Annotated in this window: 53 protein-coding genes and 1 riboswitch; of the genes, 35 read left to right on the top strand and 18 right to left on the bottom strand. The window is 44.7% G+C overall.

The genetic code is table 11. From position 1 onward, the window contains the following. Positions 1–276 precede the first annotated feature (276 nt). From RH86_RS00265 to hemC, 5 genes are all read right to left on the bottom strand, one after another. On the bottom strand, positions 277–606 hold the full coding sequence (locus RH86_RS00265; RefSeq protein WP_009384187.1) for a c-type cytochrome: 330 nt from the start codon (positions 604–606) through the stop codon (positions 277–279). 120 nt (positions 607–726) lie between these two features. Then, positions 727–1905 (bottom strand): heme biosynthesis protein HemY, encoded by a 1179-nt coding sequence (locus RH86_RS00260; protein ID WP_009384186.1) that lies wholly within the window; start codon positions 1903–1905, stop codon positions 727–729. Beyond that, positions 1905–3152, bottom strand: coding sequence for a uroporphyrinogen-III C-methyltransferase (locus tag RH86_RS00255; protein ID WP_009384185.1), 1248 nt, complete (start codon positions 3150–3152; stop codon positions 1905–1907). Before RH86_RS00255 ends, RH86_RS00260 begins: the two co-directional genes overlap by 1 nt. Positions 3153–3162: 10 nt before the next feature. Continuing rightward, a complete protein-coding gene (locus tag RH86_RS00250) occupies positions 3163–3897 on the bottom strand; it encodes a uroporphyrinogen-III synthase (protein WP_009384184.1) in 735 nt (244 codons plus the stop codon). A gap of 5 nt (positions 3898–3902) precedes the next feature. Continuing rightward, a complete protein-coding gene (gene hemC, locus RH86_RS00245; RefSeq protein WP_009384183.1) occupies positions 3903–4841 on the bottom strand; it encodes a hydroxymethylbilane synthase in 939 nt (312 codons plus the stop codon). 348 nt (positions 4842–5189) lie between these two features. Between hemC and RH86_RS00240 the strand changes: the two genes are divergently transcribed. Beyond that, positions 5190–7718, top strand: coding sequence for a class I adenylate cyclase (locus RH86_RS00240; RefSeq protein ID WP_009384182.1), 2529 nt, complete (start codon positions 5190–5192; stop codon positions 7716–7718). An 85-nt stretch (positions 7719–7803) separates the two neighbouring features. Here the strand turns inward: RH86_RS00240 and cyaY are convergent, their stop codons facing one another. Next, positions 7804–8118: an iron donor protein CyaY gene (gene cyaY / locus RH86_RS00235; protein ID WP_009384181.1), complete on the bottom strand. Its 315-nt coding sequence runs from the start codon at positions 8116–8118 to the stop codon at positions 7804–7806. A gap of 75 nt (positions 8119–8193) precedes the next feature. Between cyaY and lptM the strand changes: the two genes are divergently transcribed. The 6 genes from lptM to yigB are packed head-to-tail and all read left to right on the top strand — an operon-like array spanning position 8194 to position 12844. Further along, positions 8194–8316 (top strand): LPS translocon maturation chaperone LptM, encoded by a 123-nt coding sequence (gene lptM, locus RH86_RS20820; RefSeq protein WP_005600024.1) that lies wholly within the window; start codon positions 8194–8196, stop codon positions 8314–8316. Between the two features lie 56 nt (positions 8317–8372). After that, on the top strand, positions 8373–9626 hold the full coding sequence (gene lysA / locus RH86_RS00225; RefSeq protein WP_009384180.1) for a diaminopimelate decarboxylase: 1254 nt from the start codon (positions 8373–8375) through the stop codon (positions 9624–9626). A 10-nt stretch (positions 9627–9636) separates the two neighbouring features. Beyond that, entirely contained in the window at positions 9637–10467 is an 831-nt protein-coding gene (gene dapF / locus RH86_RS00220) for a diaminopimelate epimerase (protein WP_009384179.1), read from the top strand. A gap of 14 nt (positions 10468–10481) precedes the next feature. After that, a complete protein-coding gene (locus tag RH86_RS00215; RefSeq protein WP_005600026.1) occupies positions 10482–11186 on the top strand; it encodes a DUF484 family protein in 705 nt (234 codons plus the stop codon). Then, entirely contained in the window at positions 11158–12078 is a 921-nt protein-coding gene (gene xerC / locus RH86_RS00210; protein ID WP_005600028.1) for a tyrosine recombinase XerC, read from the top strand. Before RH86_RS00215 ends, xerC begins: the two co-directional genes overlap by 29 nt. Positions 12079–12130: 52 nt before the next feature. After that, positions 12131–12844 (top strand): 5-amino-6-(5-phospho-D-ribitylamino)uracil phosphatase YigB, encoded by a 714-nt coding sequence (gene yigB, locus RH86_RS00205; RefSeq protein ID WP_009384178.1) that lies wholly within the window; start codon positions 12131–12133, stop codon positions 12842–12844. Positions 12845–12868: 24 nt separating this feature from the next. Here yigB and RH86_RS00200 read toward each other — a convergent pair whose 3' ends face one another. From RH86_RS00200 to RH86_RS00185, 4 genes are all read right to left on the bottom strand, one after another. Continuing rightward, positions 12869–13498 carry a tRNA-uridine aminocarboxypropyltransferase gene (locus tag RH86_RS00200; protein WP_009384177.1) on the bottom strand — a complete coding sequence of 210 codons (630 nt, stop codon included), beginning with the start codon at positions 13496–13498 and terminating at the stop codon, positions 12869–12871. Continuing rightward, on the bottom strand, positions 13498–15039 hold the full coding sequence (locus tag RH86_RS00195; protein ID WP_009384176.1) for a COG3650 family protein: 1542 nt from the start codon (positions 15037–15039) through the stop codon (positions 13498–13500). Before RH86_RS00195 ends, RH86_RS00200 begins: the two co-directional genes overlap by 1 nt. 198 nt (positions 15040–15237) lie before the next feature. Then, a complete protein-coding gene (locus RH86_RS00190; RefSeq protein WP_005600037.1) occupies positions 15238–16065 on the bottom strand; it encodes a Cof-type HAD-IIB family hydrolase in 828 nt (275 codons plus the stop codon). Between the two features lie 130 nt (positions 16066–16195). Next, positions 16196–17185 (bottom strand): alpha/beta fold hydrolase, encoded by a 990-nt coding sequence (locus RH86_RS00185; RefSeq protein WP_009384175.1) that lies wholly within the window; start codon positions 17183–17185, stop codon positions 16196–16198. Positions 17186–17269: 84 nt separating this feature from the next. Between RH86_RS00185 and rhtB the strand changes: the two genes are divergently transcribed. The 7 genes from rhtB to RH86_RS00150 all read left to right on the top strand — a co-directional run bounded on the left by rhtB (position 17270) and on the right by RH86_RS00150 (position 23565). Further along, positions 17270–17887 (top strand): homoserine/homoserine lactone efflux protein, encoded by a 618-nt coding sequence (rhtB, locus tag RH86_RS00180; RefSeq protein ID WP_005600041.1) that lies wholly within the window; start codon positions 17270–17272, stop codon positions 17885–17887. Between the two features lie 32 nt (positions 17888–17919). Continuing rightward, positions 17920–19146: an EAL and HDOD domain-containing protein gene (locus RH86_RS00175; RefSeq protein ID WP_009384173.1), complete on the top strand. Its 1227-nt coding sequence runs from the start codon at positions 17920–17922 to the stop codon at positions 19144–19146. Positions 19147–19255: 109 nt separating this feature from the next. After that, positions 19256–19597, top strand: a complete 342-nt coding sequence (locus RH86_RS00170) for a metalloregulator ArsR/SmtB family transcription factor (RefSeq protein ID WP_009384171.1) — start codon at positions 19256–19258, stop codon at positions 19595–19597. A 20-nt stretch (positions 19598–19617) separates the two neighbouring features. Beyond that, positions 19618–20619, top strand: a complete 1002-nt coding sequence (locus RH86_RS00165; RefSeq protein WP_009384168.1) for an ArsJ-associated glyceraldehyde-3-phosphate dehydrogenase — start codon at positions 19618–19620, stop codon at positions 20617–20619. Between the two features lie 10 nt (positions 20620–20629). Beyond that, positions 20630–21139, top strand: a complete 510-nt coding sequence (locus tag RH86_RS00160) for a cyclin-dependent kinase inhibitor 3 family protein (protein WP_009384166.1) — start codon at positions 20630–20632, stop codon at positions 21137–21139. Between the two features lie 66 nt (positions 21140–21205). After that, positions 21206–22423 (top strand): organoarsenical effux MFS transporter ArsJ, encoded by a 1218-nt coding sequence (arsJ, locus tag RH86_RS00155; protein ID WP_009384164.1) that lies wholly within the window; start codon positions 21206–21208, stop codon positions 22421–22423. 128 nt (positions 22424–22551) lie between these two features. Next, positions 22552–23565 (top strand): acyltransferase, encoded by a 1014-nt coding sequence (locus RH86_RS00150; protein WP_009384162.1) that lies wholly within the window; start codon positions 22552–22554, stop codon positions 23563–23565. A gap of 16 nt (positions 23566–23581) precedes the next feature. Here RH86_RS00150 and RH86_RS00145 read toward each other — a convergent pair whose 3' ends face one another. Continuing rightward, positions 23582–23911 carry a DUF2500 domain-containing protein gene (locus tag RH86_RS00145; RefSeq protein WP_005600051.1) on the bottom strand — a complete coding sequence of 110 codons (330 nt, stop codon included), beginning with the start codon at positions 23909–23911 and terminating at the stop codon, positions 23582–23584. A 252-nt stretch (positions 23912–24163) separates the two neighbouring features. On the opposite strand from RH86_RS00145, the gene RH86_RS00140 reads away from it, so the two are divergent. The 4 genes from RH86_RS00140 to RH86_RS00125 all read left to right on the top strand — a co-directional run bounded on the left by RH86_RS00140 (position 24164) and on the right by RH86_RS00125 (position 27158). After that, positions 24164–24529: a hypothetical protein gene (locus RH86_RS00140; RefSeq protein ID WP_005600052.1), complete on the top strand. Its 366-nt coding sequence runs from the start codon at positions 24164–24166 to the stop codon at positions 24527–24529. Between the two features lie 949 nt (positions 24530–25478). Further along, complete coding sequence (locus RH86_RS00135) at positions 25479–26102, top strand: lysoplasmalogenase (protein ID WP_005600056.1); 624 nt, start codon at positions 25479–25481, stop codon at positions 26100–26102. A gap of 132 nt (positions 26103–26234) precedes the next feature. Further along, positions 26235–26471: a YecH family metal-binding protein gene (locus RH86_RS00130; protein ID WP_009384158.1), complete on the top strand. Its 237-nt coding sequence runs from the start codon at positions 26235–26237 to the stop codon at positions 26469–26471. A gap of 102 nt (positions 26472–26573) precedes the next feature. After that, on the top strand, positions 26574–27158 hold the full coding sequence (locus RH86_RS00125; RefSeq protein ID WP_005600059.1) for a YhgN family NAAT transporter: 585 nt from the start codon (positions 26574–26576) through the stop codon (positions 27156–27158). 111 nt (positions 27159–27269) lie between these two features. Here RH86_RS00125 and RH86_RS00120 read toward each other — a convergent pair whose 3' ends face one another. Then, the gene (locus RH86_RS00120; protein ID WP_005600061.1) at positions 27270–27536 is read right to left on the bottom strand and encodes a DUF1145 domain-containing protein; all 267 of its coding nucleotides are present in this window, start codon (positions 27534–27536) and stop codon (positions 27270–27272) included. Positions 27537–27545: 9 nt separating this feature from the next. Then, positions 27546–28145 carry a 16S rRNA (guanine(966)-N(2))-methyltransferase RsmD gene (gene rsmD, locus RH86_RS00115; RefSeq protein WP_009384153.1) on the bottom strand — a complete coding sequence of 200 codons (600 nt, stop codon included), beginning with the start codon at positions 28143–28145 and terminating at the stop codon, positions 27546–27548. A 209-nt stretch (positions 28146–28354) separates the two neighbouring features. On the opposite strand from rsmD, the gene ftsY reads away from it, so the two are divergent. From ftsY to glpG, 6 genes are all read left to right on the top strand, one after another. Continuing rightward, positions 28355–29545, top strand: a complete 1191-nt coding sequence (ftsY, locus tag RH86_RS00110) for a signal recognition particle-docking protein FtsY (protein ID WP_009384151.1) — start codon at positions 28355–28357, stop codon at positions 29543–29545. Between the two features lie 26 nt (positions 29546–29571). After that, positions 29572–30246: a cell division ATP-binding protein FtsE gene (ftsE, locus tag RH86_RS00105; protein ID WP_005599718.1), complete on the top strand. Its 675-nt coding sequence runs from the start codon at positions 29572–29574 to the stop codon at positions 30244–30246. After that, positions 30236–31198: a permease-like cell division protein FtsX gene (gene ftsX / locus RH86_RS00100; protein ID WP_009384149.1), complete on the top strand. Its 963-nt coding sequence runs from the start codon at positions 30236–30238 to the stop codon at positions 31196–31198. Before ftsE ends, ftsX begins: the two co-directional genes overlap by 11 nt. Before the next feature lie 186 nt (positions 31199–31384). Then, positions 31385–32242, top strand: coding sequence for an RNA polymerase sigma factor RpoH (gene rpoH / locus RH86_RS00095; RefSeq protein WP_005599715.1), 858 nt, complete (start codon positions 31385–31387; stop codon positions 32240–32242). 393 nt (positions 32243–32635) lie between these two features. Next, positions 32636–32956 (top strand): thiosulfate sulfurtransferase GlpE, encoded by a 321-nt coding sequence (gene glpE, locus RH86_RS00090; protein ID WP_009384146.1) that lies wholly within the window; start codon positions 32636–32638, stop codon positions 32954–32956. 8 nt (positions 32957–32964) lie between these two features. Then, positions 32965–33789: a rhomboid family intramembrane serine protease GlpG gene (glpG, locus tag RH86_RS00085; RefSeq protein WP_009384144.1), complete on the top strand. Its 825-nt coding sequence runs from the start codon at positions 32965–32967 to the stop codon at positions 33787–33789. A gap of 73 nt (positions 33790–33862) precedes the next feature. Here glpG and RH86_RS00080 read toward each other — a convergent pair whose 3' ends face one another. After that, the gene (locus tag RH86_RS00080; protein WP_005599709.1) at positions 33863–34273 is read right to left on the bottom strand and encodes a flagellar basal body-associated protein FliL; all 411 of its coding nucleotides are present in this window, start codon (positions 34271–34273) and stop codon (positions 33863–33865) included. 166 nt (positions 34274–34439) lie between these two features. On the opposite strand from RH86_RS00080, the gene RH86_RS00075 reads away from it, so the two are divergent. Beyond that, the gene (locus RH86_RS00075) at positions 34440–34979 is read left to right on the top strand and encodes a chorismate lyase (protein ID WP_009384140.1); all 540 of its coding nucleotides are present in this window, start codon (positions 34440–34442) and stop codon (positions 34977–34979) included. Next, positions 34980–35834, top strand: coding sequence for a 4-hydroxybenzoate octaprenyltransferase (gene ubiA, locus RH86_RS00070; RefSeq protein ID WP_009384138.1), 855 nt, complete (start codon positions 34980–34982; stop codon positions 35832–35834). Between the two features lie 130 nt (positions 35835–35964). Here the strand turns inward: ubiA and plsB are convergent, their stop codons facing one another. After that, positions 35965–38421 carry a glycerol-3-phosphate 1-O-acyltransferase PlsB gene (gene plsB, locus RH86_RS00065; protein WP_009384136.1) on the bottom strand — a complete coding sequence of 819 codons (2457 nt, stop codon included), beginning with the start codon at positions 38419–38421 and terminating at the stop codon, positions 35965–35967. 200 nt (positions 38422–38621) lie between these two features. Here plsB and RH86_RS00060 point away from each other — a divergent pair, with 200 nt between their 5' ends. From RH86_RS00060 to dinF, 4 genes are all read left to right on the top strand, one after another. Next, complete coding sequence (locus tag RH86_RS00060) at positions 38622–38984, top strand: diacylglycerol kinase (protein WP_005599699.1); 363 nt, start codon at positions 38622–38624, stop codon at positions 38982–38984. Between the two features lie 85 nt (positions 38985–39069). Continuing rightward, entirely contained in the window at positions 39070–39690 is a 621-nt protein-coding gene (lexA, locus tag RH86_RS00055; RefSeq protein ID WP_005599698.1) for a transcriptional repressor LexA, read from the top strand. Positions 39691–39788: 98 nt separating this feature from the next. Beyond that, positions 39789–40601, top strand: coding sequence for a class I SAM-dependent methyltransferase (locus tag RH86_RS00050; protein WP_009384133.1), 813 nt, complete (start codon positions 39789–39791; stop codon positions 40599–40601). Positions 40602–40677: 76 nt separating this feature from the next. Then, complete coding sequence (dinF, locus tag RH86_RS00045; RefSeq protein WP_175422493.1) at positions 40678–41982, top strand: MATE family efflux transporter DinF; 1305 nt, start codon at positions 40678–40680, stop codon at positions 41980–41982. Positions 41983–42051: 69 nt separating this feature from the next. Here the strand turns inward: dinF and sthA are convergent, their stop codons facing one another. Further along, positions 42052–43482 (bottom strand): Si-specific NAD(P)(+) transhydrogenase, encoded by a 1431-nt coding sequence (gene sthA / locus RH86_RS00040; RefSeq protein WP_081467398.1) that lies wholly within the window; start codon positions 43480–43482, stop codon positions 42052–42054. A gap of 248 nt (positions 43483–43730) precedes the next feature. On the opposite strand from sthA, the gene fabR reads away from it, so the two are divergent. Continuing rightward, a complete protein-coding gene (fabR, locus tag RH86_RS00035; RefSeq protein ID WP_005599692.1) occupies positions 43731–44372 on the top strand; it encodes an HTH-type transcriptional repressor FabR in 642 nt (213 codons plus the stop codon). Next, positions 44372–44758: a YijD family membrane protein gene (locus RH86_RS00030; protein WP_009384125.1), complete on the top strand. Its 387-nt coding sequence runs from the start codon at positions 44372–44374 to the stop codon at positions 44756–44758. The genes fabR and RH86_RS00030 overlap by 1 nt, the downstream gene beginning before the upstream one ends. A 61-nt stretch (positions 44759–44819) precedes the next feature. On the opposite strand, the gene trmA is transcribed toward RH86_RS00030, so the two are convergent. Then, positions 44820–45929, bottom strand: coding sequence for a tRNA (uridine(54)-C5)-methyltransferase TrmA (gene trmA / locus RH86_RS00025; RefSeq protein ID WP_005599689.1), 1110 nt, complete (start codon positions 45927–45929; stop codon positions 44820–44822). 185 nt (positions 45930–46114) lie between these two features. After that, a riboswitch (cobalamin riboswitch) is annotated at positions 46115–46316 on the top strand. A gap of 52 nt (positions 46317–46368) precedes the next feature. Here trmA and RH86_RS00020 point away from each other — a divergent pair. Genes RH86_RS00020 through murI form a run of 3 tightly spaced genes read left to right on the top strand, consistent with a single transcriptional unit; the run spans position 46369 to position 49747 of the window. Next, entirely contained in the window at positions 46369–48189 is a 1821-nt protein-coding gene (locus tag RH86_RS00020; RefSeq protein ID WP_009384122.1) for a TonB-dependent receptor domain-containing protein, read from the top strand. A 51-nt stretch (positions 48190–48240) separates the two neighbouring features. After that, positions 48241–48924, top strand: coding sequence for an ATPase (locus RH86_RS00015; protein WP_009384120.1), 684 nt, complete (start codon positions 48241–48243; stop codon positions 48922–48924). A gap of 31 nt (positions 48925–48955) precedes the next feature. Further along, entirely contained in the window at positions 48956–49747 is a 792-nt protein-coding gene (gene murI, locus RH86_RS00010; protein WP_009384117.1) for a glutamate racemase, read from the top strand. On the opposite strand, the gene RH86_RS00005 is transcribed toward murI, so the two are convergent. Next, complete coding sequence (locus RH86_RS00005; protein WP_174269676.1) at positions 49713–50162, bottom strand: RNA recognition motif domain-containing protein; 450 nt, start codon at positions 50160–50162, stop codon at positions 49713–49715. The two genes, murI and RH86_RS00005, sit on opposite strands and share 35 nt — an antisense overlap. Positions 50163–50548 lie beyond the last annotated feature (386 nt).

Here is a 50548-nt window from a genome sequence, read left to right as displayed (position 1 = left end):
TAGCAGGGCTTTTTTACGTCTGTAGGAAATGAACATCGTGGTAGTTTAGTTGGTTAGGCTTTTTCACGTTTGTAGTAAGCAAAAATAACGAACATTCAGCGAGTTATCCCTTTTATTGGAGATCTTGGCGGCTACAATATTCTCACTTCTCACTTCTCACTTCTCACTTCTCACTTCTCACTTCTCACTTCTCACTTCTCACTTCTCACTTCTCACTTCTCACTTCTCACTTCTCACTTCTCACTTCTCACTTCTCACTTCTCACTTCTCGTAATACTATTCATTGACTTGCTCAATATAGGTGAAGATCAATTTTACCTCTTGCTCTGAAAGTACACTTCCCCATGCCGGCATTCCTTCATTGCCATTTAAAACGGTATTTATTAGCTCTGCTTCACTTTCAAACCAAGAGTTTAAACCCTGATATATATTACCGGGCTGCTCGGGTAATGCTTTACCGACGATGCCGTCTCCATGTCCTTTAGGGCCATGGCACGAAGTGCAAAGTGATTTATACAACTGTTGGCCTCGAAGCTGCTCTGCTTTTACAGAGTTAGATAGGCAAATAGAGAGGGCGGTTAAAGAGAGAACTAACAACGACTTCATTCGATATCCTGTTAACTAGTTTTAAGTAAGCAGGATAACGGTGTGGCAATGAAATATTTGTCGATTGAAGATGTAAAAAAACCGGCCCAAAGGCCGGTTTCTATTTATATTTTGAACGATTTAGTGGCTTGCGAGAGTGAGTGCTTTTTTAGATACCTCATGTGCCGCTTTATTAAAGTTTTGCTTTTCCAGTGTATCGGCTAAATAGGCGTAGTCAGAGACATTTGAACGCAGCGCAAGCGCTTTCTCTAAGTGCTGCTGGGCATCAGCCCAATGCTGATTACGTAATAGGAACTGTGCTAGAGCGCTGTGAGCTTCAGCGTTGTTACCATCTTTACGCAATACGTCTTCAAGGAAGACAATAGCAGGGTGGTTATCAGCAAGATTCATTTGTGGCAGCAACTTATAAAGGTCACTGCTTGGATGCTTTTTAAGGGTCTCTTTTACGACGGTAAAGGCATGAGCATCTGCTTTGCGCAAAATGAGTTGCTTCGCGAAGCACTCAACAAGGTGTAAGTCACTCTTTAACTTACGTGACAAGCCATTCCAGTGTTGGATTAGACCTTCACTGCCTTTTTGTCCTGCTATTTCAGCCAATAAGCCACACTCTGCTCGTAGAGTGAACTGCTGTTGGTCATCTTTGGTAATAAGCTTAGCTTTAAGTAGTTTTGGCTGTAGCTCCAGCAATGGTTCCCATAGCTTGAGTTCAAGATAAACCGTTTTGAGCAAACTAAGTAAGATAGCATTGTTAGGGTAATCCCCTTTAAGATCTGACAGAGTTGCAAAAGCCTGTTCAAATAAACCTTCACGTATTTGTTGTTTTGAACGTGTGAGTTCTACGGCTAAGCGCGAGTCTTTTTGCTCTAATGCTAGCTGTAAATAGTGATCGCGTTTTTCATTATCGGCCATCCCCTGAGCAGCTTCAGAAGCAACTAAGTAACACAGTAAAGGCATATCATGGTGATTTGCCCAACGGGTGACTTTTTTCTCCGCTGTTTTGAAGTCACCTTCAAGTAAGCTGATGATACCTTCGTTTGTTAGGCGGCGAGACCGGCGCATTTTACGCACGCTGAAATAGTTCCAAGTGGCAGAGCTGGCGTAAAACATTTTCTTCAATAGGTACTCTAAGCCAAATAGTGCGGCTAGAGTTGCAATGACGAAAATGACTAACGTTGTTACGCTCATTTCCAGCGTTTTGTTCGCTACTGAGATAAGTACGTAACCCTGCTGGCCAGAATACTGGCTGCCAACAAAGAGACCTGCACCAAGAACGATAAAGAGAAATATGAGTCGAAACATTATTTATCCTCCGTTCCTAATGTGGTGACCTCTCGACGCAATCTATCACGAATTACGTCAGATAAAGTTTGTTGGGTTTCCAGTTTGACTGGATAGTCGACTTGGACATTTTGTTCACTTAACAGAGTCAATGCCTTATCAAACTCTTTGACGGCATTGCTGTCCGGGTCGAAGAAGGAGTGCGACCATTGCTCTGCCGTATCCAGCGCTGCAATGTAGATGTCTTGTTGTTCGATATAGACAGCTTTGATTGCGGTCTCTAGCTTCGCTTTCATATTTTCTTTTAAATAGAAGTGCTGCTGTGGAGAGAGCAAAGGGATGATGTTGCCATCGCGAGAGCGGAACGTAATAAAATTCTCGGAAAAATCTTTGAGTGAAGTTTTTAGATTCTCCTGCCAATCGGTAATGTCCTGTGAAACTTCTTGGGGCTGCTCAGGCTGCGCATCCGGTAAGATAGCATTGGCCAGTGGTAGGTCATCGACTTGTTGCTGAAGTGCCGTTAACCGTAACACCAGACCATCACGATCGATAATAGGAATCGATTTTAAAGTCGTAATGTCTTTCGCCATCAATTTACGCAGTGGGACTAGGCTTGGGTCATTTAATGCGGCAATACGCTGATCCGCGCTTTCCATCAATTGAGTGGCGCTCTCAGCGTCATGTTCGAGAAATAGTTTTCGACCGGCCAGTTTGACTAGGTAATCGGCTTCGGCAAGCAACCAATCATTCGGCCTGCGGCCTTTTACGTCCGCAATTGCCAGTTGTAGGCTCTCAATGCTTTTTTGTTGCTGAGCTAGAATGGTTTCAGCATGATGAGTGACTTCTGTCGCTTTGGCTAATGTTGCTTTTTCTGTGGCGGCAAGTTCACTTTGTATTGATGATTGGGTTTGCTCTAATTGGCTACGCAGTGCGTTGATTTGAGCTTGGTATTGGGCATCTTTTTGTTGCAAGTGATAGGTCAACCCACCGCCAAACAAGATTGAGAGTACGATGGCAACCACACCTAACTTTACGCCTCGTTTGCCTTGTTTCTCTTCAAACGTGACGGCTTTTTCACTGGTTTGAGTATCGGAAGGTGTGGTGGCAGTCTTACTTGTGGAGTGATTAGCTGCCTCGCCCTTATCGGCTGAACCTTTCACTTCACTCTTCGTTGATGACGCGAGTTGCTCTGTTGACTGGGTATCAGTCGTTACCGTACTTTCTTTCTCTGATTTAACTTGATCGTTATTGTTCTTTTTACTTGTCATGATACTCGTCCTATCTGTTTGGCCAGAGAGTTGCCAATAAATCTTGGTTTGAAGCACTTCCTGTATTGACGACGGAATGGAAGCCAAAGCGTCGCGCTTCATTTGCGATCCGTTCACTAGGAACGAACAGCGTTAATTGTTGTAACCAGCTTTGGAACTGAGGTGCGATCTGCTGGATAAAAAAGTTAAGTTGCCCAGAGCTGGTGATCACTACTTGATCGACATGACTATCTTGCCAGAGTGGTACCGTTAATTCTGAGCGGAAAGCGAGATTTTCTCGTTTATATACTTCGCAATATTCTACGTGAGCTTGGCGTTGTATAAGTGTGTCAAATATGAGTTCACGGCCACCATTGCCACGTAATATCAAAATACGTTGCCCTGCAATACTGCCAAGTTGCGGCATGCTAAGTAAATGCTCGCTATCACTTACTAATGGATAGTTTACGTTTTGTTGTGTGGCTTTGCCTAAATAGTGTGCGGTTTTTTGACCAACGGCAAGGTAAGTGATGGATTGAGGCCAATGATGCTGATAACTATCTATCGCTTTGTTCGCGTATTGCACCGCATGTTGGCTGACAGCGATAACAATGTCTGCATGCTTAAGTTGCAGAGGTAAGCTGGAGAGTTGCTCTCCAGCTTGGATGGTAATCAGTGGGTGATGAAGCGCTTTCAATCCACGCAGCTTAAGCTGATGGCAAAGCGCTTTCCCTTGTTCACCAGGTCGAGTGACCAACACTGTCATGGTGATTACTCGTGTTCAGCGTAAAGCCTAGTTAAAATGTCGCGGGCACCTTGATCTAACAATTGGTTTGCTAGCGTAATACCTAACTCTTCAGCTTGTTCACGTGGGCCTTGAATTTCGCCACGAATGATTTGAGAACCATCAGGTTCACCCACCAATGCACGTAGCCAAATTTGGTCACCGTCGAGTAATGAATAACTGCCGATAGGCACTTGGCAACCACCTTCAAGAGTGAGGTTCATTGCGCGTTCACAAAGGACGCGGTCTGCGGTGTCTTTGTGATTAAGTGGTTCTAGTAGCTTGATAAGGCGTTCATCGTCTAAGCGACATTCAATGCCGACAGCGCCTTGTCCTACTGCAGGCAGAGACTCTTCTGCTTCCATAAAGCTACGGATACGCTCTTCCAGTTTCAAGCGTTTAAGGCCAGCTGCTGCGAGAACAATCGCGTCATATTCACCCGCATCAAGTTTGCCTAAACGAGTGCCAACGTTACCACGCAGATCTTTGATAATAATGTCTGGGCGGCGTTCTTTGATTTGGCATTGGCGACGTAGACTGCATGTGCCAACAACAGAGCCTTGTGGCAGTTCATCAATATTATTGTAGGTATTCGATACAAAGGCATCACGTGGGTCTTCACGTTCACAAATGGTCACAAGACCAAGGCCGTCAGGAAAATCAACCGGCACATCTTTCATTGAGTGAACGGCGAGATCGGCGCGACCTTCTAACATAGCCACTTCCAGCTCTTTTACAAATAGGCCTTTACCGCCCACTTTGGCCAGTGGTGTATCAAGGATAATGTCGCCTTTGGTTACCATGGTGACCAGTTCTACTTCCAGGCCTGGATGAGCAGCTTGTAGAGCGTCTCTAACAAAATAAGCTTGCCACAAAGCGAGTGGGCTTTTGCGTGTTGCAATTCGGATTGGAGATGAATGTGTCATAATCGCCTACGATAATTAAAAGCTTGAATACGCTTATCCTACCATTGTGCGGGTGAAAAATTTACTGGCGATTGCAGGGGGAGTGCAATTCCCGATCAAGTAGCACATTATTGCCAAAATAGTGTGATAGTAATCCCGTTTATCGACTAGGCTATTATAAAAAAATAGAGTTACACACCACACTAAGGGCTGAGTGAACGACGGAAGTTGAGCAGCAAAACAATGTAGAATCGATCGTACAATTCTTTACCAATTCAAATAAAAATGATAGATTGATCACGTTTTGTTGGTGCTTTAGGCGAATTATTAACCGAAGCATCGAATAGGAAATCATTCAAGGAATAACCCTTGCAGGCTTACACTGAGAAGTTGATCCAAAGATTAGATAACTTAAACCAGCAGCGAATCGATCGCGCGCTGGCGCTTATGGATTTGCAAGCTCAGCGAGTCTTCCATCTGATTCCTGTCCTCCTACACTACAACCATCCTGTTTTCCCTGGCTTTTATGACGCTCAAGTTCCTTATGGGATTCATCATCTCGATCTGAATTCAATTCAACGTCAATTTGTTGAAGATACTGAGCTAACCATTGGCCAATCACTGGTCTCTCGAGAGACTCCCTCTATCCTTGCGCTTTATACCATGGGCAGTACCTCATCAATCGGGCAAAGTACCTCGAGTGATTTGGATATTTGGGTCTGTGTATCACCATTAATGAGCCATGATGAGCGCGAAAGCCTCAACAATAAATGCTTGTTGATTACTGATTGGGCACAAAGCCAAGGGGTGGAAGCGAACTTTTTCATCATGGATGAAGATCGCTTTAAGTCGAATCGTTCTGAAGAAATGACCGGTGATAACTGTGGTTCATCACAACACATGCTGTTGTTGGATGAATTTTATCGCAGTGCAGTCCGTTTGGCTGGACAACGATTGTTATGGCAGATAGTGCCGCCAGAAATGGAAGAGTGCTACGACGAATACGTAGAGCGTTTGTGTCATGCCGGCACGATAGATTGTTCTACTTGGATTGATTTTGGTCAGTTGAACCGAATCCCAGCGGAAGAATATTTCGGCTCGAATTTGTGGCAGCTGTACAAAAGTATCGACTCACCTTATAAGTCGGTACTGAAAGCCATCCTGTTAGAAGCGTATTCGTGGGAGTACCCAAATACTCAGCTTTTAAGTTTAGATACCAAGCGTCGCTTCTTTGCTGATGAACCCGATCTTTATGGCATGGATACGTATTATCTGATGCTTGAGAAGGTAACTCGTTATTTAGAGCGTATTGGTGATACCACGCGTCTTGATCTTGTCCGTCGCTGTTTCTATCTCAAAACGCATGAAAAACTGTCGCGTGAACCGGGTGTTGGTTCTGTCGCATGGCGTCGTGAAGCAATGAACGAGATGGTGAAGCAATGGCATTGGTCACAGGCAACTATCGTTGAGCTTGATGACCGACGACATTGGAAAGTTGAGCAAGTGAAAGTGGTGCACCATGCATTGCTTGATGCTTTGATGCTGAGCTACCGCAACCTGATTCAATTTGCGCGCCGCAATGATATTACTTCGGCTATTAGCCCGCAGGACATCAGCATTTTGGCGCGTAAGCTTTATGCGGCCTTTGAAGTCTTGCCAGGTAAGGTCACTTTACTTAACCCACAAATTTCACCGGATCTACACGAGCCGGATCTGACCTTTATTGAAGTGCCGCAAGGGCGTACTAATCAGTCAGGTTGGTACCTCTACAAGCAACCATTGCAACCGATGCGTATTCTTGGTCAGCCTCATCTTGAGCACAACGAATACTTAAGTAAGTTAGTGGCTTGGGCATTTTTTAATGGTTTGATCACCGAATCGACGCGGTTGAATTCGGTGATTCGCGATGCGTATCTGGATATTGATAAGTTTTATCAAATGGTCAGCGATTTGCGTAATACCTTCTCGTTGCGTAAACGTCGCCCGACAATGCAGGCGCTGGCGAGTCCATGCGAAATCAGCCAATTGGCCATGTTCATCAACTTTGAAAACGATCCGACCGCGGAACTGAGCGGAAAGGCTCTGAAAGTTGATTTGAAAAGTACGGATATATTTAGCTATGGTCCCGAGCAGAAGTGCTTAGTGGGCAGCGTCGATTTGGTTTATCGTAACTCTTGGCATGAAGTAAGGACTTTGCATTTCCAAGGTGAAACGGCAATGCTCGATGCGTTGAAAACCGTATTAGGTAAAATGCATCAAGACGCGTTGCCACCTGAATCTGTGGACGTGTTCTGTTACAGCAAAAATCTACGCGGCGTAATGCGCAATATGGTCTATCAGCTATTGGCTGAATGTATTGATTTGCGTTTAAAACCGGTAGAGCAAGAAAAGCGTCGCCGTTTTAAAGCGTTGCGTATTGCTCAGCAGATGTATGGTTTGTTCTTTGAGCGTCGCGGTGTATCAGTGCAGATGCTGGAAAACTCGGTTGATTTTTACCGCAGTATTTCTTCCAATAAGCTCAAAGGCTCACCGCTGTTGATGTTGGATAAAGATCAAGATTACCAGTTGCCAGAAATTGTAGATAACTATGCCAGCGAAGGTTTGGTGCAGTTCTTCTTTGAAGACAATGAGCAAGGCTTCAATATTTATGTGTTGGATGAATCCAACCGAGTGGAAGTCTATCACCAGTTCAATGGCGAGAAAGATGAGATGATCGCCAGCGTGAATAGTTTCTATACTTCCGCGCGTGATGATAGCCAAGTGGCATCGAAGCTGATTAACTTTAACTTACCGCAGTATTATCAGATTGTGCATAACGTCGATGAAGAGCCCTACATTGTGCCTTATCGAAATGATGGCGCGACCTACACCAAGCCGAATCGAGCGATTAATGCCTAATCGCACAGAGTATTGAGATCGAATAAGAGCACCATAAAGGTGCTCTTATTGTTTGTATGGTCTTTATCGCACTTGGCGGAGGAGGCTACACCCATTCAATCTCTTCGTCGGCGTGTTTTTCACACTCTTGCTTAACCATGGCAATCAGTTCAACGCCCGTCTTAGAGCAAATCCATTGTTGATCAACATAAGCAAAGTGGAAGCCGCCAGAGCGCGAAGCTAACCAAATTTCTTTCATTGGTTCTTGGCGGTTGATGATGATTTGACTGCGATTTTCAAATTCTAGCGTCATCACATTGCCTGAAGTTTCAAAATCGATATCCGCGCCAGAATCATCAATCATTTCTTCGATGATTTGCATTTGTTTGTCCGCAAGTTGATGAAATTCTGTCTCGTTCATCTTGTCTATCCTATTGCTTTTCTTGAGTGTGGTGCGATTATAGGGGGCATTGGAATAATAATCACGATTAGCCCCATGAAAAAATCAATCTTAGCTCTGTTTTTACTATCAATGTTGGGTTTGGCAGGTTGCGGTCAAACAGGTCCGCTCTACATGCCTGACGATGCTCCGCAGAATGAGCAGTCTCAAGAAAATTAATATCAGCAAGTGATGTCGGTCAGTCGACAAAGAAAATCTTAAAAGGGAAAGCAATTTTGGATTACTTCAATTATCAGGATGATGGCCAACTTTGGGCCGAAGAGGTTCCTTTATCTGATTTAGCAGAGCAATTTGGAACACCACTTTATGTCTATTCACGTGCAACGCTGGAACGCCATTGGCATGCGTTTGATAAAGCCGTTGGTGAACACCCGCATTTAGTTTGTTTCGCAGTGAAAGCCAACTCAAACATTGGCGTATTGAATACGCTGGCTCGTTTAGGTTCTGGCTTTGATATTGTCTCAGGCGGTGAGCTTGAGCGTGTTATCGCGGCAGGTGGTGAGCCAAGTAAAGTTGTGTTTTCTGGCTTAGGTAAAACAGAAGCGGAAATGAAACGTGCGTTAGAACTCGGCATTAAATGTTTTAATGTTGAATCTGAACCTGAACTGGAGCGCTTAAATAAAGTCGCGGCAGAATTAGGGGTGAAAGCGCCGGTCTCATTACGCATCAATCCAGATGTCGATGCTCAGACCCATCCATACATTTCTACTGGTTTACGTGAAAACAAATTTGGTATCGCTTTTGATCGTGCTCCAGTGGTGTATGAACTTGCCGTTCAATTACCTCACCTTGATGTCAAAGGCATAGATTGCCATATCGGTTCACAGTTGACGGATCTTGAACCTTTCATTGATGCTACCGATCGTCTATTGGCTCTGATTGATGAGTTGAAATCGAAAGGCATCAATATTCGCCATCTTGATGTGGGTGGTGGTCTTGGTGTTGTTTATCGTGATGAGTTGCCTCCTCAGCCATCTGACTATGCCAAAGCCTTACTTGGTCGCCTAGATAATCATCAAGATCTCGAATTGATCTTCGAACCGGGTCGCGCCATCTGTGCCAACGCCGGTGTTTTACTGACTAAGGTTGAATTCCTAAAGCACACTGAACACAAAAACTTTGCCATTATTGACGCGGCGATGAACGACTTGATGCGCCCAGCGCTATACCAAGCGTGGCAAGATATCGTGCCAGTGAAACCGCGAGATGGTGAAGCAAAAGATTACGATGTGGTCGGGGCTATTTGTGAAACCAGTGATTTCTTGGGCAAAGACCGTTCATTGGCGTTAGAGCCAAATGATTTACTGGCGGTACGTTCTGCTGGTGCTTATGGCTTTGTGATGTCGTCTAACTACAATACGCGTACTCGTGCGGCAGAGGTGATGGTTGATGGCAATCGAGCCCACCTAGTCCGTCAACGCGAAGAACTCACTAGCCTATGGGCGCTAGAGAGCGTTTTACCGGAGTAATAGAGACTGTATGCATTTCCATTTTTCTAAAATGCATGGTTTGGGTAATGATTTCATGGTTGTGGATTGCATTACTCAAAACATCTTTTTCTCACCTGATTTGATCCGCCGCTTGGCGGATCGTCATACTGGTGTCGGTTTCGACCAGCTACTGGTGGTTGAAGCGCCATATGATCCAGAAACCGATTTTCATTACCGCATTTTCAATGCGGATGGCAGCGAAGTTGAGCAATGTGGTAATGGTGCACGCTGCTTTGCTCGTTTTGTGCGTATGAAAGGCCTGACCAATAAATACAGCATCAGCGTGAGCACTAAAAAAGGCAAAATGGTTCTCTATTGTGAAGAGGACGATCAGATCACCGTGAATATGGGTGAGCCTGAATTTGAGCCAAGTAAAATTCCATTTAAAGCCAAACAAATGGAAAAAACCTATATTCTGCGCACTGAAGAAAAAACCCTTTTCTGTGGTGCAGTCAGCATGGGTAACCCACACGTAGTGACAGTGGTCGATGATGTCGATACCGCGGATGTAGAAACGTTAGGGCCATTACTCGAATCGCACGAACGTTTCCCTGAGCGCGTCAATGCTGGCTTTATGCAAGTGGTGAATCGCAACGAAGTGAGACTGCGTGTTTACGAACGCGGTGCAGGTGAAACACAAGCCTGTGGTAGTGGTGCCTGTGGTGCGGTTGCTGTGGGTATTTTGCAGGGTTTATTGGATGAGACCGTTAGGGTTTCCCTACCTGGTGGATCTTTGAGTATTCGCTGGAAAGGAGTCGGCAGTCCGCTGTATATGACAGGGCCTGCGAGCCATGTTTATGATGGTCAGATTAACTGTTAATTAAGGATCGTTTTGTGTCTCAAATAAAAGCGGATGCATTGACTGCAGAAGTGGTTGCAGAGTATCTGCGTGACAATCCAGATTTTTTTGTCGACCGTCGTGAGTTGGTGGATCGTTTAGCTCTGGCTAATCAAGAGCAAGGTGCGGTTTCATTGGTGCATATTCAAATGAATCGTCAGCGCCAGCGAATTGAAGAGTTAGAAGAAGAGATTACCGGTTTAATGTCGTTGGCGGCTAACAATGATAAGACCTTTCACGAATTTATGGATCTGCAAGAGCAGGTTTTGAAAAGTGATGCATTATTGGATGCGATTGAGGCGATTGAAAACAAAGCCAAGTCACTTGGTTTAGTCGCTTATGTGCGTTTATTCGATTCTCAATCGGCACGTAATCGACTCGCACCAGAGCATTACCAGCGTTTCGCTACCAATCACCTAAATGGTAAGTCAGCGTACTTAGGCCGAATGCGTAAAGCCGACCGAGAGCTGTTGTTTGGGGAACACAATCGTTCGCCAGAGCTTGGTTCTTACGTTGTGCTACCTTTAAGTAAAGGAAAAACTCAAGGATTGATAGCGTTTTCCAGTGAAGATGGCGGCCACTTCCAACCCCATATGGATACCTTGTTTTTACGCCATTTAGCGTCGGTACTTTCTCATGTTATCGCCACGCTACCTTGGCAAGTGGACAGCAATGAGCGAATCAGTACAACCTCTGCCTAATAGTCTTCAACAGCCCTTGGATCGCTTCTATGAATACCTGCGAAGTGAAAAAGGGCTGAGTCTTCATACCCAACGTAATTACAAACAGCAGCTGGAAACCATGGCGCAGCACCTGCGCAGCATGGGCTTAAATGACTGGACACAAGTTGATGCTGCTTGGGTGCGTCAACTCGCGAGTAAAGGCATGCGTGAAGGGATGAAAGCCAGTAGCTTGGCGACTCGTCTTTCTTGCCTGCGCAGTTTCTTTGACTTTCTTTTGTTGCGTGGCGAGTTAACCGCTAACCCTGCGAAAGGGGTCTCTGCACCAAGAAAAAAACGCCCACTACCGAAAAATCTCGATGTGGATGAAGTCGGTCAACTGCTCGAAGTCACCGATGATGATCCTCTTTCGATTCGCGATCGTGCCATGATGGAACTGATGTATGGCGCAGGCTTACGTTTAGCTGAGATGGTGAGTGTGAATCTGAAAGATGTTAGCTTGTTTAGTGGCGAGCTACGCGTGGTCGGTAAAGGCGATAAAGAACGTAAAGTGCCGTTTTCAGGCATGGCCAAAGAGTGGGTCGGCAAATGGTTAAAAGTCCGTTCTGGTTTAGCCAATAGTGATGAAAAAGCGCTGTTTGTTTCTAAGCTGGGTGTTCGGATCTCGCATCGCAACGTACAAAAGCGTATGGCGGAGTGGGGACAAAAACAATCGGTCGCGAGCCATATTAGTCCACACAAACTGCGTCATTCGTTTGCTACCCATATGCTGGAGTCGAGTAATAATCTACGTGCGGTACAAGAATTGCTCGGGCATGAGAATATCTCGACCACGCAAATTTATACCCACCTTGATTTCCAGCACTTGGCACAAGTGTATGATCAGGCCCATCCTCGAGCGAAAAAGAAATAATCCAATAATGACTCTGTGTGCAACTGGCGAATGAACAGCAAAAGGTGACATGATGAAATTTTACCGTTCACGGCAACCAATCGAAGCGATGAGCTTTGATCTCGATGACACCTTATATGATAACCGCCCGGTGATCCGTAAGATGACTCAGCAAGTGAATCAGTGGTTTCATCATCATCACCCGATCTCTGCTACCCATTCAGAACAGTGGTGGTTAGAGTTAAAAATGGCTTTGGCGGAACAAGACAACTGGCTTTATAGCGATCTGACGCAGTGGCGTCACCGCACGACTGCGCAAGGCTTGATGCTCTTGGGTTATTCGTCATCTCAAGCACACCAAGCTGCTGACGATTTACTGCAAGTCACACTAGAACATCGTAGTGATTTTATTGTTCCCCAAGAGACGCATCGCGTGATGGCTCAGTTAGCTGAGAAAAGACCATTGGTCGCAATCACCAATGGTAATGTTGATTTAGAGCGTATTGGCTTGAGTGATTATTTTAGCTTAGTGCTAAAAGGTGGACGTGATGGCTATGCTAAGCCACATGCGGATATGTTTGTTAAAGCGCAGCAGTATTTAGCAATAGAAGCGAAACGCATCTTGCATGTTGGCGACCATCTCAACACGGATGTCGCAGGCGCGAAACGAAATGGTTTCCAAGCCTGTTGGTATAACGATCAAGGCGTGTCGTTAACGCAAGCACGCCATGCTAGTTTATTGCCAGACATCGAGATTCATCGATTAGATGCCTTGCTAACGCTATAACATCCGCCCCATCACAGACGCGTCTTAGCTTTTTAAAGCGTGGCCACTTTTATCGGCTTGGAAGGCGCGCATATAGTGCTGGAAAAAGTCATTCAGTAGCTGCGCTTGTACTGCAAAGCCTAACTCTTCGACAATACAACTTCCTACCTCAATCGTGCATAAATGTCCCTGCTGTTGATTGCGGCGTAACTGATAGCTAGATTGCTGTTGTGGCAGTAAATGCACGCTCGGTAATACTTGGAGCCATGGGCTCTTTTGCCACATTTTTTTTGCTTCCTGCCAGGTGCCATCTAACACAATGAATAAGGGAATTGTCGAGCTAGGGGCCTGCTCGGCATGATGATAGGCATCACTTAGCGCAATGCTCTCATCATTGGGAAACAGTAGATAAGCGCAGTAAGCAGGATCGTTGATCATCGCCAGTAGTTTGGGGCAAGGCTGCTTACGTTGCCAAATATGCAGGCTGGTGGAAGAGATGGCTTTCAAAAGCCATTGGCCGGTATTGGTTTCTCGGGTTAACTCATTTTCATGCATCAGTAGCGCAATATGCGCGGGTAATTCAAACTTAGGCAGGTGCGAGCAGACACATTGATGGTGCAGGCCGCAATCGGCACATGCACCATTTTGATGTGTATCTGTCGATGACAATGGCATCACATCTGTACCCCTTGTTGGTGTGGAGTGAGGCCATCACTGAATAATTGTACTTGGCTAATATCATTGAGCCCGGCGACAGGCGCAACACTTGGATTGAGTGGGTAATGTGAGCCGCTATAGCGTAATAGGTGTTGGTTAGGTTGTGCGCCACCACCACTGACAAATAGTACTAAATCACGCCAACCATGCTGCGCGTTTTTACCGAGATTGAGTGGCGTATTGACTAGCGTAATACGGCTATTGAAGTGCCATTGTTGGTCATTATTGGCAAAAATCAACAGAGTACAGCCACCTGAACCACACCAATCGAGTTGTACCAGTAATTCAGGTTGGTTATCACCATTTAAATCATAAGTGAGCCAGCGATAGCGGGTGTTTTCTGGGTCAATGTTTTCTGCCTTGAAATAGTCACGCAGAGCGCGGTCGACTTTAGGATTAAATTCTGCTGATGAAGGAATGGCTTGGCTGATTAAGTTGCTACCTTGTTGAGCCGATGAGATCTCAGGTGATTCCGCCTTAAACAAGACTAAACCACCATCGGCAATCGGATAAATAATCTCGCCGACTTTTTCTTTATTCGCGCTTAGCTTATCACCATCACGAGTAAATAGACGTTCAGAGAGCAAAGGTTGCTGCTGGTGGTGGGTCATTACCACTTGGACTTGGTTGGCATTGAGTTGTTGCCAATAACCTCGCTCAACAGAGCCATTGCTGCCATCCGCATATTGATATGTCGTTGTGGCGGTATGATCAGCTTTTACATCTAATTTAATGCTAAAGGTGCTGTTTTGGGTTGATGCTGCTTGGTAGCTTCCAACCCAGCTTTGGGTTGCATCAGCGTTAGACAGGGTCGCACAGCCATTATAGTTTTTCCCATCAATGACTAAGTTCGCGCTCCAGCCATACAAGCTATCGCTCATGCCGTCAGAACAGCTGCGCACATTGAGCTCTAGCTGACCTTGGTCAAAATCGTAGCGACGACGGTTGGGCTCAATGCGTGAGGTGGTGATTGGAAAATCTTGCTTTGCGCCTCCCATAGGCTGAAAGCTTAAATGAGTCGGAGTGAAATCTAATGACCAAAAAGGTTCATTGCCAAAGGCGCGGGTATTTTGCGTTTTGCGTTCACATCTATGAGGGTTTTCAGCGGTAAGCATATTGACCTTATCAACCACAAAACGGGCGGTGTAGTCGGCGTCAAAGCCTTCGTTCCCCGAGGTTTCTAAGTGGCCAATCATCTCACCATACATAGGCTGGTAAGGTGTATTGGTGAGTTTAATACCCTGTTGGAATTTATCATTATCCAGCGATAGCCAGTATTGTTGTTCACTGCCACAGGGCTGAATGGAACTGACTTCATGACCCAGGATCACTTCGCCACGCATAATGAACGTTTGCGGTTTGATGGAGTTCGGTTGGTCTAAACTGGCATTTGCTTGTTGTGTTTTCGCCGATGCAAGCTCAGAGCTTGTGTCGAACATTGAACAAGCTTGTAGTGCCAGTAGGCTGGCGATTGCGACTGGGGTTCTCAGCGCCTTCATGTTTATCTTCCTTATACGAACTGTCATCAAGAGCTATTATGGCTGGTTATTGAAAACTGAACCAGATCTCTTGGTTATAGACAGCGAACGATAGGGAAAAGTTGCCGATAACGGAAAGGGAATGAACGGTTAGAGAAAATGGTTGCGATAAAAACAAAAAAGGCAGCCTGAGCTGCCTTTTGATCACTAATGAGCGATTTAGAACAAATGTTCACGCAAGTAATGGGCAACCGCATCATCGGCGTTGCTACCAATCACTTCATTATTTGGTAGTGCTTGTTTAACGCGTGGGTGTGAGGTTTCCATAACTAAGCCTTTACCGGCCATTTGTAGCATTTCGACATCGTTCATTCCATCACCAAAGGCAATGCAGTTTTCTAGTTTGAAGCCCATCGATTCTGCGACAGCTTGAAGAGCATCTCCCTTTGATACGTCTGCAGCCATCACTTCTAAACACCAAGGTGTTGAGAACGCGATATTCAGTTTATCGCCAAACTTTTCATTCAACTTTTCCTCAAACGAGACGAGGTACTCATGATCTTGCGCTGGATGCGTGAAGAACAATTTTGCCACACCTTCAGTCGGTGGGTTGTTGATATCAAAGAGTGTGTAAGTAAAGCCAGAGTCTTTGTGGTATTCACGTAGCGTTTCATCGTCACGATCTAACATCCAATCATCATTGCGGTAAAGATGAATAAAAATCTCTGGATCCTCCTTGATCGTTTCGATCACCGATGGAATCAATTCTGCTGGAACGTTGTTGCTGTACATCAACTGATTTTGTTGATCATGTACGCGAGCACCGTTGGCCGTAATCATGTACGCCGGAATACCCACTTGTTCACGGATACTGGCAACGTCGACATGGTGGCGGCCCGTCGCAAAGATAAAGGTGTAGCCTTTGTCGTGCAGATCTTTCAATGTCTGTTTAGAAAAATCACTAAGCTGGTGGTTTGGCGCGAGAAGTGTGCCATCAAGATCTGAAGCGACTAATTGAAAAGGAGTGTCTTTGCGTGTGGTGGTCATATTGCCCTCATTTGAACATACAGCGGCAACACGAGAAATCGTATTGCAGAATGCTCAGTTTACTTGAATTTAGTGACAAAAAAGAGGGTAAAAAAATAACACGCCTTTTCCTTATTTAGTCGAGCTTAGATCAATGTTGGGCAAAGAAATCCAAAGTGGTTTGTAACGTTTGGTTTCGGTACTCGTCACGCTCAAACAACAACTCATGGCGGGCATGATGAACAATCTTCATTGCACAGTGAGAATTGGTTTTGGCCAGCTTCTTAATAAAGCGGATCTGAGCCGGGTTGGAGACGACGCGATCATCGCCAGCTTGCAGCAATAAAAACGGTATCTTTATTTGCCTTGTAAGCAGCAGGCATTGTTTGCATGCCATTATACTTTGCCACACCCAACGTGTACTCGCGCCGCCAACTTGTAATTGTGGTTGCGTGTCATATAGCTGACGAAACCATTGGTAGCGAATAGGGCTTTGGCTGAGTAAGTTACCATCAAAAGGTTTTGCGTAGTAAGGTACTTGGCCTGGTGCATAGTTAGGTTGGCTGTGCAATGCGGTGAGTAATTGGCTGAGAATCATCGCGATCGGTTTTAAATACCATTTTAGATTCATACCAAACATCGGCGCCGTTGCGGCCATGGCATCAAACGGTTGTTCATGATGGGTTTGCACGTAACGAGTGATGATGTTCCCCCCCATTGAGTGCCCCAATAGATAACGTTTTTTATAGTGGTCTAGATCGAAGTGTTTCACCATTAAAGCCAAATCATCGACATAGTCATCAAACTCGTCGACGTAACCGATGTCATGGTTGGCAACTAAACGGTCTGATAGTCCCTGGCCACGATGATCATAGGCATAGATGTTGTAACCTTGCTGAAATAGGTCAAAGAACAATTCTTGATATTTATAGGTACATTCAATACGGCCATTTACAACTACAATCGCTTTAGAGTGCTTTTTTGAAGTGAGCGAAACCCAGAAAAGCTGGCGCTTATCAGAGGTCTTAATGAAGCCTTCATCACGAGTGTGCCATAAGGCGGCAACTTCGTTATTGATTGCTTGCTCAAAATGGGACTCTTGAGTATAACGAGGCTGAATGATTGCGCTCTCTGTAGTCATGTTTGGTTGGCCCTAACGTCTTTTGGGTAGTACAACGAGTTTAAATTATGTGTGGCTAACGCTGTTTAGTCGAGAGGAAATACCATGGATCTGCATGTTTGGTTCGCTTATATCGTGACAGCGATTGTTTTTAGTCTTGCGCCCGGCTCAGGTACCGTGAATTCCATCAGTAATGGTTTAAGTTATGGAACGCGTAAATCATTAGGTGCAATTGTTGGTCTGCAAATTGGCTTGGCTTTTCATATTGTACTGGTGGGTGCGGGTATTGGTGCTCTGGTGGCTCAGTCTGCGATGGCATTTACGGTAATAAAGTGGGTAGGGGCCGCTTACCTAGTTTGGCTTGGTGTTCAGAAATGGCGTGATCAAGCCAGTTTGTCGACCAACAATACCGATCTACAACTCAGTGGCTGGCATTTAATGCGTAATGCGGTATTGATTAACTTAACCAACCCGAAATCTATTGTCTTTTTGGTGGCTCTTTTTCCGCAATTTATTGATCCAACCAAGCCGCAAGTGGTGCAATTTGCGATACTAGGCGCAACAACTGTGGTGATCGACGCAATTGTGATGCTGGGTTACACCACTTTAGCATCACAAATGGGACGCTTCATTCGTTCTGAAAATGTAATGGGTAAGATCAATAAGGTATTCGGTTCCATGTTTGTTGGATGTGGGGCATTATTGGCGACAGCCAAAGGTTAAATAGCTGATAATAATGATAATATAGTGGGTTAATGAAACATACTTATGTGGCAAGGCAACCAATACTGAACGCACGGCGGCAAACCCTAGGGTATGAGCTGCTGTTTCGTGATGGTGAAAAAAATGCCTACCCTGCTCATGTGGAATCAAACCGTGCGACTTATCGTCTAATTGCTGAAAATTTTTTGAGCATTGGCACTAACCCTGTCATTGCTCATTCCCGCTGTTTTGTCAATTTCCCTTATCAGAGCCTTATTCGCCGCCTACCTCTCTCGTTACCAAAAGACAAAATCGTCATTGAAGTACTAGAAACTTGCCAACCTACCGATGAATTGTATGCTGCTGTTCGCGAGTTGCGGCAACAAGGCTATCTGCTTGCATTGGACGATTTCGTTTATAGTCGTGAGTGGGAGCGTTTTCTTCCCTTAGTCCATATTGTCAAAATAGACATTTCTGCTATGGGATTAGACAACGCCTGCCAATTTGCTCGTCAACGACTTGCCCAAGGTAGCAAGCGTAAATATTTAGCGGAGCGTGTCGAAACCGAGCAAGAATTTACCGCTGTACGTGAAGCGGGTTTTCATTTCTTTCAAGGGTACTTCTTTAGCAAGCCAGAAATGGTACGACAACGCTATGTGAGCCCAGAACAATTGATAGCGATGGAGTTGTTTCGCGAGGTGTGCCAGACCGAGGTGAATTTTGACCGTGTCGAACGTATCGTAGCGAAAGATGTCACGCTGTCTTACAAGCTGCTGCACTTTGTAAACTCGCTATCGGAAAGATTAGAGGTTTCGATTTCCTCATTTCGTCAGGCTTTAATTTATTTGGGCCAAGACCGATTGAAAATGTTTGTCTCGCTGGCGGTGGCTTCTTTTGTTTCTACCAAAAAGCCCCGAGAGTTGTTTAACCTTTCTCTGCAGCGGGCGCAGTTCTGCTCTTTGATGTCGAACACTAACCCGTTTCAACAACAGCAAGACCAAGCGTTTCTCATTGGCTTGTTTTCCATCTTAGACGCGATGTTTGATCTTTCTATTGAGCATTTAGTCGATCAACTTCCTTTGAACCAAGCGATTAGGCTTGCTTTACTTGAGCGTAAAGGCCCTTACGGCATTTTGTTAACTATCGAAGAGTGTTATGAAAAAGCCGATTGGCAAGGGATGCAAGAAGCGTGTGAGCTGCTCAATTTATCCATGGATGATGTGATGATAAAAATCGCAGAGGCTCAAAAGTGGAGCCAAACCATTCAACAAGTTAGTTAAGTCCTCCTCCCTCTGAGAAAATGAATTATTTATGACAAGACGTTTCTCGCTCTTGATCAAAGTAAAAAAATAAACCAACATATACGCATATCCATATATGAGTATATTTATGCTACCTCACCAGTTTTTCAAATTACTTTCCGACGAGACTCGAGTGCGTTGCTTGATGCTTATCATACGAGAGGAATGCCTTTCTGTAGGTGAACTGACGCAAGCGCTGCAAGAGAGCCAACCAAAAATATCACGTCACCTTGCTCAATTACGTTCTAGTGGCATCTTGATTGATGTGCGCCAAGGGCAATGGGTGTTCTATCGTCGTGCGGCTGACCTTCCGGGATGGATGAACAAATTGATTGATGACTTGGTGGCTTCAAACTGTTTAAAAACTGAGTACCAACAAGACATCGATAGACTTAACGCGATTCAGGCTCGTCCTGTTTGCTGCCAATAAACATAGAAAGAGACTCGATTATGACTATTAAAGTAGGGATTAACGGATTCGGCCGTATTGGTCGTCTTGCACTTCGCGCTGCATTCGACTGGCCAGAGTTGGAGTTTGTTTTGGTGAACGATGTTGCGGGTGATTGCCATACTCTGGCGCATTTACTTGAGTTCGATTCAGTTCAAGGTCGCTGGGATCACGAGGTTACGGCGGAAGGCGATGAGATGTTGATAGCAGGGCAGCATATCAAAACTACACGTGAGAAAGAGATTGATGCCGTAGATTGGTCAGGCTGTGACGTGGTGATTGAAGCGACCGGAGTACACCGTAAAATTGCATTTCTAAATCAATATCTTGCACAGGGCGTGAAGCGCGTTGTGGTTTCTGCGCCAGTGAAAGAAGAGGGGGTGGCGAATATTGTTGTGGGTGTGAATGATGAGATTTTTAATCCTGATCTACACCGTATTGTGACCGCTGCGTCATGCACAACCAACTGTATTGCACCGATCGTTAAAGTGATCCATGAAAAATTAGGTATTGAGCAATCGGCTTTTACCACTATTCATGACTTAACCAATACGCAAACCATTTTAGATGCGCCGCATAAAGATCTGCGTCGTGCACGTGCTTGTGGCATGAGTCTTATCCCCACGACAACTGGTTCTGCGACGGCGATTGTGGAAATCTTCCCTGAATTAGCAGGCAAGATTAATGGTCATGCAGTCCGCGTTCCTCTGGCGAATGCCTCACTAACCGATATCATTTTCGATGTGAAAAGCGATACGACAGCGGAAGAAGTGAATGCTTTACTGAAAGAAGCTTCGCAAGGTGAACTGCAAGGTATTCTAGGTTTTGAAGAACGCCCATTAGTTTCGATTGATTATAAAGGCGATCAACGTTCAACCATCGTGGATGCGCTCTCGACCATGGTTGTTGGTAAGCGCATGGTGAAGATCTACGCTTGGTATGACAATGAAATGGGTTACGCAACTCGCACGGCGGAGCTCGTTCGTACGGTCGGTTTAGCATAAGGAAACAATCATGACACATTCAGATTTAGCTCACCCAACATGGCAACTTGACGTTGCAGAAGGCGCACTGATCTTAACCCCTTGCCCGGGTACTAAAGATGCTTCTTTATATGAAAGCTTAGAACAACTGAAAGCGCAGGGCGTCGAAGCAATTGTGACGGCGTTGGATTATAAGGAACTAGCAGAGAAAAACGTTTCCCAGCTTGGATCGTTAACTCAAGAGCTTGGTATGCAGTGGTTTCAAATTGAAATCGAAGATGATTGCGCGCCAGACGGTAACTTTATGAGCAAATGGCAAGCAGCTTCTCCAGCATTGCAAGCGATTGTGGATAAAGGCGGCAAAGTGGCGATGCACTGTATGGGCGGTTCTGGCCGTACCGGTTTGCTTGCCGCGCATCTATTGCTTGAGCGTGATTGGGCATTGGATGAGATCGTTTCACAAGTTCAAGCCTTACGTCCTGGCGCATTTACTAAGCCAGTGCAAATTGCGTATATCGAGCAGGTTGCTCAAGGCGAATAACCGCTTGTAGGGCTTTTGGAACATGGGTAACCCAAAGCTCTTTTTAATAAATAAACAAGGTGAGTTATGTTTGCCAATCTAAGTAAAAGTGTTCGCCAATATATGTTGGTGACATTTAATTACTGGAACTTCACCGTCACGGATGGCGCCCTGCGAATGTTAGTGGTGCTTTATTTCCATGATTTGGGATACAGCACGCTAGAGATCGCTTCGCTATTTCTTTTCTATGAATTTTTCGGTGTCGTCACCAATTTGATTGGTGGTTGGTTGGGGGCAAGATTGGGTTTGAATAAAACCATGAACCTTGGCCTAGGGATGCAGATTGTAGCGTTAGTGATGCTTGCAGTACCCAATGCATGGTTAACCATCCCTTGGGTAATGCTGGCTCAAGCAATGTCCGGTATTGCCAAGGATCTTAATAAAATGAGCGCCAAAAGCTCAATTAAGAGTTTAGTCCCCGATGATCAGCAAGGCGCACTGTATAAGTGGATCGCCCTTTTGACAGGTTCAAAGAATGCACTGAAAGGTGTGGGCTTCTTTGTCGGTGGTTTACTGCTTTCGCTGGTGGGGTTCCAAGTCGCGGTCTTACTAATGGCAGGGTTACTTGGTTTGGTGTTGATTGGCAGCCTGTTTGGTTTAGAGCGCGATATGGGCAAAGCGAAAACTAAGCCGAAGTTTAGTCAGATTTTTTCTAAATCTGAACCGATCAATATTCTGTCTGCCGCACGAATGTTCTTGTTTGGTGCCCGTGATGTGTGGTTTGTGATTGCGTTGCCAATCTATTTAGGTAGCGTGTTTGGTTGGTCACACCTGTGGGTTGGTGGCTTCCTCGCATTGTGGGTGATTGCTTATGGCTTTGTTCAAGGCCTCGCGCCTAAGATTACCGGAAAAGCGCAAGGGCGAGTTCCTGATGGTAGTGCGGCTTTTGCTTGGGCTGCACTGCTGGCGGTGATCACTGCTGGTATTGCTTATGCAGTACAAATTGGTTGGCAGCCACAATTCGTGATTGTGGTGGGTTTGATGATTTTTGGTGCGGTTTTTGCCGTTAATTCATCACTGCATTCTTACCTGATAGTGAGCTATGCAAAAGGCGATGGCGTGTCATTGGACGTTGGTTTCTATTATATGGCTAATGCGATGGGACGTTTAATTGGTACCGTTCTTTCTGGGTGGGTATTCCAAATGGCAGGCTTGTCAGCGTGTCTTTGGGTCTCTTTTGCTTTCTTAGCCATCACTACGGTGATTTCAATAAAGCTACCGAAGCTGAACCCGGCTTCAGCCTAATCTGCTCGATTCGAGCATGCTTAGCATGGCTCCCTTACTAAAAGCTGACTAAACCGTAACGTATCTTTGGTTTAGTCAGCTTTTTTATTGCTATATTCAATAGCATAACCTTCCTATTTGATGATTTTATGAGAGAACGCGTTCGCTGTTTTGACCTTTTGCGCTGTGTTGCTGCGATTGCGGTTATTGCTATTCATGTTTTGGCACCATATCGCAACGAGTTAGGAGTGATCCCTTTTGACCAATGGGCAAGCGCGGTTTCGATAAACAGTATCAGTCGTTGGGCGGTGCCCGTCTTTATTTTGATCACTGGGGCGTTAATGCTCAGTGATAAGCGTGATTTTGAATTGGGTTACTACGTGAAAAGACGCTTGGGTAAGGTGTTAGTGCCTTTTCTCGTTTGGTCGCTGTTTTATGCCTATTTGTCGGGATGGTCATTGGCTGGCTTTGATGCTCAAGAGGCACTTAACGTTCTTGAACAAAGTCCATCACACGCGACTTACTACCACTTGGGCTTTTTCTACTATTTCATCCCACTCTATTTTGTTATCCCCTTCTTTCAGTGGGCAGTAAAACGAGGTCACGACGAAGCAATTTTTGCTTTTGTGGGTATATGGTTGCTCACCACTATGTTGTACCTATTTAAGATTGATGGCCCATGGAGTGCTCAAATGTGGCTATACAGCGGTTACTTACCGTTGGGATATTTGCTGTATAAGAAATTACCGCTCAATCCGCTGAGCGTGATGATTGCCACTTGGCTTGGGATCTTTGCCTTAATGCTCACGGTGTGGATGGTGATCGCAAATAGCGTTGAAGCGGGGCAGTACACGGTTGGTCGTTGGCTATCGTACAAAACGCTTAATGTTGTTTTAGCCGCGAGTATGGTCTTTGTTATCTGTCGATATTTGAGTGATAAGCTGTCTCAGCGCAGTTATGACGTGGTTGCGTTTATCAGCCAATATAGCTTGGGGATTTATCTGCTTCATCCGATTTTTTTATGGCCGATGAAAGCATTGGGTTGGCATCAAGGTAATCCGTTATGGGTAATCCCACTGTGGGTTCTGATCTGTGGCATTGGCGCGCTAGGATTAAGTTGGTTGTTAGCGCGCTCGAAAAAGACAGCGTGGTTATTGCCGTAGCATTAGTGCCGCAGGCTTAACGTTTCATGGCAAAGTGTAGAAACTTATCACCCTGATAGGTCAAAGTACCTTTATCTCCAGGATTAAGCGCTTGAAAGTAGTGAATACCCACTTGAAACTCACGCTTAGGGCCGATTTTGCCTTTCTGCACGTAGATCCAATACTCTTGATCGTCTTGGCCGGGCTGTGCTTCGTCGTTTGAGATAGCCTGTTTATCGAGTATCGTGACATTCACGGTTTGTTCTGGCGCATCTTCACCTTGCATGTGACGACGATAGAAATTAGTGAAGACCCAACCGGCAAGTAAGCCCAGTAGTGCAATAGCGAAATAAAGTGAAATTGGCATTAGTTCCTCCCCGTGAACTCAGTATGCATTCTAGCTACTTTTTCACAGGGATGTTGGCTATGCTCTGAGATATAAACCACATATTGTGGATGTGACAAATAGAACTTCGATCCACATCACAAGCTATTGATGATTTGCTCGTTAATCTAGCTAGGGATTAACCGATCGTTTGGTATTATTTTTATTGCAACTTGTTCATTTTGAACATAAATAGGAATTGGAGAGTGAAGTTAATTAACAGGGAGAGAATGGATGTCTGATATTGATAGTGTCGTAACTCGCACGCGAAAAATCGAGCATCTCCTGAGATCACAGTACCATGCCGAAGGGAAGGGTCTTCATCAGTTAATCACCAGCTGTGAAGAGCGCTTGCCTCACAATGTGGTTGGCAAGCTTCGCTACATTGCGACGATACGTAATAAAGTCGTGCATGAGTATGATTACAAGCTCGACAGTCGCCGTAAATTTCTGACGGTGTGTGATGAGTGTGAAAAAGAGCTGACGCCTAGAAGTAGCCGCTTTATTTGGCGGGTCGCTATCTCACTCATGACCTTAATCACGCTTGCTGCGATGCTGTTCTACTATGCGCATTGGGATGTATTATCTAACCATTTCTAGTAATCACGGGCGAAGTGGTTAAATTGGTAAGTCATGAACTATGACTGACTTTTCGGCATAAGTAGAAAAGTTAGCCGATTAACGCCTGTTTTCGCAGCTAAAATCAAAAAGGGACGCCATTGGCGTCCCTTTCTTTTTTTGTATTTGACTTAGTACATCATTGGCAGAGTCATTAGGCCAACGACAACGGCGATCATTACAAGTCCTTGTTTTTGTGAAGAAGTAATCATAACTCTGCTCCTTTGCTGTGATGTTAGTTACTATGCTTTACAGAATAGCAGGTTTTTGTTGGGTTGATCAAGTTAGATCTTGAAAATGCCCATAAAAAACAAATTTATGGTGTCGATTTTAGCGGTTTATGGGCGTTATAAGCTTGTTGTGCTGGTCGTTTTTTGAGTGCTTTTTTTATGCCACATAAGGAGGTTTTGGTTTTAAGTTGTTGTTTTTTATTGATTTAAAAATTGAACATAAAACGCTCAATAAGATATTGTCTATTTTTGATGTATTGGTGGTAATTGCTTGGCGTAGTTTTCATTTGTTTCTATTTCTCATTGGATGAGAGTCGTTTTTGAGATTAATTCTCACTAGTTGAAGGTGGTTTTAGCATTCTGAAAGGTGGAATTTATTTTATTGGTTCATCTTCGCTGTGGTTCTGATGCTGATTCAAAATTGTTTTAATGTAAGGTGTTGTTATTTAATTGGTTTTATATTGGTTCTTTAGTTTATCTTATTTTTGTGATGTTAAATTTTATGGTTTTTGTGCGTTGGGCTGTCTTTGATGGAGCAAGTAGCCTAATCAAGGCTATTTTTTGTCATGGCGGTGACAGATAAATAGCAAATGAACACTAAGTGGATGAATCGTAATCAAGATCCAACTTTTGTTCTTGGTTGGTAGACAATTTAAGCGTCGCGCCTAAACTGAGCCTTCGAATTAGATAGAGGTGTTGTTATGTGGAGCTGGCTTGCTGTCGCGTTATCTGGATTCATCACGAGTTCTGCCTGTGAAAGTCATCAACGCAAAACCGCAGTATTTTTTTCGGCTTTTTCACTGTTGCTGTTATTGGTCATGCTTTGGAGTCAAGATGGCTTGGTTGGGCAACTTGAGTGGTGGATATCACTCGGGCTAGTGATTTCTATGTTAGCGGATGGGCTGTACATTTCTAAGCGCAGTCAACGCATCTGTTTTGCTAGCTTTATTGCCGCTCAGCTTTGTTATAGCACCGCTTTTTGGCTACAGCTTTCCGGCCAAGTTGTGTGGTGGTTGGCGGCGATGTTGCTTGCAATGGGTATTGTGGCCTTTTTCTTACTATTACCAAAAATCGACCGACTTATTTTCCCTGTCGTGATCATGGGGATGGTCTTACTGCAATTGAATTGGGTCACTGGTGAGTTGTGGTTGTTGCAACACACTCATCAAGCCTTATTGGCCTTCTTAGGTAGCCTGTCATTAACCATTTCAGCCACGCTATTGGCTATTCACGATTATCGGCAGCCGCTTGTTGCCGGGCGCTATCTGATTTCGGCCAGCTATTTGCTTGCTCACAGCTTGATTGTGGCCTCATTCATTATCTAATGGGTTGATTGCAACGCTGTGCAACATTGAAGTCTCTGGGTTGATTGTTGAACACGGATTGTTGCCCTCATCCTTTTCCCTTATGCTTGGCGCCGATTTATAAAGACTAACTTCAATATAAAGGTGCTAAGCATGAGTAACGAAATCCACGCTCACAAAGTGTTAAATCTATTACGCGAAAAACCAATGACTAAGCAAGAGCTGAGTGATGCAGTGAGTGAGCAATTTGGCGAGCAGGCTCAGTTTCGTACCTGTAAGCAGGAAGGCTTTCAGTTTGATACCTTGTTCGACTTTTTCCTTCAGCGTGAAAAAATCATCGAAGTAGAGGGTAAATGGACAATTAATGTTGAGCGTGTTTGTGGACACTAATTCGTTATCTAATTAGATAAAAACACGACGAACAAAGCTTAAATAGAGCGAATCGTTAGGGAAGTCGCTATACTTCGCCGACTAAATTTTGGAGGGGAAGGAATGGAAATTTTGTCTGCAGCGACCATGCTGTTTTTAATTATGGATCCGCTGGGAAATTTACCCATTGTTCTGTCGATTCTTAAGCATTTGGATCCAAAACGTCGCCGTAAGGTGCTGATGCGTGAGCTCTGTTTTGCGCTAATGATTCTAATGTTGTTCTTGTTTGCCGGTAAGAGCATCATGAGCTTCTTACATGTACAACCGGAAACGTTGAGCATCTCAGGCGGCATTATCCTGTTCATCATTGCGATCAAGATGATTTTTCCGAGTGGTGGCAGCATTACAGGGTTGGCGGCAGGTGAAGAGCCATTCATTGTGCCTATGGCGATCCCAATGCTCGCTGGCCCGTCAGTGATTGCAGCTATCTTGTTGTTATCTAGCCAGTATCCAGATCAGTTGCTTGAGTTGTCGGCAGCGGTTTTACTGGCGTGGGGCGCGACGTTTTTTATCCTGATGTTCTATGGTTTCTTCCATCGCATTTTGGGTGAGCGCGGCTTAAAAGCCGTTGAGCGTTTGATGGGGTTACTGTTGGTGATGCTATCGACTCAAATGTTCCTTGATGGTGTAAAAAACTATCTGGCTTAGGCAAGTCAGTGGTGTCATACCGTGCTGTTATAAAAAACGCCGCTCTTTTGAGCGGCGTTTTGCTATCGATAGTTTAGAGATCTTGTTGCGATAATGACCGTAAGGAAATGCTTACATCATGTGCTTGCGACGAATGTCGAGCAAAGCAAAAATACCAAAAATAAGAATCGACCATCTTTCCCAACGACTCATTTTGACTTTGTCGCCAAAAGCACCAATGAAGATCAGCATTTGTAGACCGTGCATCATGAACAAAAATGCCGCCATAATATAAAGGGCAATCGCCGCTTTACCCGGGAAGGGCATGAAAATATTCAGCAGCAAAATAAACCACACAAAACCAATAGCGGCTTTGGCTAATAAAATTAATACCTTCATATCATGTCCTTATTCTGATTGGCGGTGGTAAAGGCGGAAGCTGACTTGTCCGGCTGTTTTCTCTCGGTGTAATTGCCAGCTCTCAGGTAAGCCTTCAATGGCTAATTCTTTTTCCGTTTCAATATAAATCATCGCGTCATCGGCTAACCAGCCATTTTGCTCTAACAGAACTACAGCTTCACTTAACAGACCCTTACGGAAAGGCGGATCGATGAATACGACGTGATGCGGATTTCCCGGTTGCTGTAAAAAGCTCAGCGCATCGGTATTTTTTGCCGAGATGTTGGTGGCTTTTAGCGCAGTAATATTTTGCTGTAACTGCTTAAAGGCGGCTGGATTTAATTCAATCAAGGTCACCATTTCTGCTTGGCGTGATGCTGCTTCAAATCCGAGGCCACCAGAGCCGGCAAAAAGATCCAAACATTTAGCTTGTGGTACATCTTGTGCTAACCAATTAAAGACGGTTTCTTTTACGCGGTCAGTAGTTGGTCGAAGCCCTTCAGCATCGTGTACAGGCAACTTTCGTCCACGCCATAAGCCGCTAATAATGCGAATAAAGCCGGTGGAAGGTTTTTTTTGTGATGTGTTTTGCTGGCGACGTCTTTGCATAGATTTTTTGACCGCGAATAAAGTGATACTATACCCAGTCGCTCAGCGATTACGCCTGAGTACAGCCAAATTTCATAGATGACAAAGTGTAACCTTAAATCACGCTTGGCGTAGAGACTTTTCACACTGTTGTCATGTTTCTTTTCCATCTTGCCAGAGGGTGGTGGAGAAGTTTGAGAGTTAATTAAGACAATCTAGGATAGCCCCAGATGACGGAAAAAAAGAAGCGTGGATTGCTCTCTTGGCTTGGTTTCGGTGACGAAGAGCAAGTTAAGCAACCCGCAGAAGAACAGCAGGTAGAACAACCACAGCCAGAAGTGGTTGAAGAACAACAAAACGATGCAGAGCAAGACATTGTTGCTCAACAAGTGGTCGAGGTTGAAACTCGCCCAGAAGCAGAAGCAGAAGCAGAAGCAGAAGCAGAAGCAGAAGCAGAACAGCCTGTGACGCCACGAGTGGTTGAACAGGAAAAACCAACGGAAAGTTTCTTTGCTCGCTTGAAGCGCAGCCTTGCGCGAACTAAAGCGAATATTGGCGCGGGTTTCTTTGGTTTGTTCAAAGGTAAGCAGATCGATGACGATTTGTTTGAAGAGTTGGAAGAGCAGTTATTGATCGCAGATGTCGGCATGGAAACCACCATGAAGATCATCAATAACTTAACTGAGAAAGCCAGCCGCCAAGATTTGAAAGATGGCGAAGCTTTATATGGTCTTCTTAAAGATGAAATGGCGGAGATCCTTTCACACGTTGAGAAGCCACTTGATGTTAATAATGGCAATACGCCATTTGTCATTCTAATGGTTGGTGTGAATGGTGTGGGTAAAACCACCACCATTGGTAAATTGGCTAAGCAGTTCCAAGCTGAAGGCAAAAAAGTGATGCTAGCTGCAGGGGATACGTTCCGTGCTGCGGCAGTTGAACAATTGCAAGTTTGGGGCGAGCGCAATGACGTTCCTGTGATTGCTCAGCATACTGGTGCTGACAGTGCATCAGTGATTTATGATGCGATTGAAGCGGCGAAAGCGCGTGGCTACGATGTGGTGATCGCTGATACTGCGGGTCGTTTACAAAACAAAGCCAACCTGATGGAAGAGTTGCGTAAGATTGTTCGAGTGATGAAGAAGATTGATGACTCTGCACCACATGAAGTGATGTTAACGCTTGATGCAGCGACGGGCCAAAATGCAATTAGCCAAGCCAAACTGTTTAGTGACGTCGCACCGTTAACCGGTATTACATTGACGAAACTTGATGGCACGGCAAAAGGTGGTGTGATCTTTGCGCTTGCCGATCAATTCCAAATTCCAATTCGCTATATTGGTGTTGGCGAAGGCATTGATGACTTGCGTCCGTTTGAGACACAAGAATTTATCGACGCATTATTTAGCCGAGAAGATTAACGAGCTGTTAGCGAGAGGAATGACGGGTGATTAAGTTTCAGCAAGTGAGTAAGGCTTATCGTGGTGGTCGACAAGCTCTGCAAAAAGTCGACTTCCATTTGCGTCGTGGCGAAATGGCGTTTTTAGGTGGGCACTCAGGTGCCGGTAAAAGTACCTTGCTTAAGTTGATTTGTGCGATTGAGCGACCAACGGATGGCAAGATCAGCTTTAACGGCCATGACATCACCCGAATTCCTGGTAAGGATATTCCTCTATTGCGTCGTAATATCGGCATTGTTTTCCAAGACCACCGTTTACTGATGGATCGTACCGTGTTTGATAACGTGGCACTGCCAATGCGAATTGAATCGATCTCGGAAAATGAAATTAAACGCCGTGTATCAGCGGCATTAGATAAAACCGGTTTGCTCGACAAGGCACGCTGCTTGCCAAGTCAATTGTCGGGCGGTGAACAACAACGTGTCGGTATTGCCCGTGCCGTTGTTAATCGTCCTACTCTGTTACTGGCTGATGAGCCGACTGGTAACTTAGATTCGGAACTCTCTAATCGCGTGTTGCGCTTATTGGAAGAGTTTAACCGTGCTGGGGTGACGATCTTACTCGCGACGCACGATGTCAATTTAGTCAATTCAAGACCGCAATATCGCCACATGGAGTTAAACCAAGGTTTCATGAGTGAGGTGGAAGATTATGGCCGCTAATACTCGTAATAAAAAAGCCACTCAAAAACATCAAGGTGTGGCACGCGATGGTTATTTTGCCATTCATTTTAAACAGGCCAAATCGTCACTTGCGGCACTGTGGTCACGACCGCTCGGTAATATTCTCACCTTGGCGGTGATCTCGATGGCACTGACCTTACCTGCCTCATTATATCTGCTAGGTAAGAACATTGCGGTGGCGACAACTAACGTTGCTGGCCCATCTCATGTGAGTGGCTATATTAAAGAGCAAACGCCTGAGCCACGCATCATGGTGCTGAAAGATGAGTTAGAAAGTCTGCCGGAAGTCGCTGAGGTTGACTATATTTCTCCGCAGCAAGGGCTGGATGATCTCAGCCAATACTCTGGTTTTGACCAAGCGATCTCACTGTTGGATGATTATGCTTTGCCTGGCGTATTAGTGATCACGCCTACCAGCGACGACAAACAAGCGGTGCAAGCGTTGGCGCAACGCGTGCGAGCAGAAGATGAAATCAGCGATGTACGTTTAGATGAAGATTGGTTTGCCCGCCTCGATGCGATCAAAAATCTGGTTGGCGGTATTGTAATGACATTGTCGGTATTGATGCTCGGTTCTGTATTTTTGATTGTCGGAAATACGTTACGTTTCAATGTACAAGCCAACAAAGATGAAATTCAAACCATGAAGCTGATTGGTGCAACAGATAGCTTTATTCTGCGTCCTTACCTCTATTCCGGTATGTGGTTTGGCCTACTGGGGTCGATAAGCGCTTGGATTCTTACCGCATTAATCACAATTCTGCTCAATAGCAGTGTTGAACAATTGGCGCTTCTGTATGATAGCCGCTTCCGATTAATCGGGTTGAGTTGGGATGAGTCCTTGCTGCTACTGATGTTAGGCACCTTCTTAGGTTGCTTAGCGGCGAAAGTATCAGCACAGCGTCATCTTAATGAAATTGAACCAGTCTAACCATTGGTTGTCCTATTTTTGCGTAAACTGAAACAAGAAAGTACACGCTACCGTATACTTTTTTGCTTGTATCGCCGTTTCGTTTATGCATAATAACTTCCCCCTGCTTGAAACCTGAGCATTTTAGGTCCAAGATTGACGGCGGAAAAAACACCTAATTCAGATCATAGATTGATGAGGAATTGAATGACTAACCAAGTGTATGCAATGGCTACAGTTTCCCAAGATAGCTTAGATAGCTACATTCGCTCAGTGAACAGCTATCCAATGCTGACACCTGACGAAGAGCGTGGACTGGCTGAGCGTTTGCATTACAACAGCGAAATTGAAGCGGCGAAAGGGTTGATCCTTTCACATCTGCGCTTCGTTGTTCACGTCGCTCGCGGCTACTCAGGTTATGGTTTGCCGATGGCAGATCTAATTCAAGAAGGCAACATCGGTCTGATGAAGGCGGTTAAGCGTTTTAACCCGGAAGTCGGGGTGCGACTTGTCTCTTTCGCTGTGCACTGGATCAAAGCTGAAATACATGAGTATGTATTACGCAACTGGCGTATCGTGAAAGTGGCGACGACGAAGGCGCAACGTAAACTGTTCTTTAATCTACGTAAGTCGAAAAAACGTTTAGGTTGGTTCAATAACGGTGAAGTTGAAACGGTAGCACGTGAGCTTGGTGTTGAGCCCTCTGAAGTGCGCGAAATGGAATCTCGTCTCGCGGCGCAGGATCCTACGTTTGAATTCAGTGCTGATGATGATGACACCGGTACTTCAATTACCGCTCCGATGCTTTATCTTGAAGATAAAGCTTCCGATGTGGCGGAGAATGTTGAAGCGGCGAACTGGGAAGCACACACCAACAATCGTCTGAGCCTTGCCTTAGCTAGCTTGGATGAGCGCAGTCAAAATATCGTTCGCTCACGTTGGTTGGTAGACAATAAAGCGACGCTACAAGAACTTGCAGAAAACTACGGCGTATCAGCAGAGCGCATTCGCCAACTAGAAAAGAATGCGATGAAAAAACTGAAGTTAGCTGTCGGCGAAATGTAGTTTTTCCGTAATCGAATCCCGAAAACCGAGATCCCTTGATCTCGGTTTTTTTATATCTTGATCGCTTTGAGCGATCATTTTTTTATCATTTGCCTGTGGGTAACTCTGTGATGAAATTCTTGGTTAGGTGTCAGAAAGCAGGGTGAATAAAGGCTTGAAGGGGGAATTGTCATTGGGGATATTATTTGTTTTACACACAAAAAGATAAGGATCATCACTACATATTGTGGATCGAATTTAACTAAAGCACTTTATCAACGTAATCCACAAACTTATCCACAAATGGTGAAGAAGTGATCGTAAGTGGATAACCTTATTCCCATCGTGTACTTGTTGAGCACTGGATAGGTTACAATGGCAGCAGATAACAATGAGAGAAGATAGAGAAAGTAAATGGACCAGTTTCAACATATTGATGTAATCGCCGCGCAAGAATTACTGCTACAGGGTGAGGCGCGTTTGGTGGATATTCGCGATCCGCAATCTTTTGCGTTGGCGCATGCAAGTCAAGCTTTTCATCTGACTAATGACAGCATGCTGGGGTTTATGGATGAGGTTGAGTTTGAGCAACCTATCTTAGTGATGTGCTATCACGGCATCAGTAGCCAAGGTGCTGCGCAGTATTTAGTTAACCAAGGATTTGAGCAGGTGTATAGTGTTGATGGTGGCTTTGACGCTTGGCAACGAGCAAGCCTTCCGGTCGCAACCAACTAGGATAGATTATGATCAGACTGATTTCTTTAAACCAGCCGCGCATGGCACAGGCATTTATCGACTATATGGCTTCACGCCAGATAGATATTAAGTTAATGCCAGAAGGTGAGGGTCAGTTTGCTTTATGGCTGGTGGATGATCAGCATCAAGTCGAAGCCGAAGCGGAATTGAAGATGTTTCTGAGCGAGCCGAACGATACTAAGTATCAGGCGGCTTCATGGGATATGGCTGAAAGCCGAACTAACCATTTCCGCTATCACTCGCCAAGTATGATGAGCATGATAAAAGCCAAAGCAGGCCCACTTACACTGGCGATTATGGCAGCCTGTATCGGTATCTTTATTCTGCAACAATTTGGCGCAGGTCAGCCGGTTTTCGACGCTCTGCACTTTCCTGCTTTTGCTGGTCAAGAGTGGCAGGTATGGCGTTGGGTCAGCCACGCCTTATTGCATTTCTCAATCATGCACATCGCATTTAACTTATTGTGGTGGTGGCAGCTAGGTGGTGATATTGAGCAGCGATTAGGTAGCGGCAAGCTACTACAGTTATTTGTCTTTTCTGCAGCACTCTCCGGAATCGGTCAGTTTTGGGTTGAAGGAGCCAATTTCGGTGGCTTATCTGGCGTAGTATATGCGTTAGTTGGTTACATTTGGCTGCTGGGATACCGTGCCCCTGAGAAAGGTTTATTGATGCCCAAGCCATTGATTGGCTTTATGTTAGTGTGGTTAGTTTTAGGTTTTGTTCAGCCATTTATGGCGATTGCCAATACCGCCCATCTAGTAGGCTTGCTGGCTGGTGTAATGCTTGGCTGGTTTGACAGCCGGAAGGTATAAGAGTTTATCTCTGTATTGGAGAATAAAAAAAAGCGGCGATGGCCGCTTTTTTATTGCTGCTACTTTTTGTCGCTTACTGATAAAGGTATTTGGTAAATAACAAATCAGCAATCACCGTTTTACCCGTTTCAGGTAACAAAATAGAGTTGAGTTCTTCGACTAAACTTTTGCGTAAGTCTTCTCGTCCTGCCAATGATTTAATCGTCTCTTCCGTTTGCTTACCCAATAACTCGATAACGGCATCGCGTATGAGTGGTTGGTGTTTCTCAATCAAAGGAAGATCGGCCTGATTGGCGACCATGATATCGATGCGAACCTGGATATAACCAAGGTCGTTTCCTTTGGTATAGAAGTTAGTGGTTAAGTCGGGCTCTAAAGTAAAGTATGCCAAACTCGGAGTGCCGGCTTGTTCTTCTGCGATTGCTGGTAGAGCAAAAACGAGGCAAAGCAGGGCAAATATTTGGGCTACGTAACGTTTAAACATATTTCTAACTTTTCTTTCTTCTGATCACGATACTCGAATCGTCTGAGTCTTGTTACAATAGAGCATCTATTTGTAGTGAATTTGAGTTAACCGCAATATAGTGTTAGTTAACGCACCAGATTGAAGCTTTATTGTACGCCGATAAAGCAACTTATTGAATACTAGTATGAATCAAATGATTGCGCTTTATCTGTCCGCACTGCGCCAAGTGGAATGGCAACAGCCTGAAAATTTTAACTTTCCTTCGCAGATTGCGAGAGAATGGCTTTTAGAACAGGGCTCATTGTCACGTTTGTTAAAAACTTATTGTCAACAATTGAACGTAGATCTACTTCATAACGATGTTGTGCTTGCGAATAAATTGAACGAGCAAGAAATAGCGCTGTTATCTCAAGAACAATGTTTGCTGCGTAAAGTGGTACTGAAAGGCGATGGTGAGCCGTGGATTTTAGGTCGAACCTTGATCCCACAATCGTCATTAACGGATCAACCCCATGATCTCACCCAGCAAGGTGAAATACCATTGGGTTTGACCGTGTTCAGTGTTGAAAATGTAGAACGCGACGCCTTACAAGTTGGCTGGGCGAAGACGCCCAATGGGCTCTGTTTAGCTCGCCGTTCTCGCTTATGGATGAACCACAAACCGATGCTGGTTGCCGAACTTTTTTTACTTAATGCCCCTATTTACGCCAAGGAGAGTGTGTAGATGACAACCGCGAAAGTGCGCGCCTATTGGCACTTGATGCGCATGAACAAACCGATTGGCACCTTGTTGTTGCTATGGCCGACCTTGTGGGCTCTGATCATTGCTGCGGAAGGCATCCCTCACCTTAACGTATTATTGGTGTTTATTCTGGGCGTGGTTTTGATGCGCGCTGCTGGTTGTGTGATCAATGACTTTGCTGATCGTAAAGTGGATGGTCATGTGGAACGCACGCAGCACCGCCCGTTGCCATCTGGGATGATCAGTGCGAAAGAGGCGGTCAGCTTATTTATTGCTTTGGCAGTGTTATCCTTCGTATTGGTCTTGACCATGAATCCGTTGACGATTCAGCTGTCATTTGTCGGAATTGGGTTGGCTTTTATCTACCCATTTATGAAGCGTTATACTCATCTACCCCAACTGTTTCTTGGTCTTGCATTTAGTTGGGCGATTCCGATGGCGTGGGCTGCGCAAACGAATGAGCTTCCACCGATCGTGTGGTTTGTATTTGTGATGAATGCATTGTGGACCATTGCTTACGACACGCAATATGCCATGGTTGATCGCAATGATGATTTAAAAATTGGCATTAAATCAACCGCCATTTTGTTTGGCCGCTTTGATAAAATGATCATTGGTGTCCTGCAGCTTGCCACCGTATTGATGCTGATAGCTTTAGGGATGTGGTATTCGTTAGGCGCGAGTTTTTATTGGGCAGTGTTGGCGGTAGGGGCCTTATTTGTATTCCAGCAGCACTTGATACGTCATCGAGATAGAACGCAGTGTTTCCAAGCCTTTTTAAACAATAACTATGTTGGAATGGCCATTACGATTGGTTTGTTAGTGGCATTTTGGTGATACGGATTGACGCTATCTAGCGAAGGTTTGAAGTGGTAGATATAGAAAAGGGCATCTTGGTAGATGCCCTTTTTTGTGCCTCATTCTGAGTGTGAAATCGGCTTAACTGGTGACTTGAACTGCTATTTTGTTACTCTGTGCAATCACACACTTCTTCGCACATTTCCGTTGCCTGACACACGCTCTCTTTAATCGTCAGTCGAACTTCCGGGTAGAGTAATGAGTACAACAACTCAGCCAGGGTGGTGGCTTTTTCAATATCACAATCCCCTTCATTATCAAGATACTCTTGCTGTTTTAGCGTGCTGAACATGGCTGAGAAAACACCTTTATCAAAGAACTCAGGTGCATTGATACCGTGTAAACGTCCTAAGCGCTGCGCAATATCTTGGCTCTTTATTTCAAGGTCTGTTTTACCCAGTTCAGGGATAGCGACCAGTAAATTAAGAGTAATTGAGTAACGCTGTAGAGTTTCAGAGATCGTGCGACCCAGTAGTACTAATACTTGAGAGTTACTTTGAATAAACTTCACTTGTTGATCTTCGATCGTGATTAACCCTTGGCGTGCGAGTTCATGCACGTAAGCTTCGACAGTTTGATCAAGCTTGTCATCAGCAATATTTAAGAACAGCTCTTGCTTTAGGAAAGGGTAGATCAAAGCCACATTAGCTTGGATTTGCGCTAAGCTCAGTTGCTGGCGACGTACCAACATCTGTGCAATGAGTGCTGGAATCGCAAACAAGTGAATGATGTTGTTGCGATAGTAAGTCATTAGGATTGATTGGTTACGATCGAGTGAGACGATCTCACCCATACTGTCCGCTTCAATAACAAACTTATCTAAAGATTCAGCATGCTTAACCAATACTTCCGCTTCTTCATTTGGCATGGTGAAGCTTGAAGAATAAGGCACTTGTTTAAGTAGAGACAGGTAACAGTCGACTTGCTTAACTAGGCTATCACGAGACAATGCGCGTTGACGTGAAGCAAGCAATGCAGTCGCACATAAGGTGAGTGCATTCGCAGCAGCAGCATCGTTGATGTGTGACATCATCTTCGTCGCAAGATCGTTAACCACAGGCGTCAGCCATTGTGGTTTGGTCGCACCCATCGGGTCGATATCTTTAGTCCACTCTGGCGCATGTTCATTTAAGTATTGATTGAGCGGGATTGGCTCACCAAAATTGACATAGCCTTGGCCAAAGTTACGCAGTTTACGAATCGTACGAAGTACCAAGCTGGCATTTTCTTTCTCTTTGCGACTGCCGCGTAGTTCTTTGGCGTAAGTGCCTACTTCCATTACGTGTTCATAACCGATATATACCGGTACTAAGGTGACAGGGCGGTTTAGGCCGCGTAGCATGGCTTGAATGGTCATTGCGAGCATGCCGGTCTTTGCTTGTAGCAAACGTCCGGTTCTTGAACGGCCACCCTCACTGAAATACTCCACCGAATAACCTTTAGTAAACAGCTCTGCTAAATACTCACGGAAGATGGTTGAGTACAGTCGATTGCCCTTAAAGCTACGACGGATGAAGAATGCACCACCGCGACGGAAAATAGGGCCTGCAGGGAAGAAGTTCAGGTTGATACCCGCAGCAATATGCGGTGGAACCATGCCTTCTTGATATAGCACGTAAGACAATAGTAAATAGTCCATGTGGCTACGATGGCAAGGTAGGTAAACAATTTCATGGCCATCTTGTGCCAGACGACGAACGGTCGCTGCATTGTTAATGTTTAAACCTTGATAGATTCGATTCCATAGCCAACCAAGAACTCGGCTACCATTTTTGATGAGCGAGTATGAGAAGTCAGCGGCAATCTCATCCATGATATCTTGCGCTTCTTTGCGCACTTTTTCGATCGGAATATCTTTGGCTAGCGCTTCATCGGCAATCGCTTTTTCAATCGCTTTTGATTTCATTAAGCGCTTAAATAACGCTTGGCGGTTTGGCAGACTTGGGCCTGATGCCGCGAGTTTTTGGCGCGAGAAGTGAATACGCGCAACACGGGCGAGTTTATGAGCGATCGATGCATCAGTGCCGTGCGAGTCGGCCATATAACGCAGTGAAACCACCGGGCTAAAACGGATTAAACAGTCACGACCAGCCAACAGTACCGCTTTGGCTTTTTGTGGGCCATTAAGGGATTGTAGATAGTTGGTCTGCTTGCCTTCTTTCTCTGGCTTGCGTCCCCACAGAACGGTGATTGGCAGGATCTGGATATCCAATTCGCTGTCTTCTTTATGCAGAGCCAGTAACTCTGAAAACAGCGCTATAGATTCACTTGGAACATCATTGTCATTGCCAAGCACGGTTTCACGTGAAGAGATAAATACAAAACGGCTAAAGCTTTTACCATTGATGATTAATGGTTCAAGAGGATCAGGCAAACCGAGCGCGATGACCTGTTTTTGTAGGCTGACAAGATCAACACTAGAGCGGTATGGCAATGCGTAAACAATAGGCTTGTTGACATCAATGCTATGGTCTTCAATTGGGTTTGAAGGGATAGCCGTTCCTTTTACCAGTACCGACAGTGGTAGCTTTAATAGAGAACGTGATAGAGAGCGTCCAGAAGACATAAAAGTTCGTTGCCTCAAATGAATTAATGAGCATAAGCACATTTCCAATTCTTTAAGTGTAGAAGTGGAGATATGCCCAAGCAGATTTTTAGCTGGCAAGGATACCAGAAACTGGTCGAACCTTTTAATTATTATTGGGTGCAAAAGCAGCAACATTCTGCTGATGTGGCCAATCCAACTGAACGATGAGAGAGAATAAGGTGTCACAGAAAACCAAACACGGATTTAAACGTCTATTTAATGCAACGCGCTTCTCTTATCAGGGTTTGCAAGCGGCATTTAAAACAGAAGCGGCCTTTCGAGAAGAGCTGATTTTAGCTTGCATTATGATCCCCTTGGCTTTTTGGCTTGATGTCAGTCAAATCGAGCGCATCTTGATGATAGCTTGTGTGGTGTTAGTGATGGTGATGGAATTGATCAACAGTGCAATCGAGGCGGTAGTGGATCGTATTGGTACAGAGCATCATGAATTATCAGGAAAGGCGAAAGATATTGGCTCAGCGACAGTGATGTTAACTATGCTATTAACCGTTTACGTTTGGGTTGAGATCCTCTTCTTGTAAGTTATTAAAAAATCATCAATTCGCTTTTCATTTGTCCACTTACTGGATATACTCACAGTGAACTGTATAAAAAGACAGGTGACTTATGAAGCCGTTAACGCCCCGCCAACAACAAGTTTTTGATTTAATTAAAAACAAAATTGAAGAGAGCGGCATGCCGCCAACCCGTGCGGAGATTGCAAGAGAACTAGGTTTTCGCTCAGCAAATGCTGCAGAAGAACACCTTAAAGCTTTAGCAAGAAAACAAGCAATTGAGATTATTCCGGGCGCTTCCCGAGGTATTCGAATTTTGCTAGAAGATGCGGCAAATGATGACCAAGGATTGCCTTTGATTGGTCAAGTCGCCGCTGGTGAGCCTATTCTGGCTCAAGAGCATGTGGAAGCACATTATCAAGTGGATCCAAGCATGTTCAAACCGCAGGCGGACTTTTTATTGCGTGTTAATGGCGAATCGATGAAAGATATCGGCATCATGGATGGTGATTTATTGGCTGTGCATAAAACACAAGATGTAAGAGATGGCCAAGTGGTGGTTGCTCGTGTCGATGATGACGTCACGGTTAAACGCTTGGAGCGTAAAGGCTCTACGGTTTTACTGCATGCTGAAAACCAAGAGTTTGCACCAATTAAAGTTGATTTAACCAGCCAGCACCTTGCAATTGAAGGTATTGCTGTTGGGATTATTCGCAACACTGATTGGATGTAATGCTATAGCTTAGCAAGTTGAGATTCATTCTCATTAATCTTGCTATTGTAATTGATATTTATTATCATCTACTTTCTTGCTAAGGAAGGTAGATGATAATGTCCCCGTCCAGACACTTACCCAAAACACGCTATCAGATCCCTGCCAACCTAGTGCAGCCGCTTTGGCTACGAAGTCGAGAAAGCTTGGTTGATGATGGCCTCGTGTACGATCCTATTGCCGCTACCGCTTGTCAGCGTTGTCAGTTAGCACCGGAATGTTTCTCTGGTGATATCAACCAAAAACAATTACTTCATGCCACATTGACTCAGCTTTGTGATGAGCAAGTCACCGCCTTTATTAAACAGAATCCAGATGGTTGGATCATCAACGTTGGCGCAGGGCTAGATACCCGTTTTTATCGTGTTGATAACGGGCGCTGCCATTGGTTAGAGCTGGATGTGACGGAAAATTTACTGTGGCGACAGAAGTTATTTCATGCCAGTGAGCGTTATCACCATCAGTGCGGTAGTGTTGATGACCTGTCGTGGTTAGACGATCTCAATATCCCTGAGAAAGCGCCGGTGATGATCGTTTGTGAGCATGCGCTACTGGATTGCAATTCAGCACAAGTTGCTAGGTTTATTCAGGCATTAGGCCGCCATTTTGATAGCGCAAAAGCGAGCTTAGTATTGGCTGGGGATCGCTGTATGAATGTTTTGGGGCAAAAGATGGGCTCGGGGCAATATGCCCATGGCTATGATGCGCCGGGCGAGGCAGTTTTGCGTTATTTACCCTGGGCGAGATGGGTACGAACTTCGTCACCACTCGACAAACATTGTGTGCGCTGGAAATTATGGCAGCGTTGGCTGACAAAGTTTGTTGGTTCAAAACACAGATTCACGCCGGTAGTAGTTCAGCTTCGTTGGTGATCCAGTTACACTTTGCGCATAAATTCCGCAAAGAAGTCACAACGTGCACATTTTCCAAACCCTTTCCAATCGAGCAATGCACAAGAAGGTGCTATTGCTCGCGATCCCAATGGTACTTTCCAATATTACTGTTCCTTTACTGGGCCTGGTGGATGCTGCCGTTATTGGCCACTTAGAACATGCGTGGTATTTAGGTGGTGTGGCACTCGGCAGCATGATGATCAGTGTCAGTTTTTGGTTGTTGGGCTTTTTGCGTATGTCGACCACAGGGCTAGCCGCACAATCTTTTGGTGCCAAGCATGCGCATCAACTTGGGTTGGTGTTTACCCAAGGGATGGTGATGGCATTGGGTTTCGCTGGTGTGTTTTTACTGTTGCATAGCTGGATAGGTGACTGGGTGTTTGCTTTTAGTGACGCCAGTACGGAAGTAAAACACTACGGCCTACAATACTTTTCAATTCGAGCTTGGAGTGCGCCCGCCGCGTTAGCGAATTTTGTGTTACTGGGGTGGTTATTAGGTACGCAAAATGCGAAAGCACCGATGTGGATGGTGATCATTACCAACCTGACTAATATCTTGCTTGATGTTTTGTTTGTACTGGGTTTCGGCTGGCAGGTTGAAGGGGCTGCATTAGCTTCTGTTATTGCGGATTATACTGGCATGGCCTTTGGGTTAATCTGTGTGCGCTATACATGGCGAGCGCAACACTTACCATCAATTCTATTGTTGCTTAAAGATACCACTAATGGCTTAGTTCGATTTGTGAAACTCAATCGCGATATTTTTCTGCGTTCATTGTGCTTACAAGCTACTTTTACTTTTATGACTTTTCAAGGCGCCAGTTTTGGCGATGAGATTGTTGCAGCGAATGCGGTATTGATGAGTTTTCTGATGATGATTTCGTATGGTATGGATGGGTTCGCCTATGCGATGGAAGCGATGGTAGGTAAAGCGATTGGCGCTAAAGATCGTGATGAGCTAAATCAATCGTTAATCGGTACTTTCTTTTGGAGTTTAGTGATTTGCTGTGCGCTGACCTTGGTTTTTTACGCTTTTGGATCCTCCATGATCAGTTTGATCACCAATATTCCCGCCGTGCATGATAAAGCGCTGGAATTTATGCCATGGCTGGTGGCAATGCCGTTAGTGTCAATGTGGTGTTTTTTGTTGGATGGTATTTTTGTCGGCGCAACAAAAGGACGTGAAATGCGCAATGGTATGTTTGTTGCGACGTGCAGTTATTTTGTCATTTTCTACCTCTGCGCTAGTTGGCAGAACCATGCTTTGTGGCTGGCGATGTTGAGTTTTATGGCGATGCGCGGTATCACATTAGCATTGGTGCTGCGTCATCAATGGCGAAAAGGTGCATTTTTGGCTTAATGCGATTGCTAAGAATACGATAGAGAAAAGCCGCTACTAAGCGGCTTTTTTATTGAGATAAAGAGTGGATTAAAACAGGCGGTTTAAACCATTGAGCGCGGCTACTCGATAAGCTTCAGCCATCGTCGGGTAGTTGAAGGTCGTATTGACGAAATACTCGATGGTATTGGCTTCGCCTTTTTGTTCCATGATCGCTTGGCCGATATGAATGATTTCTGCTGCGCGCTCACCAAAGCAATGGATGCCAAGGATCTCTTTGGTTTCACGATGAAAGAGTATTTTTAAACTGCCAATATCTTTACCGGCAATCTGCGCGCGTGCCAAATGTTTAAAGGATGAACGTCCTACTTCATACGGCACTTTAGCAGCAGTGAGTTCTTGCTCTGTTTTGCCTACGGAACTGATCTCTGGGATGGTGTAGATACCGGTTGGGATATCTTCAATAAGATAGTTATCCGCTTTGCCTTTTGTGATCGCTTGTGCAACAAAGCGGCCTTGATCGTAAGCGGCGCTAGCAAGGCTTGGATAGCCAATTACATCACCCACCGCATAAACATGTTCAGCATCGGTTTGATAATTACGGTTTACGGCAATTTGACCGCGTGAATCGGCGGCAAGGCCTACGGCAGTCAAATTGAGTTTATCGGTATTACCTGTTCGGCCATTGGCATAGAGTAGGCAATCGGCTTTCATTTTTTTGCCGGATTGTAGATGAACAATCACACCGTCTTCAGTACCTTCAATTTTCTCAAAGGTTTCATCATTACGAATCACCACGCCACTATTCCAAAAGTGGTACGACAGTGCATCGGATACTTCATTATCAAGGAAAGAGAGTAGGCGATCGCGAGTATTCACCAGATCAGTCTTAACCCCCAAGCCACGGAAGATCGAAGCGTACTCACAGCCAATGACGCCAGCACCATAAATAATGATATGGCGAGGATCGTGTTTCAGGCTAAGGATAGAGTCACTGTCGTAAACTCGTTGGTGATCAAAATCGACGTTATCAGGGCGGTAAGGGCGAGAGCCGGTTGCAATCACAAACTTATCGGCACTGTAAAACTCTTCACTGCCATCACTTTGCATCACCGCAACGGTGTTGCTATCGGTAAAGCGTGCGGCGCCAAATAACAAGGTGCATTCATTGCGATCGTAAAAGCCCTGACGTAAGCGAGTCTGCTTATCAATTACAGACTTGGCATGATTAAGAATGTTAGAGAAGGTGGAGTGCAGGCTCATATTGTTTTTACAAAATAGCGGGTTGCTATTGAATTCAATAATACGGCTCACTGCATGACGTAACGCTTTCGAAGGGATCGTTCCCCAGTGGGTGCACCCGCCACCGACACTACTTTCTTTTTCGATAATGGCGACATTAAGACCAGCCTTGGTCAAACCCATAGCTGCACCTTCGCCGCCTGGGCCACTGCCTATCACGATAACATCAAAATGATTGCTTACGGCCATGACTCTATCCTTGTTATATTGTTGTAACATTGCTTTAGCGAGATATTAACGCATTATTTGATTGCGTAAATAACCGTCATACTAGAGAGTCGATGGGATCACGCGTAAAGCGTGAAATGTGCATTGTTGCCATGGTGGATGTCGCTAATTTGCAGTGAAATGATTGCAATCAGTATCTAACTACGGTTTATTTTTACCTGCTGAGTAAAGGCACTTAAGTCGTTGCGGGAATCCATGTATATTAGAGGTTCCCTAGTCAGAAAAGTAGAAATCAGAATATGAAAACCATGGGAATTCGCGCACAGCAAAAAGAGAAAACGCGTCGTTCACTGATTGATGCGGCATTCAGCCAGTTGAGTGCGGACAGAAGTTTCTCGAATTTGAGCCTTCGAGAGGTCGCACGTGAAGCGGGAATTGCACCAACCTCATTCTATCGCCACTTTAAAGATATGGATGAGCTAGGATTAACCATGGTGGATGAAGGAGGCTTGTTACTGCGTCAACTGATGCGTCAAGCTCGTCAACGGATTGTCAAAGAGGGCAGCGTAATACGCACCTCAGTGGAAACCTTCATGGAGTTCATTGAAAGTAGCCCAAACGTCTTTCGCTTATTATTAAGAGAGCGTTCAGGTACTTCTTTTGCTTTTCGTACCGCTGTTGCGCGTGAAATTCAACATTTTGCCGCAGAGTTGACTGAGTTCTTGATTAGCAGCGGCATGAGCCGTGATGAGGCCTTTACTCAAGCTGAAGCCTCTGTCACCTTAGTTTTTAGTTCAGGAGCAGAGGTATTAGATCTCGATCGACGTGAGCGAGAAATTCTCGCGGAACGTTTGATCATGCAATTGCGAATGATAGCCAAAGGGGCTTATTGGTATCGCAAAGAACGTGAACGTAATCGACTAAAAGGCGGGATAGATTAATGTCTAATGAAAACAATCCAATTAATCGTGGTTCGGAAAAAAAGACCCTAGTGCTTGCTCTAGTTGCAGGTATGTGTAGCGACTCGTTACTCTCATGGCTCACTATGAGCGAAGTGAGCTTCTCTATTTTTCCTATCATTGCGCTAGTGCTAGCTGTTCAGGCGCTGTACCAAGAGTACTTGAATAACCCCGTATCAGAAGATATTCCACTGATTGGGCTTGCATGTTTCTTCGTGGGGGCCTTTGGTCACTCAGCCTTCTTAAAGGCGCAGTACCCTGATGCTGGCTCAAACTTCTTTGCCATCATCGTATCCATGCTACTGATGCTTTGGATTGGTAAGAAACTGGGCTACATGTCGAAGTCCAAAGAAGAAGCCGCTGAATAAGTGAAAGCAAAAAAAACGAGCCAATGGCTCGTTTTTTTATATCAATTAGAATGGATGGTGACTACGCCTTACGCTCTAACATTACGCCCGCTTCCATGTGATGGGTATATGGGAACTGATCGAATAGAGCAAAACGAGTGACATTGTGTGTCTCACTCAATATATCTAGGTTTTCTTGCAGCGTTTCTGGATTACAAGAGATGTAAATGATGCGCTCGTAGCCCTGCACCATTTTACAGGTGTCGATATCCATACCAGAACGAGGTGGATCAACAAAGATGGTATTACAGTTGTAGCTCGCCAGATCAACACCTGCATCTTTTAGACGACGGAACTCACGCTGTCCTTCGATCGCTTGAGTGAACTCTTCAGCTGATAAACGTAGAATTTGTACGTTTTCAATCTTGTTTGCAGCAATGTTGTATTGCGCTGATTCTACTGATGGTTTAGCCAGTTCAGTCGCTAATACACGATTGAAGTTTTGCGCCAGCGCTAAAGAGAAGTTACCGTTACCACAGTAAAGCTCAAGTAAATCGCCACTGCTATCTTGCGTGCAGTCTACCGCCCATGCCAGCATCTTTTCAGAAACCGCGGCATTTGGTTGCGTAAAACTGTTTTCAACTTGTTGGTAGATGTATGGTTGGCCATTAACATCGAGTTTCTCGATAACAAAGTCACGATCCAGCACCACTTTCATTTTACGTGCACGGCCGATAAGGTTGAGGTTAAAGCCCTCATCATTAAGACGCTGTTTTAGTGCCTTTGCGTTTTCAATCCATGCCTCGTCAAGTTGACGATGGTAAAGCAGCGACACCAAAATCTCTCCGCTCTTGGTCGACAGAAAATCGACTTGGAACAGTTTACGACGCAGTGATTCATTGTCCTTCATCGCATCAATCAATAACGGCATCAGATCGTTGATCAAACGGCTCGCGGCAGGGAACTGGTCAACACGGTACTTTTCACGAGTTTGCTGGTCAAACATGATGTAGTACATGTCTTCGCCTTCGTGCCATACACGAAACTCGGCACGCATACGGTAGTGCTGCTCTGGAGATTCAAACACTTCTAGCTCTGGCACGTTGTAGTTAGCAAACATCCCTGTGAGACGTTCAACTTTTTCGGCCAACTGCTGTTGGTAGTGTTGAGGGTTTACATCAAGAGTCGCCATAGTATTACCTTTGTATGGTGCATTTTATTTAAGAGCGCAGATTTTATTCGATATCTACCGTATGTCCAGTTTTGCGTCGCCAAGAGCTTGAACCATCAGGGGAGCAAGGTGATAAGTAATCTAATGAAACAATTGAATTATATAACAATTATCAATAACCGCTGGACAATTAACCGATTGCTTAATACCATCTGCGCCTAGCTGGTGCTATCTAGCAGTATAGATGGCTGAAGAGGGAATCTGGTGTAACTCCAGAACTGACGCGCAGCGGTAATAGAGAACGAACACTCTTAAGACACTGCCTCTAGTATGGGGGTGGGAAGTCGAGTAAGTAGGAAAGTATAGAGCTCTAAAGTCCGAATACCTGCCAGCAACTGAGCAAACACTGGAAGCATGTGCTCCGCGCTCGGTAGGATTTACGCGACTTAGGATTACAAAAATGAACCGTTCTATTTTAGCAGTGGCCGTAGCGTCATTGCTTCCTTATGCCTCTTCTTTTGCCCAATCAAATTCTGTAGATGAAACAGTTGTAGTGACTGCTAGTCGATTTGAGCAACCAATCAAAGAAGTTCTAGCCCCAGTTTCTGTGGTCACCAAGGAAGAAATTGATGCAATTCAAGCAAAGTCTTTAGCTGATGTTCTTCGACGCTTACCAGGTGTTCAGGTTATTTCTGGTGGATTAGGTCAAGATACGACAGTATTTGTCCGTGGTGCGTCTTCTAAGCATCTTCTTGTGATGATTAATGGTGTTCGTATAGGTAGCGCAACATTAGGCAGTGCTGATTTCAGTAAAATTCCATTAACGGGTATCGATCGCATTGAATTGATTCGAGGTTCGCGTGCTGCGCTCTATGGCTCTGATGCGATTGGTGGCGTACTCAATATTATTACGGAATATAATGCTGGTGAGCAACTCGCGCAGATTAACGCTGGTCTTGGTAGTGATGGCTATACTCAGTTTGGAGGTTCTTTTGCTGGTGCTGTTGGCGAAAGCTCTTGGGCGAAATTTGCAATAAAGACAGAGCAAGCCGATGGTTTTTCGGCAAGGAAAGAACCATTTGAATCAGATGATGACGGCTTTGAAGCCCACAATATTGTTGCTGAAGTAGGGACTGATATTAACAGCAACTTGAAGTTGAGGTTGCAAGGTTACTATAACGATGCGAAAACGGATTACGATGACACTTACGGTGCTACTGGGGCATATACCGAAAGCAGTCTTTATAATGTCGCGGCAAAATTAGAATATGTACGTGATAACCTCGCAAGCCAATTTACAATCGCTCAAAACCAAGACAAAGGTCAGAATAATAGCAAAGGTGTAGCGGGTAGTGAGATAGCGACCGATCGCTTACTTATTAATTGGCAAAACCACTACCAATTCAATGAGCAATTTTCTTTAGGCGGTGGACTCGAGTTTTACCGTGATTCAGTTTCTAACAGCACGACTGTCTATGAAGAAGATGAGCGAGACAATTTTGCAGCTTACATAAACTCCATTTATATAGCTGGTGATTTACAGTTAGAAGCAAGCTTACGTGGTGATGATAACGATAGCTATGGTGAGAATACGACATGGCTTTTAGGTGCAGCATATACCTTCGTTAATACATATCAAATTGCTGCCAGTGCAGGTACTGGCTTTAGAGCGCCATCATTTAATGATTTTTATTGGCCTGGATCAGGTAATCCTAACTTGAAGCCAGAAGAGTCTTTTAATTATGAACTTTCATTGTCAGGAAGCCACGCTCTATTAGATTGGCAAGTGACTGGATACCGAAATGACGTTGAGCAATTGATTGCTTGGGCTCCAATTGATGACACTAATCCGGCGAGCGACTGGATTCCCATGAATGTCGAAGAGGCTCGTCTTCAGGGTATAGAGTTTACAACTCAATTTGACACTGGATTATTGCGACATGAATTGAGTTATGACTATTTAGATGCGACAGATACAAAAACGGATAAGCAATTAATTCGTCGTTCAAAGCACAGTGCGAAGTGGAATATTGCTTATGTTAAAAATCAATGGCAGTTCGATGTTAGCTCACTTTATAAGGGTAAGAGCTATGAAGATGCTCAAAACACTAAAGAGCTAGAAGCATTTGTCTTGTTTGATGTCGCTACAAGCTATTCCGTTAATGAGAATCTAGTTCTTCGCGCCCGAGTTGCTAACCTATTTGATGAAGATTATACATCTAAAGAAAGCTACAACGTTCAAGAGCGTAGCTATTATGGCTTGGTTGAATATAACTTCTAAGTGTTTAAATAAAACCGCCTTCGGGCGGTTTTTTGATTGTGTGAGTAAAAAATGAAAAACATCATCGTGAGTTGGTCTTCAGGTAAAGATTCGACTCTGACCTTAGAGCGCTTAATGGACAGTGACCAATACAATGTCGTTGGCCTATTCACTACTTACCTTGAAGATGAAGTTCCTTTTCAAGCGACGCCAATCGAAGTGGTAGAGATGCAAGCGGACTTACTTGGTTTACCGTTAGTTAAAATTGCACTGCCAGAGGTCTTCCCAAGCAATGAACAATACAAGTCGTTAGTTGTTGAAGGGTTGAAAGCGTCTGATTTAATCTTTGAGGCAGTCGCTTTTGGCGATATGTTCTGTAATGGGATCGCCGAGTATCGCCGTAGCTACATTGAACCTGCCGGATGGCAATGCGTTTTCCCGCTAATGGGGGAGGCGAGTGAGCAACTAGCGCAAGAGATAATAGAGCGTGATATTAAAACCATGTTGGTCACAGCAGATGGTGACCGTATCGCACGTGAGCTTTGTGGCCGTTGGTATGATGAAGCCTTATTGGCCGAGCTATCGTCTGATGTCGATCCATGTGGCGAAAATGGTGAGTTCCATACACTGGTTACACAAACACGCAGCTTTGATGGCGTGTTAGAACTGCAACTTTCGCATATTGAACATGGCGAACGATTCTCCCACCAAAGATACAGCGCGAAAGCATTGCGAAAAGCAAATCGCAGGGTATGATCGCCAGCATATAAATAAGTGGAATAGTGTCGTGTCTCAGCAACCTAAAATTTTAATCTTTGATTCAGGTGTCGGTGGTCTTTCGGTTTATCAAGAGATCGAAGCTCGTTTACCTCAGCTCGATTACTATTACCTATTTGATAATGCAGCTTACCCTTATGGTGAGCTTGAGCATCACACCTTGATTGAGCGAGTAGACCATCTGGTTACGCGCTTTGTCAGCGCGCATCGGATTGACTTAGTTGTGATTGCTTGTAACACCGCAAGCACCATTGTTCTTCCTTCTTTACGCGCAAAGTTATCTATCCCAGTTGTTGGCGTAGTGCCAGCCATTAAACCGGCTTCTAACCTTGCCAATAAAGCGATTGGGCTAATCGCAACGCCGGCGACAGTAAAGCGTGAATATACTCATGATCTCATCCGAGACTTTTCGCAAAGCAAGCCAGTCGAAATGCTTGGTTTGACCCGTCTGGTTGATATAGCGGAAGAAAAACTCAGAGGGAAGAGTGTTGATATAGATGAAATGGCACAACTACTGGCACCATTGAAGAACAAGATTGATGTAGCGGTATTAGGTTGTACGCATTTCCCTCTTATTAAACAAGAGATACAAACCGTACTGGGTGAGCAAGTGTTGCTGGTGGATTCCGGAGTCGCGATTGCCCGCCGTGTGCAAGAGTTACTTAATATAGAAGAGAAAGAAAAGCGTATCGGAGCGAGAGAAATCTATTGCAGCGCCCCACCTTGGGAAGAAGAGGCGCTGAATAGAGCATTAGCCAGAATAGGATTTACCTTAGTTCGTCCTCTTCTTCTTGAGTTTTAGGCTCGTTAGCAATACGGACTTTCAAAGTACGCTGCATATAATCCTTTTCATTTAATGCAGCAATGGCCGTTTCTGCGTCTGAGGCTGCCATTACGACAAATCCAAACCCACGTCGTTTACCTGTGCGTTTATCTTTCATAAGACGCACAGCAAATACTTCACCATGTTTAGAAAAAACTTCCTTCACGTGAGACTCATTTGCTTTATAAGGTAGATTACCGACATACAACGTTTTCGTTGCTGGATCACTCAGCGGTACAGCTTCTGTTGTAGTGTTGGAAAATTTAAGAACAAAAGCAGAAGCCAAAACACCAACAACAAAACTAATTGCAGGAGAGATATCTACCTGCGAGAAGATGATTCCACCCAGTACCGCAAGAGCGATCATCATTACTATTGATTTACTTGAACTCATAATCAGAATACTACTTCTAGGTCAGAGGAAATTAACTATCTACTATTAACAATATAGACACATGAATCTTACGTATATGGTTGGCCTTTTTCCAATTCATTGATGTGACATGACTCAAATGTTGAAATTTTATTCTATTTTATGCGTTTTGCTGGCTTTTTAGGCAAACAAATTCTTTTTTCCAAATAATACTTGTCATGTGTCTCAACCTCCCTATAATGCCGCTCCATCGACAGGGAATGAGACGGAAGTCACAAACCCAGTTGGTAAAGAGAGAAAAGAAAGTTTGAATAAAACGCTTGACTCTCAAGTCGGGAAGCGTAAGATACGCACCCCTAGCGACACGGTATTGAAATGCTGGTTCCGCTAGAAAAGCTCTTTAAAAA

This window comes from Vibrio sp. N418 (assembly GCF_000222565.1).
GTDB lineage: Bacteria > Pseudomonadota > Gammaproteobacteria > Enterobacterales > Vibrionaceae > Vibrio > Vibrio scophthalmi.
Note: the sequence above shows the minus strand (reverse complement) of the source record. Positions and strands in the feature narration are given on the sequence as shown.

What these genes read in the sequence shown, in the direction of transcription:
- RH86_RS00265 (WP_009384187.1), bottom strand. Translation starts at nt 606, where the DNA reads ATGAAGTCGTTGTTAGTTCTCTCTTTAACCGCCCTCTCTATTTGCCTA.
- RH86_RS00260 (WP_009384186.1), bottom strand. Translation starts at nt 1,905, where the DNA reads ATGTTTCGACTCATATTTCTCTTTATCGTTCTTGGTGCAGGTCTCTTT.
- RH86_RS00255 (WP_009384185.1), bottom strand. Translation starts at nt 3,152, where the DNA reads ATGACAAGTAAAAAGAACAATAACGATCAAGTTAAATCAGAGAAAGAA.
- RH86_RS00250 (WP_009384184.1), bottom strand. Translation starts at nt 3,897, where the DNA reads ATGACAGTGTTGGTCACTCGACCTGGTGAACAAGGGAAAGCGCTTTGC.
- hemC (WP_009384183.1), bottom strand. Translation starts at nt 4,841, where the DNA reads ATGACACATTCATCTCCAATCCGAATTGCAACACGCAAAAGCCCACTC.
- cyaY (WP_009384181.1), bottom strand. Translation starts at nt 8,118, where the DNA reads ATGAACGAGACAGAATTTCATCAACTTGCGGACAAACAAATGCAAATC.
- lptM (WP_005600024.1), top strand. Translation starts at nt 8,194, where the DNA reads ATGAAAAAATCAATCTTAGCTCTGTTTTTACTATCAATGTTGGGTTTG.
- dapF (WP_009384179.1), top strand. Translation starts at nt 9,637, where the DNA reads ATGCATTTCCATTTTTCTAAAATGCATGGTTTGGGTAATGATTTCATG.
- xerC (WP_005600028.1), top strand. Translation starts at nt 11,158, where the DNA reads ATGAGCGAATCAGTACAACCTCTGCCTAATAGTCTTCAACAGCCCTTG.
- yigB (WP_009384178.1), top strand. Translation starts at nt 12,131, where the DNA reads ATGAAATTTTACCGTTCACGGCAACCAATCGAAGCGATGAGCTTTGAT.
- RH86_RS00200 (WP_009384177.1), bottom strand. Translation starts at nt 13,498, where the DNA reads ATGCCATTGTCATCGACAGATACACATCAAAATGGTGCATGTGCCGAT.
- RH86_RS00195 (WP_009384176.1), bottom strand. Translation starts at nt 15,039, where the DNA reads ATGAAGGCGCTGAGAACCCCAGTCGCAATCGCCAGCCTACTGGCACTA.
- RH86_RS00190 (WP_005600037.1), bottom strand. Translation starts at nt 16,065, where the DNA reads ATGACCACCACACGCAAAGACACTCCTTTTCAATTAGTCGCTTCAGAT.
- RH86_RS00185 (WP_009384175.1), bottom strand. Translation starts at nt 17,185, where the DNA reads ATGACTACAGAGAGCGCAATCATTCAGCCTCGTTATACTCAAGAGTCC.
- rhtB (WP_005600041.1), top strand. Translation starts at nt 17,270, where the DNA reads ATGGATCTGCATGTTTGGTTCGCTTATATCGTGACAGCGATTGTTTTT.
- RH86_RS00175 (WP_009384173.1), top strand. Translation starts at nt 17,920, where the DNA reads ATGAAACATACTTATGTGGCAAGGCAACCAATACTGAACGCACGGCGG.
- RH86_RS00170 (WP_009384171.1), top strand. Translation starts at nt 19,256, where the DNA reads ATGCTACCTCACCAGTTTTTCAAATTACTTTCCGACGAGACTCGAGTG.
- RH86_RS00165 (WP_009384168.1), top strand. Translation starts at nt 19,618, where the DNA reads ATGACTATTAAAGTAGGGATTAACGGATTCGGCCGTATTGGTCGTCTT.
- RH86_RS00160 (WP_009384166.1), top strand. Translation starts at nt 20,630, where the DNA reads ATGACACATTCAGATTTAGCTCACCCAACATGGCAACTTGACGTTGCA.
- arsJ (WP_009384164.1), top strand. Translation starts at nt 21,206, where the DNA reads ATGTTTGCCAATCTAAGTAAAAGTGTTCGCCAATATATGTTGGTGACA.
- RH86_RS00150 (WP_009384162.1), top strand. Translation starts at nt 22,552, where the DNA reads ATGAGAGAACGCGTTCGCTGTTTTGACCTTTTGCGCTGTGTTGCTGCG.
- RH86_RS00145 (WP_005600051.1), bottom strand. Translation starts at nt 23,911, where the DNA reads ATGCCAATTTCACTTTATTTCGCTATTGCACTACTGGGCTTACTTGCC.
- RH86_RS00140 (WP_005600052.1), top strand. Translation starts at nt 24,164, where the DNA reads ATGTCTGATATTGATAGTGTCGTAACTCGCACGCGAAAAATCGAGCAT.
- RH86_RS00135 (WP_005600056.1), top strand. Translation starts at nt 25,479, where the DNA reads ATGTGGAGCTGGCTTGCTGTCGCGTTATCTGGATTCATCACGAGTTCT.
- RH86_RS00130 (WP_009384158.1), top strand. Translation starts at nt 26,235, where the DNA reads ATGAGTAACGAAATCCACGCTCACAAAGTGTTAAATCTATTACGCGAA.
- RH86_RS00125 (WP_005600059.1), top strand. Translation starts at nt 26,574, where the DNA reads ATGGAAATTTTGTCTGCAGCGACCATGCTGTTTTTAATTATGGATCCG.
- RH86_RS00120 (WP_005600061.1), bottom strand. Translation starts at nt 27,536, where the DNA reads ATGAAGGTATTAATTTTATTAGCCAAAGCCGCTATTGGTTTTGTGTGG.
- rsmD (WP_009384153.1), bottom strand. Translation starts at nt 28,145, where the DNA reads ATGCAAAGACGTCGCCAGCAAAACACATCACAAAAAAAACCTTCCACC.
- ftsY (WP_009384151.1), top strand. Translation starts at nt 28,355, where the DNA reads ATGACGGAAAAAAAGAAGCGTGGATTGCTCTCTTGGCTTGGTTTCGGT.
- ftsX (WP_009384149.1), top strand. Translation starts at nt 30,236, where the DNA reads ATGGCCGCTAATACTCGTAATAAAAAAGCCACTCAAAAACATCAAGGT.
- rpoH (WP_005599715.1), top strand. Translation starts at nt 31,385, where the DNA reads ATGACTAACCAAGTGTATGCAATGGCTACAGTTTCCCAAGATAGCTTA.
- glpE (WP_009384146.1), top strand. Translation starts at nt 32,636, where the DNA reads ATGGACCAGTTTCAACATATTGATGTAATCGCCGCGCAAGAATTACTG.
- glpG (WP_009384144.1), top strand. Translation starts at nt 32,965, where the DNA reads ATGATCAGACTGATTTCTTTAAACCAGCCGCGCATGGCACAGGCATTT.
- RH86_RS00080 (WP_005599709.1), bottom strand. Translation starts at nt 34,273, where the DNA reads ATGTTTAAACGTTACGTAGCCCAAATATTTGCCCTGCTTTGCCTCGTT.
- RH86_RS00075 (WP_009384140.1), top strand. Translation starts at nt 34,440, where the DNA reads ATGAATCAAATGATTGCGCTTTATCTGTCCGCACTGCGCCAAGTGGAA.
- ubiA (WP_009384138.1), top strand. Translation starts at nt 34,980, where the DNA reads ATGACAACCGCGAAAGTGCGCGCCTATTGGCACTTGATGCGCATGAAC.
- plsB (WP_009384136.1), bottom strand. Translation starts at nt 38,421, where the DNA reads ATGTCTTCTGGACGCTCTCTATCACGTTCTCTATTAAAGCTACCACTG.
- lexA (WP_005599698.1), top strand. Translation starts at nt 39,070, where the DNA reads ATGAAGCCGTTAACGCCCCGCCAACAACAAGTTTTTGATTTAATTAAA.
- RH86_RS00050 (WP_009384133.1), top strand. Translation starts at nt 39,789, where the DNA reads ATGTCCCCGTCCAGACACTTACCCAAAACACGCTATCAGATCCCTGCC.
- dinF (WP_175422493.1), top strand. Translation starts at nt 40,678, where the DNA reads ATGCACAAGAAGGTGCTATTGCTCGCGATCCCAATGGTACTTTCCAAT.
- sthA (WP_081467398.1), bottom strand. Translation starts at nt 43,482, where the DNA reads ATGTTACAACAATATAACAAGGATAGAGTCATGGCCGTAAGCAATCAT.
- fabR (WP_005599692.1), top strand. Translation starts at nt 43,731, where the DNA reads ATGAAAACCATGGGAATTCGCGCACAGCAAAAAGAGAAAACGCGTCGT.
- RH86_RS00030 (WP_009384125.1), top strand. Translation starts at nt 44,372, where the DNA reads ATGTCTAATGAAAACAATCCAATTAATCGTGGTTCGGAAAAAAAGACC.
- trmA (WP_005599689.1), bottom strand. Translation starts at nt 45,929, where the DNA reads ATGGCGACTCTTGATGTAAACCCTCAACACTACCAACAGCAGTTGGCC.
- RH86_RS00020 (WP_009384122.1), top strand. Translation starts at nt 46,369, where the DNA reads ATGAACCGTTCTATTTTAGCAGTGGCCGTAGCGTCATTGCTTCCTTAT.
- RH86_RS00015 (WP_009384120.1), top strand. Translation starts at nt 48,241, where the DNA reads ATGAAAAACATCATCGTGAGTTGGTCTTCAGGTAAAGATTCGACTCTG.
- RH86_RS00005 (WP_174269676.1), bottom strand. Translation starts at nt 50,162, where the DNA reads ATGAGTTCAAGTAAATCAATAGTAATGATGATCGCTCTTGCGGTACTG.